This window comes from Paraburkholderia unamae, assembly GCF_003096875.1.
GTDB classification, from domain to species: domain Bacteria; phylum Pseudomonadota; class Gammaproteobacteria; order Burkholderiales; family Burkholderiaceae; genus Paraburkholderia; species Paraburkholderia unamae.
Genome location: NZ_QEOB01000011.1, coordinates 1 through 57671, shown reverse-complemented (window position 1 = coordinate 57671; position 57671 = coordinate 1). Strand labels below are relative to the sequence as shown.

49 protein-coding genes (1 of these 49 running past the window's edge) are annotated in these 57671 nt (G+C 63.9%); 14 read left to right on the top strand and 35 right to left on the bottom strand.

The window, feature by feature from the left end; all coding sequences use genetic code 11:
* From C7402_RS22765 to C7402_RS22650, 24 genes are all read right to left on the bottom strand, one after another.
* On the bottom strand, positions 1-437 hold the beginning of the coding sequence (locus C7402_RS22765) for an ABC transporter ATP-binding protein (RefSeq protein ID WP_116612220.1). Its footprint begins 586 nt before the window's first position; the window shows 437 of its 1023 coding nt (coding positions 1-437); the start codon lies at positions 435-437; its stop codon lies beyond the left edge, outside the window.
* A 1-nt stretch (position 438) separates the two neighbouring features.
* Positions 439-1368, bottom strand: a complete 930-nt coding sequence (locus tag C7402_RS22760) for a dihydrodipicolinate synthase family protein (RefSeq protein ID WP_116612219.1) — start codon at positions 1366-1368, stop codon at positions 439-441.
* The gene (locus C7402_RS22755) at positions 1365-2219 is read right to left on the bottom strand and encodes an ABC transporter permease (protein ID WP_208948978.1); all 855 of its coding nucleotides are present in this window, start codon (positions 2217-2219) and stop codon (positions 1365-1367) included. The genes C7402_RS22760 and C7402_RS22755 overlap by 4 nt, the downstream gene beginning before the upstream one ends.
* A gap of 80 nt (positions 2220-2299) precedes the next feature.
* Positions 2300-3253 (bottom strand): ABC transporter permease, encoded by a 954-nt coding sequence (locus C7402_RS22750; protein ID WP_112176107.1) that lies wholly within the window; start codon positions 3251-3253, stop codon positions 2300-2302.
* 57 nt (positions 3254-3310) lie between these two features.
* A complete protein-coding gene (locus C7402_RS22745) occupies positions 3311-4867 on the bottom strand; it encodes an ABC transporter substrate-binding protein (RefSeq protein WP_116612218.1) in 1557 nt (518 codons plus the stop codon).
* Positions 4868-4883: 16 nt separating this feature from the next.
* A complete protein-coding gene (locus tag C7402_RS22740) occupies positions 4884-5849 on the bottom strand; it encodes an N-acetylmannosamine kinase (RefSeq protein ID WP_244314922.1) in 966 nt (321 codons plus the stop codon).
* The gene (locus C7402_RS22735) at positions 5849-6529 is read right to left on the bottom strand and encodes an N-acetylmannosamine-6-phosphate 2-epimerase (protein WP_116612216.1); all 681 of its coding nucleotides are present in this window, start codon (positions 6527-6529) and stop codon (positions 5849-5851) included. The genes C7402_RS22740 and C7402_RS22735 overlap by 1 nt, the downstream gene beginning before the upstream one ends.
* A 191-nt stretch (positions 6530-6720) precedes the next feature.
* Complete coding sequence (locus tag C7402_RS22730; RefSeq protein ID WP_116612215.1) at positions 6721-8346, bottom strand: FAD-binding protein; 1626 nt, start codon at positions 8344-8346, stop codon at positions 6721-6723.
* Positions 8347-8429: 83 nt separating this feature from the next.
* Positions 8430-9383, bottom strand: a complete 954-nt coding sequence (locus C7402_RS22725; RefSeq protein ID WP_116612214.1) for an electron transfer flavoprotein subunit alpha/FixB family protein — start codon at positions 9381-9383, stop codon at positions 8430-8432.
* Positions 9384-9398: 15 nt separating this feature from the next.
* On the bottom strand, positions 9399-10148 hold the full coding sequence (locus C7402_RS22720; RefSeq protein WP_116612398.1) for an electron transfer flavoprotein subunit beta/FixA family protein: 750 nt from the start codon (positions 10146-10148) through the stop codon (positions 9399-9401).
* A gap of 95 nt (positions 10149-10243) precedes the next feature.
* On the bottom strand, positions 10244-11527 hold the full coding sequence (locus C7402_RS22715; protein WP_244314908.1) for an MFS transporter: 1284 nt from the start codon (positions 11525-11527) through the stop codon (positions 10244-10246).
* A 269-nt stretch (positions 11528-11796) separates the two neighbouring features.
* Positions 11797-13305: an AMP-binding protein gene (locus C7402_RS22710; RefSeq protein ID WP_116612212.1), complete on the bottom strand. Its 1509-nt coding sequence runs from the start codon at positions 13303-13305 to the stop codon at positions 11797-11799.
* 33 nt (positions 13306-13338) lie between these two features.
* Entirely contained in the window at positions 13339-14514 is a 1176-nt protein-coding gene (locus C7402_RS22705) for an acyl-CoA dehydrogenase family protein (protein ID WP_116612211.1), read from the bottom strand.
* Between the two features lie 45 nt (positions 14515-14559).
* Positions 14560-15963 (bottom strand): dihydrolipoyl dehydrogenase, encoded by a 1404-nt coding sequence (gene lpdA, locus C7402_RS22700; RefSeq protein ID WP_116612210.1) that lies wholly within the window; start codon positions 15961-15963, stop codon positions 14560-14562.
* The gene (locus C7402_RS22695; protein ID WP_116612397.1) at positions 15963-17216 is read right to left on the bottom strand and encodes a dihydrolipoamide acetyltransferase family protein; all 1254 of its coding nucleotides are present in this window, start codon (positions 17214-17216) and stop codon (positions 15963-15965) included. Before C7402_RS22695 ends, lpdA begins: the two co-directional genes overlap by 1 nt.
* A 4-nt stretch (positions 17217-17220) precedes the next feature.
* Positions 17221-18012, bottom strand: coding sequence for an enoyl-CoA hydratase/isomerase family protein (locus C7402_RS22690; RefSeq protein WP_116612209.1), 792 nt, complete (start codon positions 18010-18012; stop codon positions 17221-17223).
* Positions 18013-18023: 11 nt separating this feature from the next.
* Positions 18024-19001 (bottom strand): alpha-ketoacid dehydrogenase subunit beta, encoded by a 978-nt coding sequence (locus C7402_RS22685; RefSeq protein WP_112176086.1) that lies wholly within the window; start codon positions 18999-19001, stop codon positions 18024-18026.
* Positions 18998-19990: a thiamine pyrophosphate-dependent dehydrogenase E1 component subunit alpha gene (locus tag C7402_RS22680; RefSeq protein ID WP_116612396.1), complete on the bottom strand. Its 993-nt coding sequence runs from the start codon at positions 19988-19990 to the stop codon at positions 18998-19000. Before C7402_RS22680 ends, C7402_RS22685 begins: the two co-directional genes overlap by 4 nt.
* Before the next feature lie 8 nt (positions 19991-19998).
* Complete coding sequence (locus tag C7402_RS22675) at positions 19999-20424, bottom strand: MaoC family dehydratase (protein ID WP_116612395.1); 426 nt, start codon at positions 20422-20424, stop codon at positions 19999-20001.
* An 8-nt stretch (positions 20425-20432) separates the two neighbouring features.
* The gene (locus tag C7402_RS22670; RefSeq protein ID WP_116612208.1) at positions 20433-20837 is read right to left on the bottom strand and encodes a hypothetical protein; all 405 of its coding nucleotides are present in this window, start codon (positions 20835-20837) and stop codon (positions 20433-20435) included.
* Complete coding sequence (locus C7402_RS22665; protein WP_116612207.1) at positions 20834-21232, bottom strand: Zn-ribbon domain-containing OB-fold protein; 399 nt, start codon at positions 21230-21232, stop codon at positions 20834-20836. The genes C7402_RS22670 and C7402_RS22665 overlap by 4 nt, the downstream gene beginning before the upstream one ends.
* 1 nt (position 21233) lies before the next feature.
* Positions 21234-22388 (bottom strand): thiolase family protein, encoded by a 1155-nt coding sequence (locus C7402_RS22660; RefSeq protein WP_116612206.1) that lies wholly within the window; start codon positions 22386-22388, stop codon positions 21234-21236.
* Positions 22385-23176 (bottom strand): enoyl-CoA hydratase/isomerase family protein, encoded by a 792-nt coding sequence (locus tag C7402_RS22655; protein ID WP_116612205.1) that lies wholly within the window; start codon positions 23174-23176, stop codon positions 22385-22387. The genes C7402_RS22660 and C7402_RS22655 overlap by 4 nt, the downstream gene beginning before the upstream one ends.
* On the bottom strand, positions 23173-24321 hold the full coding sequence (locus tag C7402_RS22650) for an acyl-CoA dehydrogenase family protein (protein WP_112176069.1): 1149 nt from the start codon (positions 24319-24321) through the stop codon (positions 23173-23175). The genes C7402_RS22655 and C7402_RS22650 overlap by 4 nt, the downstream gene beginning before the upstream one ends.
* A gap of 252 nt (positions 24322-24573) precedes the next feature.
* On the opposite strand from C7402_RS22650, the gene C7402_RS22645 reads away from it, so the two are divergent.
* On the top strand, positions 24574-26676 hold the full coding sequence (locus C7402_RS22645) for an acetate--CoA ligase family protein (RefSeq protein ID WP_116612204.1): 2103 nt from the start codon (positions 24574-24576) through the stop codon (positions 26674-26676).
* Between the two features lie 84 nt (positions 26677-26760).
* On the top strand, positions 26761-27531 hold the full coding sequence (locus tag C7402_RS22640; RefSeq protein WP_112176065.1) for an IclR family transcriptional regulator: 771 nt from the start codon (positions 26761-26763) through the stop codon (positions 27529-27531).
* 73 nt (positions 27532-27604) lie between these two features.
* On the opposite strand, the gene C7402_RS22635 is transcribed toward C7402_RS22640, so the two are convergent.
* From C7402_RS22635 to C7402_RS22625, 3 genes are read right to left on the bottom strand one after another with little or no spacing between them, the layout of a single operon-like run.
* The gene (locus tag C7402_RS22635; RefSeq protein WP_112176063.1) at positions 27605-28846 is read right to left on the bottom strand and encodes a complex I 51 kDa subunit family protein; all 1242 of its coding nucleotides are present in this window, start codon (positions 28844-28846) and stop codon (positions 27605-27607) included.
* Positions 28847-28866: 20 nt separating this feature from the next.
* Positions 28867-30516 carry an FAD-binding protein gene (locus C7402_RS22630; RefSeq protein WP_116612203.1) on the bottom strand — a complete coding sequence of 550 codons (1650 nt, stop codon included), beginning with the start codon at positions 30514-30516 and terminating at the stop codon, positions 28867-28869.
* 15 nt (positions 30517-30531) lie between these two features.
* Positions 30532-31170: a 2Fe-2S iron-sulfur cluster-binding protein gene (locus C7402_RS22625; RefSeq protein ID WP_116612202.1), complete on the bottom strand. Its 639-nt coding sequence runs from the start codon at positions 31168-31170 to the stop codon at positions 30532-30534.
* Between the two features lie 150 nt (positions 31171-31320).
* On the opposite strand from C7402_RS22625, the gene C7402_RS22620 reads away from it, so the two are divergent.
* Positions 31321-31596 (top strand): hypothetical protein, encoded by a 276-nt coding sequence (locus C7402_RS22620; protein ID WP_133254531.1) that lies wholly within the window; start codon positions 31321-31323, stop codon positions 31594-31596.
* Positions 31597-31662: 66 nt separating this feature from the next.
* Positions 31663-32898, top strand: coding sequence for a lanthionine synthetase C family protein (locus C7402_RS22615; RefSeq protein ID WP_116612201.1), 1236 nt, complete (start codon positions 31663-31665; stop codon positions 32896-32898).
* Positions 32899-32938: 40 nt separating this feature from the next.
* On the opposite strand, the gene C7402_RS22610 is transcribed toward C7402_RS22615, so the two are convergent.
* The 3 genes from C7402_RS22610 to C7402_RS22600 all read right to left on the bottom strand — a co-directional run bounded on the left by C7402_RS22610 (position 32939) and on the right by C7402_RS22600 (position 35567).
* Positions 32939-33289, bottom strand: a complete 351-nt coding sequence (locus tag C7402_RS22610) for a PilZ domain-containing protein (protein ID WP_112176054.1) — start codon at positions 33287-33289, stop codon at positions 32939-32941.
* A gap of 365 nt (positions 33290-33654) precedes the next feature.
* Positions 33655-34458: a CsgG/HfaB family protein gene (locus C7402_RS22605; RefSeq protein WP_116612200.1), complete on the bottom strand. Its 804-nt coding sequence runs from the start codon at positions 34456-34458 to the stop codon at positions 33655-33657.
* A 266-nt stretch (positions 34459-34724) separates the two neighbouring features.
* Positions 34725-35567 (bottom strand): hypothetical protein, encoded by an 843-nt coding sequence (locus C7402_RS22600; RefSeq protein ID WP_133254530.1) that lies wholly within the window; start codon positions 35565-35567, stop codon positions 34725-34727.
* A 330-nt stretch (positions 35568-35897) separates the two neighbouring features.
* On the opposite strand from C7402_RS22600, the gene C7402_RS22595 reads away from it, so the two are divergent.
* From C7402_RS22595 to C7402_RS22580, 4 genes are read left to right on the top strand one after another with little or no spacing between them, the layout of a single operon-like run.
* The gene (locus C7402_RS22595; protein WP_112176048.1) at positions 35898-36989 is read left to right on the top strand and encodes an ABC transporter substrate-binding protein; all 1092 of its coding nucleotides are present in this window, start codon (positions 35898-35900) and stop codon (positions 36987-36989) included.
* The gene (locus C7402_RS22590; RefSeq protein ID WP_425273797.1) at positions 36986-37828 is read left to right on the top strand and encodes an ABC transporter ATP-binding protein; all 843 of its coding nucleotides are present in this window, start codon (positions 36986-36988) and stop codon (positions 37826-37828) included. Before C7402_RS22595 ends, C7402_RS22590 begins: the two co-directional genes overlap by 4 nt.
* Positions 37821-38687: an ABC transporter permease gene (locus tag C7402_RS22585; RefSeq protein WP_116612199.1), complete on the top strand. Its 867-nt coding sequence runs from the start codon at positions 37821-37823 to the stop codon at positions 38685-38687. The genes C7402_RS22590 and C7402_RS22585 overlap by 8 nt, the downstream gene beginning before the upstream one ends.
* Entirely contained in the window at positions 38680-39579 is a 900-nt protein-coding gene (locus C7402_RS22580; RefSeq protein WP_116612198.1) for a type 2 periplasmic-binding domain-containing protein, read from the top strand. Before C7402_RS22585 ends, C7402_RS22580 begins: the two co-directional genes overlap by 8 nt.
* Before the next feature lie 111 nt (positions 39580-39690).
* Here C7402_RS22580 and C7402_RS48040 read toward each other — a convergent pair whose 3' ends face one another.
* Positions 39691-40308 carry an H-NS histone family protein gene (locus tag C7402_RS48040; RefSeq protein WP_116612197.1) on the bottom strand — a complete coding sequence of 206 codons (618 nt, stop codon included), beginning with the start codon at positions 40306-40308 and terminating at the stop codon, positions 39691-39693.
* Positions 40309-40565: 257 nt separating this feature from the next.
* Positions 40566-41969 carry a replication initiation protein gene (locus C7402_RS22570; protein ID WP_116612196.1) on the bottom strand — a complete coding sequence of 468 codons (1404 nt, stop codon included), beginning with the start codon at positions 41967-41969 and terminating at the stop codon, positions 40566-40568.
* 914 nt (positions 41970-42883) lie between these two features.
* Between C7402_RS22570 and C7402_RS22565 the strand changes: the two genes are divergently transcribed.
* From C7402_RS22565 to C7402_RS22545, 5 genes are all read left to right on the top strand, one after another.
* Positions 42884-44095 (top strand): ParA family protein, encoded by a 1212-nt coding sequence (locus tag C7402_RS22565; protein WP_112176040.1) that lies wholly within the window; start codon positions 42884-42886, stop codon positions 44093-44095.
* On the top strand, positions 44092-45060 hold the full coding sequence (locus C7402_RS22560) for a ParB/RepB/Spo0J family partition protein (protein WP_116612195.1): 969 nt from the start codon (positions 44092-44094) through the stop codon (positions 45058-45060). Before C7402_RS22565 ends, C7402_RS22560 begins: the two co-directional genes overlap by 4 nt.
* Positions 45061-47408: 2348 nt before the next feature.
* Complete coding sequence (locus tag C7402_RS22555) at positions 47409-49385, top strand: amylo-alpha-1,6-glucosidase (protein WP_116612194.1); 1977 nt, start codon at positions 47409-47411, stop codon at positions 49383-49385.
* A gap of 89 nt (positions 49386-49474) precedes the next feature.
* Positions 49475-52207, top strand: a complete 2733-nt coding sequence (locus tag C7402_RS22550) for an MGH1-like glycoside hydrolase domain-containing protein (RefSeq protein WP_425273796.1) — start codon at positions 49475-49477, stop codon at positions 52205-52207.
* 182 nt (positions 52208-52389) lie between these two features.
* On the top strand, positions 52390-53622 hold the full coding sequence (locus C7402_RS22545; RefSeq protein WP_133254529.1) for a glycosyltransferase family 9 protein: 1233 nt from the start codon (positions 52390-52392) through the stop codon (positions 53620-53622).
* Between the two features lie 102 nt (positions 53623-53724).
* Here the strand turns inward: C7402_RS22545 and C7402_RS22540 are convergent, their stop codons facing one another.
* Positions 53725-55083, bottom strand: a complete 1359-nt coding sequence (locus tag C7402_RS22540; protein WP_244314907.1) for an FAD-binding oxidoreductase — start codon at positions 55081-55083, stop codon at positions 53725-53727.
* Between the two features lie 137 nt (positions 55084-55220).
* Here C7402_RS22540 and C7402_RS22535 point away from each other — a divergent pair, with 137 nt between their 5' ends.
* Positions 55221-56006 (top strand): IclR family transcriptional regulator, encoded by a 786-nt coding sequence (locus C7402_RS22535; protein ID WP_112176031.1) that lies wholly within the window; start codon positions 55221-55223, stop codon positions 56004-56006.
* Between the two features lie 49 nt (positions 56007-56055).
* Here C7402_RS22535 and C7402_RS22530 read toward each other — a convergent pair whose 3' ends face one another.
* Together C7402_RS22530 and C7402_RS22525 are read right to left on the bottom strand one after the other, a co-directional pair.
* On the bottom strand, positions 56056-57453 hold the full coding sequence (locus C7402_RS22530) for a GntP family permease (RefSeq protein WP_112176029.1): 1398 nt from the start codon (positions 57451-57453) through the stop codon (positions 56056-56058).
* 111 nt (positions 57454-57564) lie between these two features.
* On the bottom strand, positions 57565-57671 hold a 107-nt coding region (locus C7402_RS22525), incomplete at its 5' end, for a hypothetical protein (protein WP_133254528.1).

The following is a 57671-nucleotide window of genomic DNA, read 5'->3' as shown; positions in this document are numbered from 1 at the left end:
TCGCCGCGCTTGCCCATGCCGTGGATCGTGAGCGCCTCCTCCACCTGCTTGCCGATGCGCTGAAGCGGATTGAGCGAGGTCATCGGCTCCTGGAAGACCATGGAGATGCGGTTGCCGCGCAGCTTCATCATCGGCTTTTCGCCGAGCGCGAGCAGATCGACCGCGCCCGATCCGGCCGATCCGGCCGATCCGGCCGACTTGGCCGATGCGCCCGAATGCAGCCACGCCTCGCCCGCGAGTTGCGCGCGGCCGCCGAGCAGCCGCATGAGCGAAAGCGAAGTGACCGACTTGCCGCTGCCCGACTCGCCGACGAGCGCCAGCGTCTCGCCGCGCCGCACCTGCAAGGTGACGTCGGTCAGCGCGTGCACCTGCCCCGCGGGCGTGGCGAAGCGCACGCACAATTGCTTCACGTCGAGCGCGATGGCCTCGTTGCTCATGTCAGCCCGCCCGCAGGAGTCCGCTCTTTTCGACAATGGCGCGCACCTTCGCGGCGTGCGCGTCGCTCAGCACCGCATTCGGGCGGCTCATGTGGCGATGGGTGATGAGGCCCATCATCTGCATGGCCGTCTTGAAGCCGCCCACGCCCGAGGCGTTGCGGCTCGTGTCGGGATAGCCCTGGAACACGATCTCGAACAGCTCGATCAGGCGCTGCTGCTCGGCGCGCGCCGCCACCCAGTCGCCCTTGCGCGCGGCGTCGTAAAGCCGCACGTAGCCCGCCGGGTCCACGTTGGCGAGGCCGGGAACCGCGCCGTGGCCGCCGCCGAGCAGGGCATAGTCCACCGTGATTTCCGATCCGGTCAGGACTGCGAAGTCCGGATGCGCCGCGAAATCGCGCATGACCATGCGCATGTTGCCGTCGTCGCCGCTGCTGTCCTTCAGGCCCACGATGGCCTTGCGCGCGTACAGCTTGTGCAGCGTCTCGCGCTCCAGCTTGATGTTCACGCACACCGGAATGTCGTAGGCGATGAGCGGCAGATCCACGGCGTCGCGCACGTAGCAGAAGTGGTCGACGATCTCGGCCTGCGAGGTGCGCGTGTAGAACGGCGCGGTGAGCACGAGCGCATCGACGCCGAGCGCGCGCGCCTCGCGGGCGTGCTGGATGCAGCGGTCGGTGGCGATGTCGATCACGCCCGCGATCACGGGCACGCGGCCGCCGGCCTCCTCCATCACGATACGGATCACTTCGGCGCGGCGCTGCGCGTCGAGAAACACCACTTCGCTCGACGAGCCGAGAATGAACAGACCGTGCACGCCGCCGTCGATCAGATGGCGCACCACGCGGCGCAGCGAAGGCGCGTCGACCTCCATGTCCGTGGTGAGGGGCGTGACGACGGGCGGCACGATGCCGTGCAGGGAAAACTGGGTCATTTTGCGTGTTGTTCCTGGTTTGACTTTGGATCAAAGGCGGCGCGAAGTCCGTCGCCGAAAAAGTTGGCGGCGAGCGCCGTCACAACGATAAGAATTCCCGCGGGCATCCACATCCACGGATAGGCCTGCATCATCGAGGCGTCGGTGGTGAGGCTCAGCAGGCTGCCCCAGCTCGCGAACGGCATTTGCACGCCGAGGCCGAGAAAGCTCAAACCCGCCTCCATCATGATGGCCGACACGAAATTCAGGCTCGCGAACGCGACGATCACATCGGTCGTGTTCGGCAGGCAGTGGCGCACGATGATGTACGCGTCCCCCGCGCCGAGCAGCCGCGCCGCCGCCACGAAGTCGAGTTCGCGCACGGTCAGCACGCGTGCCCGCACGAGCCGCACCGCCAGCGGCGCGGTGAGCACGCCGACGATCACGATGGTCTTGCCCGTGCCCGGTCCGAGGACGGCCGCGAGCGTGAGCAGGACGATGGTGGTGGGGAAGATCATCACGACGTCCACGAGCCGCATGATGAGCATGTCGATCTTGCCGCCGAAATAACCGGCGACGCCACCGAACAGCAGGCCGAGCACTACCGAGAGCAGCGCGCTCAGGAGGCCCACGGTGAGCGACACCTGGCCTGCGGCCAGCGTGCGCGCGAACATGTCGCGCCCGGTTTCGTCGGTGCCGAACCAGTGCGTGGCCGAAGGCGGCAGCGAAACGGAACTCAGGTCGATCGTGTTCGGACCGAAGCGGCTCGCGAACGGGCCGAACACGCAAAGCAACACCACGAGGCCGAATACGACGAGGCCGAACACCGCGAGCCGGTTGCGCGCGAAGCGGCGCAGAACGGACGATCTCATCCTGCGTTCGCCGCGTGCGGCGGCGCCTGCAAGGGCAAGGTTTTGCTGCATGAAGCACTCTCCATCAAGGCTGGCATGGTTCAGTTGAGCGCGATGCGCGGATCGATGAAGGCATACACCACGTCGGTCAGCAGGTTGACGACCAGCACCGCAATGGCGATCCACAAGGTGATGCCCATGATGAGCGGGTAGTCGCGCGCGGCGATGCCGTCGAGCAGCAGCGTGCCCATGCCCGGCCACGAAAAGATCGTCTCCAGAAACACAGCGCCGCCGATGATGTTCGCGAAGTTCGCGCCGATCACGGTCACGATCGGAATGAGCGCATTGCGAAACGCGTGCCGCGTGAGCACCTGCGAGCGGCTCAATCCCTTCGCGCGGCCCGTGCGGATATAGTCCTGCGTCATCACTTCGAGCAGGCTCGCCCGCGTGTAGCGCATGAGGATCGCGACGTACTGGATCGACAGCACCGAGGCGGGCAGGATCAGATGCCAGAGAATGTCCGCCGCGCCGCCCTTGCCCGGCGTGGTGTAGCCGCCGGTGGGAAACCAGCCCAGCGTCATGGAAAGGAAGTACAGCGCCAGAATGCCGAGCAGGAAAACCGGACCGCTCACGCCCACATAGGCGAGCAGCGAGAGCCCATGATCGACAATGCTGCCCTCCATATGCGCGGAGACGAGCCCCAGCAACACGCCGAGCAGCACGCCGATGCCGATGCCCGTGCCGGTCAGCAGCAGCGTGGCCGGAATGCGCGACGCGATATCGTGGCTCACCGAGGTGCCGTCCTTGTAGCGGTAGCCCAGATTGCCCTTCGTCATTTCCTTGACCCAATAGCCGAACTGGACGTAGGCCGGGCGGTCGAGCCCCAGCTCGTGGCGCAACGCCGCCTTCTGCACCGCCGAGATATCGTGGCCGGGCGGCGCGAAAGCATCGACCGGATCGCCCGGCGCGAGGCGAACGAACACGAACACGACGGCGAGCACCGCCAGCAGGATCGGTATGTACAGCAGGAACCGCTTGATCAGATAGTGAGTCATGTTTGCCCTTCTAGCGGCCGCGAGCGACCGGGTGACACGATTTCGGTGTTGCCTCGCTTACTTGACCGACCAGCGTTCCGGGTGATCCATGTAACGGCCGCCGCCTGGCGCCGGCGTCCACACGAAGTCCTGCACCTGGGTCGAGACGCCCGCGAAGCGGTTCGCTTCGAGCACCGGCAGCCACGGCAGGTTGGCGTTCGTGTAGCGGCACACGTCCTGGTAGACGCTCGCGCGTTTGGCGGTGTCGGTCGCGGCGCGCCCTTCGTCGAACAGCTTGTCGAGCTCCGGCATGTTCACGCGCATGAGGTTGTAGCCGCGCGGCGGCGCGTATTGCGACATCAGCACGCTGCTGAGCACGTCGGGGTCGGGGCCGTTTGTCGTGCCCGCGAAGGTCATGGCGAACTTGCCCGCGCGCACCAGCTCGCCGTAGGTCGGCGCATCGACGAAACGCGGCTGCACGTTCACGCCCACCGCCGCGAACATCGCCTGGATCACGGCCATGGCGTTGCGCGAAACCGGGTCGGTGTAGTACGTCAGCAGTTCGATGGGCTGCCCCGCGAACTTGCTCCAGCCCGCTTCGTCGAGCAGCCGTTTCGCCGCGGCCGGATCATAGGCGTACGGCTTGAGGTTGGACGGCACGTATTGCGGCTCGGTGAGCACGCAGTTCGCGACCTGTGCCTGCCCCGCGTACAGGTTCTTGATGAGGCCCGCACGGTCGATCGCCATCAGCAGCGCTTGCCGCACGCGCAGGTCCTTGAAGCGCGGATCGCTGAAATTCACGCCGACGTAGTTCACCACGCGCGAAGGACCGGCGATGGTGCGAAAGCGCTCCGCCTTCGTGTTGCGCACCTGCGCGAGCGACATGTAGCTATACTGAATATCGCCCGACTGGAGCGCGAGCACGGCGGCGCCATCGTCCTTGAAATAGCGGTTGATGAGCGCGTCGATATGCGGACGGCCGCGATAGTAGCCGGGGTTGGCGTCGAGCTCCACATACTGGTCGGGCACGTACTTGCCCCACTTGAAGGGGCCGGTGCCCACCGGCTGCGTCTTCCACCACGCGGCCGTGCGCAGGTCCTTCACGGGAATCGAGGCGAGCGCGTGCTCCGGCACGATCATGACGTTCGTGAGCGCGTCGACCAGCGCGAGGTTGGGCTTGCCGAGCGTGAGCACGACCGTGTTGTCGTCGGGCACGGCCACGCTCTGGATATCCGCAAGACGCGCCCAGAACTGGTTGGGCAGATCGGGATTCTTCAGCAGATCCAGCGTGAACTTCACGTCCTTCGCCGTGAACGGCTGACCGTCCTGCCACTTCACGCCTTTGCGCAAATGGAAGGTGATCGTCTTGCCGTCGGGCGATACGTTCCAGTCGCTCGCGAGGTCGCCTTCGATCTTCGTCATCTCGGCGTTGTAGAGCACCAGCGTGCCGAAATACTTGTTGAACCAGCTATAGCCCGCCGTGGCGGTGAGCGGGTTGAACTGCTGGGGCGCGCCCGCGGGGCCGGTGTCGAACGCGCCGGTCAGCGTGTTCGCCGGCGCCTCGCCCGCGCCGAACAGCGATGCGGCGGCCACTGCGCCGGCTGCGATGGCGCGCACTCGTGCTTGAACGGTCATCCTCTTCTCCTTGGCTTTATTTCTTCGCATGAACCGGCGCGCTATGGCCGCCGGCGTCCGCTTGTCCCGTATGCGCGGCGCAGGCTGCATGCGCGCGCGCTTCCATTTCGACGCGGCCCTCGAAGGCCTGCGCCCACTGCGCCGCGCCGATCAAACCCGAATCGGGCCCGAGCGCCGCTTTCGTGATCGCCACCCGCACCAGCACGGGTTCCTCCATGAGCGCCGCCTGGATGCGCTCGACCATGCCGGGCGCGAGCCCCACGCTGCCGCCGATCACCACGTGGTCCACGTCGAGCAGCATCACGCAGTTGGCGATCGCCTCCGCAACGGCGCGCGCGGCGTGCGCGAGGATGCGCTCGGCGCGCCGGTCGGTCGCGGCGCGCGCGAACACCTCGCGGCTGTCGAGCGGTTCGCCGAAAACACGCGTCGCTTCGCGGGCGATCGCCGTGCCCGAGGCCAGCGTTTCGAGGCAGCCCGTGCGCCCGCACCCGCACGGCACGCGCCCCGCCGGCGACGGCAAGCTCACCGTGGCGTGCCCGATGTGGCCCGCGAGACCGCACGCGCCCACCTGGAGCCGCCCGCCGATGACGAGCCCGCCGCCCACGCCGGTGGAAAGCGTCAGATACAGCAGATTGCCGGGCGGCGTTTCGCAGGCCTGATATTCCGCCCACGCCGCCGCCTGCGCATCGTTCAGGATGACGATGGGACAGGCAAAGCGGGCCGCGAGAAAGTCGCGCAGCGCGAAGCCGTTCCAGAACGAAATGATGTTTTGGTTCACGGCATGGATGCGCCCTTCCTGAACGAATCCGGTCGAGGCGACCGCAACGCGCTCGGGCGCGGGCATGTCGGCCGTCAACTCGGCGAGCGCGCGGCCGAACGCCTCGGCGCTGCCCGGCATCGCCACCTGGCGGCGCATGACGATCGCGCCCTCGTCGAGCATGGCTGCCGCGATCTTCGTGCCGCCGATGTCGAGCGCGAGCATCACGATGCTTCCTCCGTGGCGCTCATGGCCTCCACGAACCATTGCGTGATGTGCTCGACGCGCGTGATCGCGGAGCCGACCGTGACTGCGAACGCCCCGGCGCGCAACGCGCGCGCGGCGTCCTGCGCCGTTTTCAGGCGGCCTTCCGCGATCACGCGATAGCCGCGCTGTTTCCATGCGGAGATCAACGCGTAGTCGGGTTCGTCGGACGCGGTTTGCGTTTGCTCCGTATAGCCCGAGAGCGTGCTCGCCACGATTTCGAAGCCCATTTCATGCGCGGCGACGCCATCGGCCTCGGTCGCGCAATCCGCCATGGCGATGCATCCCGCCGCGTGAATGGCGCGCAGCAGCGCCGCCACGGTAACGGGGCGCTCGCGCGCCGTGGCATCCACGGCGATGATGTGCGCGCCCGCTTGCGCCAACGCACGCACGTCGTCTTCAAAGGGCGTGATGCGCACGGGCGAGTTGTCGAGATCGCGCTTGACGATGCCCACGATCGGCACGCTCACCGCCGCCGCTACCGCGCGCACGTTCTCCACGCCCTCGATGCGCAACGCGGCCGCGCCGCCGGCAACCGCGGCCAGCGCCATGGCGACGATGGTTTCCGTGCGGTCCATGGGACCGTGCGTGACCGGCTGGCACGAGACGATAAGCGCGTGCTTGAGCACTTCAATGTCCATTCTTCGAGGCATCCCGTCGGTTAGACGTCGGTGTAAAAGCGGGCTGGCGACTCAGCCGGAACTGCCCTCGCCAGAGCATATTGGATATCTGATATCTGATCTTAACACCGGCTGATTTTTGACGGCAACACTTTTCGCGGCCGTCCGGATCGCGCCTCGCGCACGTGCTTCAGTGCTGCAAGTGCCATGCTTTAAGCATAGGTCCGCGTGATTGCGATGCCAGTGGACGTGGAGGACACGATCTGGCGGTAGATGCGTGTATCCGTATGAGGAAAGTCGGCGCGATAGTGCGCGCCGCGGCTCTCGGTGCGCCCGAGCATGGCAAGGACAAGCACGCGCGCCATCGTGAGCGCCTGCCAGGCGTCGAAGCCCTGGGTGAGCGGGCTATAGCCCGCCTGGAGCGCTTCGAGCCGCGTGAGCGCCGCCGTCAACGCGCCGTGCTCGCGCACGACACTGGCGTCCATCGAAAGGATCTCGCGTGTGGCGTCGAATACTTCGCCCGCCGTAAGCGCCGATTCCGCGTGAAACTGGCCGCACCACGCGCCGAATTCGGCCGCCAGTACATCGAACGATGGCGAGCGTTCATCGGCTCGCACGTAGTGTTCCGCCTTCGCGACGGCGCGATCGGCAAACACCAGACTGCCGCCAACCGAGTTGCCGCCCAGGCGGTTCGCGCCTTCGATGGCCGAAGCAACCTCGCCGACGGCAAACAGGCCGCGCAGCGCGGTCTCCCCGTGTTCGTCGATCAGAATGCCGCCATTGCAGCTATGCGCGAATGGCGCGACGCGAACTTCGTCGCGGCACATGTCGATGCCCATTTCCTCGCGCAGCCAGTCGAGATAGACGGCGTAGAACGCGGAGCGCTCCTCGTAGAGCGCCGGACTGAAGGACAGCCTCACGCCGTCCGAGCCCGCGCGGATGGCGTCCATCATGCGCGTGTCGAAAACGCGCGAGGCGTAGTCGAAGCTGAATGGCGCGTACGCGCTGCGCTGCGTGAACATCCCGGCCGCTTCGGACTCGGGCAGATCGGCAAACAGGTTGCGCCCGCAACCGTCATGCATGCCGGTGCAGAAGCGCAAGGTATGTTCGCCGAACAGCACCTTGTACTTTGGCGCGAGCAGGCCGGGAATGAACTGCACGTACTCCATGTTCACGAGCGAGCAGCCAGCGTCGAGCGCCGCGGCGTGGCCACCGCCATAGATATGGTTGGGGTAGAGGTTGTGGCGGTACAGACTCGCAAGGCCGCCCGTCGCCAGGACGATAGCCTTGCAGCGAACCAGCAGATAGCGCCCGTCGCGCGCGAAAACGGCGCCGCTCACGCGCTCGCCGTCGCCCAGTATCCTCACGAGGCCCGCACGTTCGAGCGGCGTGATCCGCTCGTGGCCCTCAACGAGGGCGCGAGCATTGCGGGCCGCCTCTGGCCAGCCGCCGATCATGTAGATGTCGCGCGGATGCCGCGCGAAGCAGGCGGGCCGGTTGTCGCCACGCAGCCACGGCCTGAAACCGATCTTGTCGAGCAGGCCGATCTTGTGCGGCGAGTCTTGCAGATACGCGTCGACGATGCGCGGCTCGTTCATGCCGCATGCGACGCGCTCGATTTCCTCCTTGAAGATTGCGTAGTCGGCAGCGCCTTTCGTCACCTGGATGCCGAGGCTCGCTTTCTTGGGAAAGTAGCTGGCGCCGCCCGCGATTTTGCCTTTCGTCGCCAGCAAGACACGCATGCCGCTTTCGGCGGCCTGCACCGCGGAGACCAAACCCGCTATGCCGCCGCCCACGACCAGCAGGTCGCAGTCCATGTGCTCCGTTGTCCAGCTCATCGCACCGTCTCAGATTATTAGATATCTGATATCTTAGCACTGAGCGACTTCGGGGCGGCGTGGGGTGTTTCAGCGATTGAATCTCAAGCCTGGGACGCGGGGCGCCCGAGTGCCTCCACAAGTTGCGGAACGGCTGAGAAAAGATCGCCCACGAGGCCGTAGTCGGCCACGCTGAAGATCGGCGCTTCTTCGTCCTTGTTGATCGCAACGATGACCTTCGAGTCCTTCATGCCCGCCAGATGCTGGATCGCGCCGGAGATGCCCACGGCAACGTAAAGCCCCGGCGCAACGATCTTGCCGGTTTGACCGACCTGATAGTCGTTGGGCACATAGCCCGCGTCCACTGCCGCGCGCGATGCGCCGAGCGCCGCGTTGAGCTTGTCCGCGAGCGGTTCCAGAACCTTGGTGTAGTTCTCGCCGCTGCCAAGGCCGCGACCACCGGAGACGATGATCGACGCGCTCGTGAGTTCCGGGCGATCGAGCTTCGTGACTTCACGGCTCACGAACTGCGAAAGGCCGCTGTCGGCCGCGGCTTCGAGCTTTTCGATTGCGGCGCTGCTGCCTTCGACTGCGACTGCGTCGAACGCGGTCGTGCGGACGGTGATGACCTTGACCGGATCTTTGGACTGGACCGTTGCAATTGCATTGCCCGCGTAAATCGGACGTTCGAACGCGTCGGACGCGACCACAGCGGTGATGTCGCTGATCTGCGCAACGTCGAGCTTCGCGGCGATGCGCGGCGTGACGTTCTTGCCCGCTGCCGTTGCGGGCGCGAGGATGTGTGAATAATTCTTCGCAATGCTCATGACCGTCGCTTCGACGTTTTCAGCGAGACCCTGTTCGAGTTGCGGCGCGTCGGCCAATAGCACCTTCGCAACGCCTGCGATCTTCGCTGCCGCTTCGGCTGCGGCCTGCGCGTTGTGGCCCGCCACCAGCACGTGCACATCACCGCCAATCTTTTGCGCAGCGGCCACAGTGTTCAGCGTCGCGGCCTTGACGCTCGCGTTGTCGTGTTCGGCAATAACCAGAATCGTCATTTTTCAATCGCTCCCTTACAGCACCTTGGCTTCGGTTTTCAGCTTGTCGATCAGCGCCGCAACGTCGGGCACCTTCACGCCCGCGCTACGCTTGGCCGGTTCCACGACCTTCAGCGTTTTCAAACGCGGCGTAACGTCAACGCCCAGGTCCTCCGGCTTGACCGTTTCAAGCGGCTTCTTCTTTGCCTTCATGATGTTCGGCAGCGTGACGTAGCGAGGCTCGTTCAGGCGCAGGTCGGTCGTGACGACTGCGGGCAGCGTGAGCGCGAGCGTTTGCGCACCACCATCCACTTCACGCGACACGGTGGCCTTGCCATCGGCAACGACAACCTTCGAGGCAAACGTGGCTTGCGGCAGGTTTGCCAGGGCGGCGAGCATCTGCCCGGTCTGGTTCGAATCGTCGTCAATCGCCTGCTTGCCGAGGATGATGAGCGATGGCTGTTCCTTATCGACCAGTGCCTTCAAAAGCTTCGCCACGGCCAGCGGTTGCAGGTCCTCATTCGACTCGACCAGCACCGCGCGATCGGCACCGATAGCGAGCGCCGTGCGCAGCGTTTCCTGCGACTGCGAAGGACCGCACGAAACGGCGATCACCTCGGTCGCGACACCCGCTTCCTTCAATCGCACCGCTTCTTCAACGGCGATTTCATCGAACGGATTCATCGCGAACTTCACGTTGGCGATATCCACGCCCGTGCCATCCGACTTCACGCGAACCTTCACGTTGTAATCCACCACACGCTTTACCGCCACCAATACCTTCAACACCGCCTCCTCACATTTGGCCCGCTTGATACGCACTTCGCCGGGGTTTGAAATCCGGATCGTGGCGCCGTACTCCAGCGCCACGCCTTGAAACATTACTCACTAACAACGGATTGCTTCGCCGAAGCCCCCGTCGCAACACGAGACGGGGAAGCCCGCCCGATCGCAACCATCGAGAGCGCGGCAGCAATAACAGGAATGGCGAGCAGCAGAATCGCCCCCTTCAGCCCCACATGCGACTGCATGATCGTGCCGCCAACGATCGATCCCAGGATGGAGCCCAGACGCCCGACCGCATTGGCCCATGCCACCCCGGTCGCGCGCATTGACGTGGGGTAGTAGCTCGCCGAAAGCGCATAACCGCAAATCAGGCTTCCGCTCAGAAAGAATCCCGTCGCAAGCACAGCCAGGGAAAGAAACAGCTTCGACTCGAGCGCCATAGCGCAAAGCAGAATGCAAAACGCCGCGCCGGCATACGAGTATCCGAGCACACGCCCGGCGCCAAGCCGATCCATGCAACGCCCGAGCAATACGGCGCCCACCGTCGCGCCAACCTGATACATCGTCGCGATCAACGACGCCTGGGCAAGCGGAACGCCGGCTTCCGTGAGCATCAACGGCAGCCAGTTCATGAGCAGATAGATCACCGCGACGCTCGCAAAGAACGACACCCACAACGCGATCGTGCCGCTCACCACGTCCCGGCTAAACAGCGAGCGAACCGAAGACCTGACCGTCGCCTCTTCGGCAACCAGCGCGGGAACCCCCGCGCTGTCCGCAATCCGCGACGCAATGGCTGCAATGCGCGTGTCGTGGCGGCCGTCGTTGCGCAACACGAGAAAGCGCAGCGATTCGGGCAACGCTGCGACGATGAGCGGCACCACCAGCAGCGGCGCGATTCCGCCAATGATCAGAATCGCTTGCCATCCACCCAGATCGACAATTCGCGTGCTGATAAAGCCGCCAATCATTGCGCCGATGGTGAAGCCGCAAAACATCATCGTCACCAGCGTCGAGCGCACGCGCGCCGGACAATACTCCGACGTCAGCGTGATCGCGTTCGGCATGGCGCCGCCCAGGCCAAGCCCCGTGGCGAAGCGCAACACCACGAGCGTGGTGATGTCGGTGGCCGCGGCCGAGGCCAGGCTGCACGCCCCGAACACCAGCACGGAAATCGCGAGCACCTTCTTTCTGCCAACCCGGTCCGCAACCGGACCGAAGAGCACCGCGCCGATCATGAGACCGGTCAAGCCGAGTGCGAAGAGAGGCGCCATCGCCTCAGGGCTGAGCTTCCACTGCGCCCGAATGGCCGGCGCAATGAAACCCACGCTGGAGGTATCGAACCCCTCAATCATGAGAATCAGGAAACAAATGGCCACGATGCGCTTCTGAAATCGGCTAACTGGAAGTGAGTCAATGAATTCATCGACTCTCCTGCTTTCGGCAACTCTCATGATCGTCTCCGTCAATTCCGGTTGTTTTGATTGATGGCGCGCCCGTCGTCGGCGCGCTTCGCCACCTGACGCCCGGAAGGGATTCCGGACCGTAGTGGACTTTCGTGGCTGGATGACTGCCTTGTTTCAATACATAGCATTGCGAATTACCTTTTCGCCGCTACGGTCCCGCTTTGCACTCACTGCGCTATTCCTCAGGTCGCGTTTCTCTCTCCGGCCAGCCGGTCCCGAATGGCCCTCTTGAGCACCTTGCCGGACGGGTTTCTCGGCAACGTCTCAACAACCACGAGTTGTTTGGGCGCCTTGAATCCGGCGAGCCTGCCCTCGCAATGGGACCGCACGTCCTCCACGCTCAAGGATTCGCCGTCGCGCAATACCACAACGGCGACAACGCGTTCGCCCCATCGTTCGTCGGCAACGCCCACTACGGCGGCTTCGGCCACCTGGGGCAACTGATACAGCACCCGCTCGACCTCCGACGAAGCGATGTTCTCGCCGCCGCTGAGGATCATGTCCTTCTTGCGGTCGGTCAGAAAGAGAAAACCCTCGGCGTCGAGATAGCCGATATCGCCGGTCCGAAACCAGTCGCCGTGGAAGCTGGCTCGGGTTTTCTGTTCATCGCGCCAATATCCGGCCGACACTTTCGGCCCCCGCACGCAGATTTCGCCCTCCTGCCCGCTCGGCAACACGCGGCCTTCTTCGTTGCGAATTTCAATTTCGACGTTGGCGAGCGCCCGGCCAGTCGAACCGATTTTCTCCAGCTCGCGCCCGGCTTCCATCATCGTGTCCCCCGAGCAGGTTTCTGTAAGGCCGTATGCGTCGACATAGCGTGCCTCCCTAAATAGCGTCTTGAACTCGCGAATACGCTGTTCGGGCGTGCGCTCGCCCCCGCCTACGAGCCACCGGAAACTCGACAGATCGAACCGCTCACGGCCTGGCAAGGCCAGCACGCGGTCGAGCATGACCGGCGCCATCCAGCCGCCTGTGAGCTTCTCAGCTTCGATCATGGCAAGCGCCCCCTGCGCGTCGAAGTCGCGTTGAATCGCGACCATGCCACCAACCTGAAGCACCGCGAGCCCCGGCAGATCGAATGCGCCCACGTGATAGAGCGGCCCCACCACGAGCAGCCGGTCGTCTGCCGACAAACCCAATGCCGCGATGTGATCGAAGCACTTCCACGCATAGTTCTCGTAGCTGTGCGTCACGCCCTTCGGCCGGTCGGTGGTTCCCGATGTGTACATCAGGCGGAACAGGTCTTGCGGGCCGCTTGCATGGCCGTTCTTGAGCGGCGCGAGCCCGCGCGCGAGTTCGCGGCTATCGGACTGCGCACTTGCGTTCAACGTCACGAGCGCTTCGCAACCGCCCGCATTGCCGCGCAGTTCCTCGTCGACGAACATCAAGCGCGCGGTCCCGTGCTCCGCGATGTAAGCGACTTCCTCGCGCGCGAGCCGGTAATTGATCGGCAACGACACGGCGCCCACATAGCTGATCGCGAGCGCGAGTTCGACAAATGCCGCGCTGTTCTTCATCAGAAGCGCGACGACGTTGCCCGGCTTGATCCCTCGCTCCACGAGCATGGCGGCCACGACTTCCACGCGGTTCTGCAACGCGGCGTACGACACCCGCTGGTCCTTGTAGATCAATGCGATGCGGTTCGGCTCGCTGCGCGCCCACCAGGCGACGCTGGAACACAATGACGTCATTTTCGTTTCTCCCACCCTCCACGGCTACAAATGTCAGTACGAACGCGGCATGCCGAGATCGTGGTTCGCGACGTAGTTCAGGATCATTTCCTCCGAAACGGGCGCAAAGCGGAAAAGGCGGCAATCGCGCCACAACCGTTCGACGTGGTACTCCTTCGCGTAGCCCATGCCGCCCATGGTTTGCATCGCGCGCTCGGTCGCGCGAGCCACCGTTTGCGCCGCAATCAGCTTGGCCGCATTGGCTTCGCTGCCGTAGTTCAACCCCGCATCGAAATGGCTTGCCGCCTTGTGATTCAGCAGCCGCGCGGCCTCGATCTCCACGTGACATTGCGCGAGCGGAAACTGCAATCCCTGGTACGCGCTGATCGGCCGGTCGCCGAACAGCTTGCGGTCGTTCGCGTAGTTGACCGCGAGACGAATGGCAAGCTCGCCCGTGCCAACCAGGCCGGCCGTGGTCACGATACGCTCCGTGTTGAGCACGTCGAGCAACTCTTTCCAGCCGCCATGCAGCGTCCCGATCAGCTCCTCGGGTTCGATGCGCACGTCGTCGAAGAACACGCTGCTCGAATCGAGCGTGCAGGTGCCGAGCTTGTCGATCGAGGTGTGACTGAGGCCTTCGCGCTTCACGTCGATCATGAACATCGAGAGGCCGTCGGTTCGCGACGCGGCCTCCTCGCGCTTCTTCGTGCGCGCGATGACCAGCATCTTCGAAGCGACCTCGACGCCGGTGATCCAGATCTTGCGCCCGTTGAGCCGCCAGCCGCCGTCTGCCTCCTGCTTCGCGAAGGTCTTGATTTCCAGCGTATTGGTTCCGGCGTCCGGCTCGGTCAGCGCCATGCAGCAGTTGATCTCGCCGCTGATGATCAGCGGCAGCAGTTCACGGCGCATTTTCTCGCTGCCGAAGCGCGATATCGACACGCCGCCAAAGATCGGGTTGATCATGAAGAGCTGGCCGACCGTCGAGCCGCCGCCGGTCGCGGCAAGGCTCTCGACGATCAACGCCATTTCCAGCATGCCCAGGCCGCTGCCGCCATATTCGGTCGGCAGCGCCACGCCACAAAGACCGGCCTCGCAAACCGCGCGCCAGTACTCGGACGGAAAGGCCTTGCGCGCGTCGTGCTCGCGCCAGTAATCGAGCCCAAAACGTTCGCCAAGCTGGCGAGCGCTATCGACGATCATGCTTTGTTCGTCCTTCAAGCGAAAATCCATTGTCTCTCTCCTGGTGTTCCTTGCCGCATGCGAATCGCAACGGGATCAAATGTGCAGCGCGCGTCCAAAGGCGGCCAATGCCGACTCGTGCATCGCTTCCGAAACGCTCGGGTGAGGAAAGACCGTGCCGATGATCTCGGCCTCGGTCGCTTCGAGCGAACCCGCGAGGGTGAATCCGTGAATCAGTTCGGCAGCTTCGGGGCCGACCATGTGCGCGCCTAGCAGCGCCCCCGTCTGGGCGTCGAAGATCGTTTTGACGAATCCGGCCGTCTCGCCCGTGGCCACCGCCCTGCCGTTGCCTTCGAGTGGAAAGCGCCCGACTTTCAGCGCCGCGCCCGTTGCCCTCGCCTGTGCCTCGGTCATCCCGACGCTCGCCGTTTGCGGGTAGCTATAAGTGCACGCGGGTATCCATGATTCGTCATGCTTATCATCGCCTCGCGCGCCCGCAATACGTTCCACGCAGGCCACGGCCTGGTGGCTGGCCTTATGCGCGAGCATCGGCGCGCCCACGGCATCGCCTATCGCCCATACACCGGGTTCCGCCGTTCGCCCGCAGGCGTCCGTGACGATCCGACCGTGCTCCGCCGCGACCCGCGTATTCTCGATACCGATGCCTTCCACGTTGCCCGTCAATCCGATGGCCACGAGCAAGCGATCGGCCTCCAGCGCTTCGCTCGTTCCGGCGGCGCTCACCCGCACGCGCACGCCGGTCTCCGAGCGCTCCACGGCATCGATGGTCGCACCAGCCAGCACGCGCACGCCCTGACGCTCGAACGCCTCGCACATAAACGCCGAGACCTCTTCGTCGCCGGCGGGAAGCACCTGCGGCTTCGCCTCCACGACAGTGACTTGCACGCCTAGGGTCGAATAGAAGCTTGCGAACTCCATGCCTATGGCCCCCGAACCGACCACGATCAGCGAACGGGGCAGACTCCCCGGCGTCAAGGCGTCGTAGTAGCTCCATACGCGATCACCGTCGAACGGCACGTGCGGCAACGCTCGCGGGCGCGCGCCGGTCGCGAGTATCACGTTTGCCGCGGTGAGCAAGCGGACGCTCCCGTCGTCGCTGCGAACTTCCACAACGCCGTCGCCGGCCAAAACGCCCGTGCCATCCACGACTGCAACCCCGGCTTTCTTCAGCAGATGCGCGACACCGCGATTCAGGCGCTGCGCGACCTGTCGCGAACGCTCCACCATCTTCCCGAGGTTGATGCCCGGTTCTGCGAGGTCGAGTCCCAGCGTCGCCGCCCCGCGAATATGGCGCAGTGTGTCGGCGGCATGCAGCAACGCCTTGGTGGGAATGCAGCCCCAGTTCAGGCAGATGCCGCCAAGGTGCTTCTTCTCGACAAGCGCGACTTTCAGGCCGAGTTGCGCGCCGCGCAACGCGGCGACGTATCCACCCGGGCCGCCGCCAATCACCACGAGATCGAATGCAGTGTGTTCGGTCATCACGTCACCAGCAGCGTTAGGGGTTGCTCCAGATAGCCCACCACGCGCTTGAGAAAAGCAAGCGCATTGACGCCATCGAGCACACGGTGGTCGGCCGAGAGAACGAGGCCCATTTCTTTACGCAACGCAGGGAGTCCCGCCGCGTCGGGCCGGAACAGTTCGCGAATGCTGCCCACGCCGAGAATCATTGCCTGACCGGGATTGATGATCGAACTCATGTAAGTCACGTCGTGCATGCCGGCGTTCGACACGGTAATCGCGCCTCCTGCCGTGTCCGATGCGCTCAAACGCCTTGCGTGCGCGCGCTCCGCCAACGCTTGCGACGCGCTCGATATCGCGTGGATCGATTGGCTGGCGACATCGCGCAACACGGGCACCGCAAGTCCACGTTCGGTGTGGACGGCCATGCCGACATCAGTCGTATCGAGATTCAGGATGCCGTGATCGGTCCAGACACGATTGACCTGCGGCATATCGGCGAGTGCGCGGCCGACGGCAGCCAGAATGAAGTGATTGATCGTAGTCCGAATGGTTGTCTGCGACGCTTTCAATTCACGGCGTAATGCCTCCAGTCGGGAGACTTCCGCCTCCACGGCCAGATAAAAGTGCGGAATTTCTCGCTTCGATTCGCTGAGGCGGCGCGCGATGGTCTGCTCCACCGCGCTTGGCTGCGTGAGCCGACCAGCCGGGCCGGCTGGCGTGGCGACCGCCACTTCGTCACCGCTTCGAACGGGTTCTCCGGGCTCAACGGGCGAACCAGCGCGAATGCTGTCCAGATCGCCGGCCCGAATGCGTCCACGCGGGCCCGTGCCGCGTATCGCGCGCAAGTCGATGCCGCGTTGAGCGGCGAGGCGTCGCGCCAACGGCGTTGCGACCACACGTTGCGCGCTATCGGGTTGCGCTTTCGCTGCCGGAGCCGTTTCATTTTCCGCAGCGGCGACGGAGTGGCTATTCACATCGTTCACGCCATTCGCGCCATTCACGGAGCGCATTGGCGCGGTACCGTCATCGGGCTTTCCATCGTCCCAATAGCCAATCACGCTGCCCACGGGCAATGTGCGGCCCACTTCGGCGCATGTTTCGATCAGACGGCCGCCCGCTTCGGCGGCGATCTCGGTCGCGGCCTTTTCAGACTCGATCACGAAGATGCCCTGGTCGGCTTCGAACGCTTCGCCAGGCGACACCATCCACTCGACCAGCATGCCTTCGGCCATGGTCAAGCCAAGTTTGGGGACCAGTAGTTCGCGTCGCATCGTGTCAGCGTCCAACGAAATGGGGAGCGCGCTTTTCGAGGAATGCGCGACACCCCTCATGCGCGTCGGCGCTGTCGAGCACCAGCCCGATCATCGCCTGCTCGTGCGCAAGCGCCGACGGCAGGGTCATGTCGGCGCCGTCGCGCAGGGTCCGCTTGAGCATGCGCAGCGTGAGCGGCGATTTCGCGGCGATGCGGCTCGCAAGCGCAAGCGCTTCGCTTAACAAGTCCTCTCGGGGCACCGCGCGATTGCACAAGCCGAGCTCAACCGCCTTTTCAGCGGTGATCTGGTCACCCGTGAACATCAGCTCCTTCGCCATGCACAGCGGAATTTGCCGGATGATGCGTTGCGTACCGCCCGCACCGGGAAACAGTCCGAGCGTGATCTCGGGCAGCCCGAGTTTGGCCTCCTGCGCCACCAACCGGATATCCAGCGCCAGCAGCAGTTCCGTGCCGCCGCCGAGCGCCCAGCCGTTGATCGCGGCGATGGTGGGTTTGTCGCACACCTCGAAGCGCCGGAAAACACGGTGGATGATCTCGGCGAACGCCTGGTAGTGCGCGAGACCTTGCCGGCTGTCGAGGTCGGCAATATCGCCGCCCGCCACGAACGCGCGGTCGCCGGCGCCGGTCAGCACGATCGCGCGGATATCGTCGTCGCGCTCGAATTGGGTGAGCGCCGCTTCGAGTGCCAGCACGGTGTCGACGTTGAGCGCGTTGAGTGTTTTGGGCCGATTGATGGTCAGCAGGCCAATCGCCTCGCGTTTCTCGATCAGCACCAGTTCGTTCGAATCAGACATGCATGCCTCGTTCAGGAAAGGGTTTGTTTGATGGCGGCAACGACCGTCGCGACGTTCACGGCATATCCGCGTTCGAGGGAACTGGCGAACGGCACGGGCATGAAGGGCGCGCCAACGCGCAGCACCGGTGCATCGAGGTCGTCGAAGCCTTCGTCGCCAATCGTCGCGGCGATCTCCGCGCCGACGCCGAACGCTTGGACCGCTTCGTGCACCACCACCGCGCGATGGGTGCGCGAGACCGATTCCAGTACGGTCTGCCGGTCCCAGGGCTGCAAGGTCCGCAGATCGATCACCTCCACGGCGATGCCCTCCGGTTCGAGCGCCACGGCGGCTTCGAGGCAGGTGAACACGGTTGCGCCATACGTCACCAGCGTGACGTCGCGGCCCGCACGCGCGATGCGTGCGCGGCCGATTTCAGCGCTCAGGCTGGCGTCGACCGCGCCCTTGCGCGCGTAGAGTCCCTTGTGCTCCACGAAGACGATCGGGTCCGGGTCGTCGACGGCGGCGCGCAGCAGCGAGTACACGTCCTGCGGCTCGGCCGGGCACACCACTTTCAGGCCCGGCACATGGGCCAGCCACGCTTCCAGACACTGCGAATGCTGCGGGCCCGCATTCACGCCGCCACCGTGCGGCGCACGCAGCACCAGCGGAACGCTGCCCTGCCCGCCGAACATGAAGCGCGCCTTCGCCGCCTGATTGACGAGCGCGTCCATGGCCAGCGTGATGAAATCCATGAACATGATCTCCACGACCGGCCGCAAGCCGGTCAAGGCCGCGCCCACGGCGGCCGAAGTCAAGGCCGCCTCGGAAATTGGCGTATCGCGCACCCGCTGCGGACCGAATTCGTCCAGCAGGCCACGCGTGGCCTTGAACGACCCGCCTGCCTCCGCAATGTCCTCGCCGAGCAGGACGACTCGCTCATCGTGTTGCATGCTGTCACGCAGCGCCTGCGTGACAGCATGGACATATCGCATTTCAGTCGCGCTCATGCGTGTTCCCGTTTCGTGTAGACGTCCGCGAGCGCGGATTCGAATGTCGGCAGATCGTCCGCGCGCGCCGCCGCGATGGCGGCCTCGACGAGGCTCGCGATCTCGTGCTCGACCGACTCGACGCGCTCGTCGCTCGCCCCGCTTTCCAGCAACGCCGCGCGGCCCCGCGCGACGGGATCGTGCGCCTGGAGCGCGCTCAGTTCGTCTGCGCTGCGATACTTCTGCGCGTCGCCTTCGAAATGGCCGCGCACGCGGTGGGTGATGCACTCCAGCACGAACGGTCCGCGGCCTTCGCGCAACCCCGCGACCGCCGTGTGCGCCGCGTCGGCGACGGCGCACACGTCGTTGCCGTCCACCTGCGCGTAGTCGATCCCGAACGCGCCAGCAAGCGCTTCCAGCTTCGCCGTGAACTGGCGCGACGTGGGCGAGAACTCCGACCACCCGTTGTTCTCGCAGACGAGCAGCAACGGCACGCGCCACAGCGCGGCCATATTGAGCGTTTCGTGAAGCACGCCTTCGGCCATGGCGCCGTCGCCGAAAAAGGAGACCGCCACGCCGTGGGTCTTGCGAATCGCGTGCGCCATGGCGCTGCCCAGCGCGATGGGTATGCCCGCGCCCACGATGCCGTTCGCGCCGAGCACGCCCAGCGAGAGGTCGGCAACGTGCATCGAGCCGCCGCGCCCCTGGCACACGCCATGTGCGCGGCCCATGATCTCCTTGAAGAACCCCGTCACGTCCACGCCGCGCGCGAGCACGTGGCCATGTCCGCGATGCGTCGTCGCGAGGGTGTCCTGCGCGTCCAGGGCGCTCGCCACGCCCGCTGCGACGGCTTCCTGTCCGACACTGAGGTGAATGAAGCCGGGGACCTCGCTGTCGGCGAAGAGGCGGCTCAGGGCTTCCTCCACGCGGCGAATCAGCAGCATGCTCCTGTACAGGCCGAAGCGATGCGCCTGAACCGCCTGCGCGCCGGACGAGTTCGATGCGTTCATGCGTACATTCATCTGGACTCCATATCGTTAAGTTCGGTCACGGTTCGCGTTGGCGCGAGTGGGTCCGCATTGATGCGCACCGAGCCGACAATGCGGTCTGTGCCGTCGCCGCCGCGCACCCAGACGTCCAGCTTGCCGGGGTCGCCGTCGACGGGGCTGCCTCCGGCCGTAATGGTCTCCCCCGCGCGAACGGGTTTCACGAAGCGAATGTCGAGATCGAGCGCCTCGAACGCCGCCGCGCCGAAGCTACGATAGAGCGCCTGCCACAACAGGCAGACCGACATCGTGCCGTGGGCGATCACGCCGCCCATGGGTGTGTTCGCGGCGAACGCCTCGTCGAGGTGAACGGGATTGAAGTCGTCGGTCATTTCCGCGTAATCGCGGATCGTCGCGTGATCGACGTGCAGCGTCGCACTCTGAATGGCAAGGGTCATGGTCATCGTCAAGCGGCCCAGATCAGTGACAAGCGTCCTTCGTAAAGGACGCGGCCATCGTCGCCCGTGCCCTGCGCGAGCAACTCGACGTAGCGGCGCTCCCGTTTGATTTCCTTCCCGTCGCAACGGATCACGGTTCGCACCGCCTCGCCGCGACGCGGCAAGGCGTGCAGGCTGAAGCGCTGCCGCGCATGCACGTTGCCGGGGGGACGCGGCGTCACGACCGCGAGGTATGCGCGCATCATCATCGCCACCAGAAGCCCGGCCGCCTCGGCTGCGTCGTTCGCGCCGGACGATGCGGTGTCGCCAAAGATCTTCTGCCAGCTTCGCGCGTGCGAGTCGTCGAGCAGCAGCACGGCTTCGCCCATCGTCTTGCCGGGCTCGAAGGTGTCGTAGGTCACGATGGCGCTCATGCCTCGACCTCCGCATAGGGAAGCGACACGCCGTCGATTTCATGAAAGGCAATCGTCACCGGCTGGTCGATCTTCAGGTCCCGTTGCGCGCCGTCCCTGACGTTCACCATCAGCCGGAAGCCTTCGTCCATGTCGACAATAGCGAGCGCATAAGGCGCTTGCGCGCGAAAGGCCGGGGTTGGCGCGCGGTGCACGACGGTGAAGCTCAGGATGCGGCCGCGCCCTTTCGACGGCTTCCAGGTCAACGCCTCCTTGAAGCAATGGACGCATCGGGCGCGCGGAATGCGCTGTACTTTTTCGCAGTGCGAACAAATCTGGTAACGAAGCGCCCCTTCGGCACAACCCTCCCAGAAAGCGGCGGTCTCCGCCGTCGCGCGAGGCAATGGACGATTCATTTCAGTTCACTCCGAGCACAAGGGAGCAATGCGCGGACAGGATGCCGCCATCGCCGTGTACGAAAGCCAGCTTCGCGTTGTCGACCTGGCGCGCCTGTGCCTCGCCCCGCAATTGATGCACGGCCTCGACCACATGAAACATGCCGCCGGCGGCGCCGGAGTGTCCGTACGAAAGCAGCCCTCCGTGGGTGTTGCAGGGCAAGCGCCCGCCAAGCCCCAGTTCGCCCGCTGCGGCCGCGCGGCCCGCTTCTCCGCGCTCGAAAAAGCCTATCGATTCGAGTTCGACCAGCAAGGTGATCGTGAACGAGTCGTAGATCGCGGCCACGTCGATGTCGCCCGCGCTCACGCCCGCACGGGAAAACGCCGTGGCCGACGACGTCTTGCAGCCGAAGTCCGTGAGGCTCGGCGCCGCCACGATGTGCTCGTGCGTGTGGCCCTGGCCCGCGCCCGCGATCTCCACGGGGCGGCGCCGCGTGTCGGCCGCCGCGGCGCGGCTGCTCACGACGACTGCGGCCCCGCCGTCGGAAACGAGGCAACAATCGAGCATGCGCAGCGGCGAAGCAATCTCTTTCGAAGCGAGCACCTGCTCCACCGTGATGGGGTCGCGCTTGTGCGCCTTCGGATGACGCCCCGCATGTCGCCGGTGCTCCACGGCAATGGCCGCGAGATGCTCCGAACGCACTCCGTACTCGTGCATATAGCGGCGCGCGACCAGCGCATACGACGCCGGCACGCTGATGCCGAAAGGGCGCTCGAACTGCGGATGCCCGACTTCCGCAAGCGCGGCGACGGCGCCGTCGCGCGACATGCCGGTGAGCCGGTTGTCGCCCGTCACGACGAGCACGTGGTTGCATTGCCCGCTGGCAACGAGCGCCGCCGCTTGCATGACCATGATGCATGCGCTTGCGCCACCCGCCTGGATGGCCGCGCAATACCCCGGATGAATGCCGAGATACTCACAGAAAACCGAAGCGAGCATCAGGTGGGGTTCGGTAAAGGAATAGGCGCACAGCACGCCGTCGATCTCGCCGATTTCAAGCCCGGCGTCGGCAATGGCGCCGAGCGCCGCTTCGGCGTGCAGGCTCATGCAGCTCGAACCCGGCAATTCGCCAACGGCCGTGTCGTATGCGCCGGTGATGAAGGCATGCATGCTCATAGCCCGGTGTCTCCCTGGAAGGCCAGCGGACGCTTGTTCAGAAAGTTCTCGACGGCTTGCGCGTGGTAGGGCGAATGCAGCGCGATGGCCTGTGCCGCCGACTCCAGCTCCGCAAGCGTGTCCTGGTCGAGATTGAACGAGCGATTGAGAATGTTCTTGGCCATGCCAAGCGCCTCGGTCGATGCGTGGTGATAGCGCTGCGCCATGGCCAGCGCGGCGCTCATCAGATCGTCCGGTTCGACGACGCTGTGCAGGATGCCGAGACGCATGGCTTCGTCCGCGTCGATTTCGCGCGCCGAAAAGACGATGTCCTTGGCCCGCTGCAATCCGACGATGCGCGGCAGCAGGAAGAAGCCGCCGAGATCCGGCACGAGCCCGATGCGGCCAAAGGCGGCGCAAAAGCGCGTGCGCGGCGTGCCGATGATGAAGTCGCAGGCGAGCGCGAGATTGAATCCCGCGCCGAATGCCGGCCCGTCCACGGCGGCGATCACGGGCTTCTCCAGATTGACCAGTTCGCGAAACCACGGATGCAGACGCCGTATGCGGTCGCGGTCGAGGTGGATGGGCCGCTTCGCCTCCGAGAGCGCGCGCAGATCGCCGCCCGCGCAGAACACGCCCGCGCTGCCGGTAATGACGAGAACCTTCACATCGCTGTCGTCGCGCGCCGCGAGCACCGCTTGCGCGAGCGCGGCGCGGACTTCGAGATCGAAGGCGTTGCGCCGTTCCGGCCGGTTCAGCCGGATGACCTGTGTGGCGCCATGGCGCTCCTGCAACACGAATTCGCTCATGGCTTGAACCCCAGGCTGCGAGCGATGATGTTGCGTTGAATCTCGCTCGTGCCCTCGCCGATGACATACACGAGCGCGTCGCGGTGAATGCGGCCAACGGGGTACTCGCGCATGATGCCCGCGCCGCCGTGAATGCGGATCGCCTGTTCGCTCACTTCGAGCGCCGTTTCGCTCGCAACGAGTTTCACGCGCGCGGCCATGGCGGAATCCAGCGTGCCCTGGTCCACGCGCCACGCGCCGTAGTACACGAGCCATCGCGCCGCTTCGATCTTCGCGGACATATCGGCGAGCTTGTGCGCGATCGCCTGGTAGTCGCCAATGCGCTTGTTCGCGACGATGCGATCGTTCGCGTAATCGAGCGCAGCGTCGAGAGCCGCGCGGGCCATGCCCAGCGCGTTGGCCGCGACGCCGACGCGGTTTTCACTGAGCGACTCCATGATCAACGGATAGGTGCCTTCGCGCGCGCCGAGCAGGCAGTCGTCCGGCACGAAGGCGTCTTCGATATGGATGAGCCCGGTTTCCGAAGCGCGAATCCCTTCCTTGCGCAGCTTCTGGATATCGAAGCCCGCGTTGGGCAATTCGACGATGAAGAGGCTGATGGCTTCCGGCGTGAGCTCGGCGCGCGTGCGGGCGGCCACGAGCAGGAAATCGGCATGCGGCGCGTTGGTGATGTAGACCTTGCTGCCGGTGAGCTTCCAGCCGCCCGCGACTTTCTCCGCCCGCGTTTTGAGTGCGCGCACGTTGGAGCCGCCGTCCGGCTCGCTCAACCCGAAGCCCGCGATCTTGTCGCCCGCGAGCGCGGGCTTGAAGAATCGCTCGCGCTGTTCGGGCGTGCCCGCCCGCCAGATCGGCCAGATGCCCAGATGCGAGTGAGCCGACCACGCGGAAGCGAAACCCTGGCTCGTATAGCTCAGTTCCTCGCGCACGATGCAGTCGCTCACCTTGTCGAGGCCGCTGCCGCCATCGGCCTCGGGATAGCGCACGCCCAGCAGCCCAAGCTCGCCCCAGCGTTTGAAAATGTGGCGCGGGAACGCTTCCGTTTCCTCCGCCTGTTCGACCAGCGGCTTCAATTCCTCACGGCAGAACCGCCTGACGGTCTCGCGCACGGCCTCGTGTTCGGGCGAGAAGGTGAAGTCAAGACTCATTTTTCTGGCTGCTCCTGGTTGTTCGTCCATGCCGGGTTAGGGCTTGAAATTCTCTATTGCGAATATTGTTCTTTGATGAGAATATTATTCGAGACGATCGGCGATCGGTCAACCTCATTGAATTGCTCGTTTACACCTAATTCACATTGAGTCGATTCGTCGTGCACACTTGCAATCATTCTCTTTGGAGAATTGATATTCTTTTTAGAGAACAGCCAGAACAACCATTCTTAGAGACAGCAGGAGCGTTCGTTGACTGAGCACATCCCCCAGGCCGAGTCCCCCGCCAACCGGTTGGCGTCCATCCTTGAAGCGAGCAGCGTGGCCATCGTCGGCGCGTCGGCGGACCCCGCGAAAATCACCGGGCGACCGCTGGCGTATATGCTGGCCCGCGGCTATCAGGGCAAACTCTTCGCCGTCAATCCGGGGCGCGAGGAAGTCCAGGGATTGCGGGCGTACCCCTCGCTGCGCGCGATTGGCGAGCCTGTCGACCTCGCGATCGTCGGCACCGAGGCGGCAAAGGTCGAAGGCATCGTGGCGGAAGGCATTGCGGCGGGCGTGAAGGCGTTCGTCGTGTTCTCGTCGGGCTTCTCCGAAACCGGCGAGGAAGGCCGCGCGCTCCAGGCGCGTCTGCGCCAGCTTGCCCGCGAGAGCGGCGTCACGATCCTCGGGCCGAATTGCCTCGGCGCCGCGAACAGCGCCTCGGGCCTCATCGCCTCCTTCACGACGGCGCTGGAAGAAACGCCGCTTCGGCGCGGCGCGTTTGGCTTCGTGAGCCAAAGCGGCGCGCTCGGCGCTTACTGGCTCGACATCGTTCTGCGCTCCGGGCTGGGCTTCAGTCACTGGATCACGACCGGCAACGAATGCGACGTGGATGCCGCGGAAGCGATCGACTATCTCGTCGACAATCCGGATACCGAAGTAATCGGCGTGTATCTGGAAGACATCCGCGACACGCTTCGATTCCGCCATGCCCTGCGACGCGCGGCGGCCGCCGGCAAACCCGTTATCGCGATGAAGTCCGGCCGGTCGAGCGCGGGCGCCGAAGCCGCCGCCTCGCATACCGGCGCGCTCGCGGGCGACGACTCGCTCTACGATGCATGCCTCAAACAATTCGGGGCCTTGCGCGTCAATTCGCTAACCGAACTGATCGACACGGCCCGGATCTTCCTGCATCGCAGCGTGCCGGGCGGCAACCGGCTTGCCGTCATGTCCGTTTCCGGCGGCGCCGGCGTGCTCATCGCCGACGAAGCGGACGCCCACGGCATGACGCTTCCCGCCTTCGCGCCGCCGACTGCGGACGCGCTCGCCCCCATCCTCCCGTCGTTTGCGAAAGCGTCGAATCCGTTGGACCTGACCGGCAATGTCGTGCAGGACGCGGGCAGTCTCGCGCGCGCGTTGAGTGCCGTGGACGCCGATCCGGATGTCGACGCGACCATCGTCTTTATCGGCATGATGCATAGCATCGCCCCGACGCTCGCCGAGTCGCTGGCCGCGTTGCGCCGAACGCTGAAGCATCCGCTGATCGTGGTCTGGATGAGCGCGCGGGCGGACTCCGTCGCGGCGCTGGAGGCGGCGCATATCCCCGTGTTTGCGGATATTCCACAGGCGGTGCGCGCGCTCGCGTTGTCCGCCTCCGTGAGCGGGCTGCACCGATCGGCCGTTGCCGCCGGTGTGCCCGGCGCGCTTCACGCAAACCAGGCGGGCAAGACGCATGCCATGACCGAATGGGACGGCAAGGCGCTGCTGCGCGGGCAAGACGCCGTATGCGTCCCGGCCGGCGTACTCGTGGAGCCCGATGGTCAGACGCCCGAACTCACCCTCTCGATGCCGGTCGCCGCCAAGCTGCAATCCACGCGCCTGCTGCACAAAAGCGATGCGGGCGGCGTCATTCTGGGCATTCGCGACGCCGGGCGGCTCGCGGAATCGATTCGTCTCTTGAAGGACATCGCCGCGAAGCAGGACATCCCGCTCCAGGGCGTGCTGATCGAACAGATGGTGCCGTTCGATCACGAGTTGATCCTGGGCTTGCGCCGCGACGCGCGCTTTGGCGCGACGCTCACGCTCGGGCGCGGCGGCGTGGAAGTGGAACTGGACGCCGACGTCGTCACGAGGCTGTTGCCGCTCTCGGCCGGGCAGGTCGAAGCCATGCTGCGCGGCCTGCGTGCGAGCCGCCTGTTCGAAGGATTTCGCGGCCACCCGTCCATGGCCGTCAAGGAGGTCGCGGCCCGCATTGCCGCGCTAGGCGAATGGTTCGCCAGCCTCACCGATGTCGAGGAGCTGGAGATCAACCCCCTGGCGGTGCGCGGCGACGAAGTCTGGTGCCTCGACGCGCTCGTCACGCGCGCCGTGTGAGCCGTGTGAGCCGCTCGCCGGCCTTCGCGTGGCCGGCGACGATCATATTAAAATCAACCCATTGCACTCTTTGCACGAACTAGCATGGCGACAAATTCAGCGCCGGAGAAACTGGTAGGCGCCCTCTCCAGCGGTCTTGCTGTCCTGCGCTACCTCGCGGCGGCATCGACGCCCGTGGGGGTCACGCGGATCGCCCGCGATCTCGAACTCAACTCAAGCACCTGCTTCAACCTGCTCAAGACGCTGGTTCACGAACGCCTCGTGATTTTCGACGAAAGCGCCAAGACCTACGCGATCGGGCTGGGCCTCGTCGAGCTTGCGAAAGGCGCGCTCGAACAGGCCTCGTATGCCCGCCTCGTGCAGCCGCATCTGGCCGAGATCGCCATGCGGCACCGGATCACGGCGACGCTGTGGCAACGCACGTCGGGCGAGCGCGTGGTGCTCGTCGCCAGCGCGGACAGCGCGGGCGCGATGCGCGTGCACATGAGCATCGGGCAACGCCTGCCGATGTATCTGGCGGCGTTGGGGCGCAGCATTGCCGCGGCCTCGGGACTCTCGGCGGCCGAGTTGCGAAGCCGCTTCAGCGCCTTGCGCTGGGAAAACGCGCCGCCATTCGAAGCGTGGCTGGCCGATGTCGAAGAAGCGAAGATCAAGGGCTATGCCGTCGACGTGGACCGCTATGTTCGAGGCGTCACGACAGTTTCGGCCGCCATCCTGGACGGCGACCAAAGCCCGGTGATGGCGATGAGCGCCGTGGGTTTCAGCGGGCAATTCGACGCCGGCTCGATCGAAGCGCTTGGCGCGGACCTGCGCGCGCGCGCCGCTGAAATCTCCCGGGCGGTATCGGGCGTTTGACCGTGGTTTTGATCGATGACGGCGCGCGCGGCTTGCATGGCCGCACGCGCCGCCGCGCAACCGGTGCTTGCGTCTACGCGACCAATGCTTCGTACTCCTCGCGAAACCGGTTGAGCGAGCTTTCGACCACCGTCACCGCGCCGTCGATGAGACCGCAGCGCCCGCTGCCGGGCAGAATGCGGCACAGGTTCTCCAGCGCGTCGAGATCGGCGCGCACGCCGCGCCCGGTGTCGAGCCGGTTGAGCAGGCGCATTAGCTGAAACGTTCCGCCTTTGCAGGGCGGACATTGCCCGCACGAGCCCTGGGCGAAGAAGCTCACGTACTCCGCGACCTTGCGCACAATGCTGGTGCCCTCCGAAACGACGATCATCGCGCCCGTTCCAAGCCGCGAGTGGCGTTGCCGGACCGAGTCGAAGTCCAGCGCGACATCGAGCTCGCGTTGGGTCAGCAAGGTATTGGAAGGGCCGCCCGTGAAGACCGCCTTGAATTTCTTGTCCTGTAGCATGGCGCCGCCGTACTGGAAGACGAGCGTCGCGAGGCTCGTGCCCATCGGCAGTTCGTACAGGCCAGGACGCAAGACGTCGCCCGAGAGCGAATAGAGTTTGGTGCCCGCCGCGTCGCCCACGCCCAGGTCCCGATACCACTGCGCGCCATGTCGCAGGATGCCCGGTACGTGAGCGAGCGTCTCGGTGTTGTTCACGATGGTCGGCGCGCCATGCACGCCCTGCTGCGCGGGGAACGGGGGCTTGCGGCGCGGAAACGGAAAGCCGCCCTCCACGCTCGCGATGACCGCCGTTTCCTCTCCGCCGATATACAGCCCCGAACTGGCAAGCACGCGCAGTTCGACCGTCCTGCCGATAGTCTGCTCGATCGCCGTGAAAAGCCGATGCGCCCGCCACTGCCGCGCCGCCTCGCGAGTCGCCGCGAGCGAGTGCTGCTGATGCGGGTTCACGTAAAGAATGACGTGGTTGGCGCGCGTCGCGAGCGCCGCGATGAGCGCGCCTTCGATCACCTGGTGCGGCGTATGCTCCAGCAGGAAGCGGTCCTTGAAGGTGCCGGGCTCGTCCTCGTTGCCGTTGCAGATGACGTACTTGTCGCCTTCGGGCGCGGCGGCCACAGGCGTCCATTTCTTGTGCGTGGGGAATCCCGCGCCGCCCATGCCGCGCAAGTCCGCCTGGGCGATTTCAGCGATGATCGCCGCCGGGTCTTGCAGCGCCTTCGCCAGTCCCTCGCCGCCACCGTGCGCGAGCCAGGCGTCGAGGTTCGCGCCGACGCGGATTTCGTCGCGCATGAGATTCTGGTTGAGCTCGTCCATTGGGCGCTCCGTGGATTGCATCAGCGGGGGCTTCCCACCCCGTGCGTGCGCGTGTCGGCGTGCAGGCCGGCGTCGACCCGCAGGTCGAAGTGCGCGTAGTCGGGGAAAAGCCGGGGCGCCTTCACGCTCAAGGGCAATCCCGCGAGCGTGAGTTCACGCTGCCACGCGTGAACGTGACCGATGCCCGCGCGGCTCGCCATGACGCGCGCCTTCGCTTGCGCCGCGCTCGCGCCCACCCGCCGCCCCATGCTCAGGATGTCGAGCAAGGCGTTGCCCATCAGCCGGTTGCGCCCGTGTATGCCGCCCGTCACCTCGCCCGCGCAGTACAGGCCGGGCACGTTCGTCGCCCCGTCCTTGCCGATCACGACGCCGCCGTTCTGGTAGTGCAGCGTGGGATACACGAGAAACGGCTCGCGCGCCGGATCGATACCGCACTTGCGCGCGAGATGGCGCAGCGTCACCAGCCGTTGCGCCAGGATGCCGGGGTTTTCCATTTCGAGCGTCGGCGTGTCGAGGAAGACGCCGATCCGCCCATCGCGCATGATGGCGCGCCCTTGCGCGCATTCGCGCAGGATGGCCGACGCCACCACGTCGCGAGGCGCGAGTTCGTCGACGAAGCGCTCGCCTTCGCCGTTGAGCAATCGGGCGCCCGCGGAACGCGCGGCTTCGGAGATCAATCCGCCCGCCAGATGGTGCGGCCAGGCAACGCCGGTCGGGTGGTACTGGAACGAGTCGAGCTCGCGCAGCCGCGCGCCGCTGCGATAGGCCAGCACCAGACCGTCGGCGGTCGCGCCGTAATGGTTGGAGGTGGGAAAGGCGTTGAGATGCAGGCGCCCCGCGCCACCCGTGGCAAGAACTACGGCACGCGCGCGCACCAGCACGAAGGCGCGCCATTCGAGGTTGTAGAGCACGGCGCCCGCGCAGCCGCCGTGCTCGTCCGTCAATAGCTCGACCACGGGGCAGCGGTTCCATACGTCGATGCCGGGATCGAGATCGACGGCCTCGCGCAGCACGCGCATCATCTCCAGCCCGGTGTAGTCCCGATAGGAAAGAATGCGCGCCGCCGACGCGCCGCCGGCCCTCTTGCGCGCGAGGTCGCCGCCGATCGGCCGGTCGCCCTCCAGATCGAACATCATGCCGAGCCGGATCAGCCAGCGGATCACATCGGGGCCGTCCATCACCATTTGCGCGACGAGCTCCGGGTCGCTGCGGAAATGGCCGGCGCGCAGGGTGTCCTCGAAGTGCAGCTGCGGACTGTCGTCCTCGCCCACGGCCGCCTGGATGCCGCCTTCGGCCATCACCGTGTTGCTGTCGCCAAGGCGCAGCTTGTTCGCGAGCATGACCTGCGCGCCCTGCTTCGCCGCGGTGAGCGCCGCGGCGCACCCGGCTCCGCCGCCGCCGATCACGAGCACGTCGGTCGCGACCAGTTGCGCGCCCGCCAGGTCCACGTCGTCGATCAGCGCGTTGGCCTGCAACTGGCGCGCGAGATCGGGCTGGCACGGCTCGCCGCGATTCGCGCCCACGGCCAGCGGCACGCGCGCGTTGGGGCCGTGGTCGGGGTGATAGCCCTTCAGGAGTGCATCGACGGATTGGGTGTCGGCGCGCAACGCGGGTGCGCCGCCGGGACGGTAATGCTGCCGCGCGTTGTCGTAGGGAATCGCGTTCGCCATGATCTCGCGCTCCGCTTAGCGTGGCGGCCGCGCGGCCGGTGCATCGAAATCGATGGTCATCTCGCCGCTTTCGATCTGTTGCAGCCGCCGGATGAGATTGGCCGGGCGCAGCGAGTGGGCCGCGATCATCCGTCTGACGAAGAGGCCCAGGTGATTGGGCCGGATGTGTTCGGGGCAAGCGAGCGTGCAGAGATTGCACATCACGCATTCGTCGAATACCTGGCTCGCCGCGTCGAGGCGGCCCTCCACGGCGAGGTTCACGCCGCGCTGGACCTCCAGGCCCTTCGGGCAGGCGCGGTCGCAACCGCTACAGTGGCGGCAGTGGGACGCCTCGGGAAATATTTCGGCCATGGTGCGCAGCGCCTGCCAGCTGTCGCCGAGGTCCTCCATGCGATACACGTGCCGCGCGGCCGTGGTCAGGTAGTCGAGGAAGGCGACCTGCATGCCGTCTTCGACCAGCGTCTCGCATGCGAGCACGGTTTTCACGTCCTGCTCGCCGCTGCGCCGGACCATGACGCGGCAGGAACCGCACACGCCCTGCCCCATGCACCCCACGCCTTCCACCAGCGTCTGACCCGCATGGACGAAGGCTTGCAGGATCGAGCAGTGGGCCGGCGCCTCCAGCTCGCGCCCTTCAATGCTTAGGCTAACCATCTTCGGTCTCCTTGCGCGGCACTCGCGCCACGCACGTGAACCTGCGGAAAACGGCTCGTCAACCATAGCACAATGAGGCTCGCCGTTCGCCGGGGCGCGCGATGCGATGCGCGTGCATAATTGCCCCTCGCTGTAACTTCGGTGAACGTCGTGAAGCGCTGGTTGATTCGCTGTGCATCGGTAATCGCTGGACTCGTGATTCTCGCGACGGCATCCGGTAATGGCTACGAGGCCTATGACCGGCATCAGGCTCAAAAGGCCTTTCCAGCGCCGGAAGAAGTGGTCGATATCGGCGGGCGCGGCATTCAACTTGATTGCCGGGGCGCGGGCTCACCCACGGTCGTGTTCGCATTCGAGCGGCCGGACACCGTGATCGATGCCGTGCTATCCGTCGTCGACGCGGTCCGCGCGGGCGATCAACACTGAACGGCCGGTAATACGCGAGCGAATCGCAAATCGATTCGTTACCCTAACTTTTAACGACAATCGACCATGCTCTTCGACCCCGCGCGCCACGAACCCCTTGACCCCGCCGCCTGGGACGCAGCACGCGCCCGGGCAACGATCGCGCGCATTGTCGACGACACGCGCGCCGCGTTCACACCCGAGTGGCTATGGCCCTCGCATCCGCTCGACCTCGAAAGCGATGGCGGCGTCGCGCCTGCGCTCACGCCGCTTTATTTCGGCGCAGCGGGTGTAGTCTGGGCGCTTCACTACCTCGATGCCCTCGGCGCCATCCAGGCACCGGCCACGCAAACCGCCTGGCTCGACCACATCGAGCCGATCCGCGTTCACAACCAGGCGTGGCTCGCCAGGGTGGGCATCCATGCCGATGCGTCGTACCTCATCGGCGAGTTGCCCATGCTCATGCTGCACCATGCGCAAGCGCCCACGCCGGCACTCGAAGCGCGGCTCGCCGAGCTGATCGCCGGCAATATCGATCATCCCGCGCGCGAGCTGATGTGGGGCGCGCCTGGCACCTTGCTGGCCGCCTGTTTCCTGTTCGAGCAAACGCAAAACGAGCGCTGGGCAGCGTTGTTTCGCGAGACGGCGGCGCTTTTGTGGAGCCAGTTGCAGTGGTCCGACGAGCACGCGTGTCACTTCTGGACCCAGGATCTGTATGGCCAACGCTCCACGTATCTCGACGGCGTGCACGGCTTCGTCGCGACCGCTTCGCCGTTGATTCGCGGGCGGCACCTGCTCGACGCGGCGCACTGGTCGCGCTGGCAGGAGGCGATCGCAAACACCGTGCGCAAAACGGCGACCTGGGAAGACGGCAAAGTCAATTGGCGCGCCCAGCTCCACTCGAAGCCCGCTTCGAACGACGGCCTGCTGATGCAGTTCTGTCATGGCGCGCCGGGCTTCGTCACCTGTCTTGCCCGATTTCCGGACGCGACGCTCGACGATCTCCTGATCGCGGCGGGCGCGGCCATCTGGGAGGCCGGTCCGCTCGTCAAAGGCGCGTCGCTCTGCCATGGCACGGCGGGCAACGGCTACGCGTTCCTCGCGCTGTACGGGCGCACCCGCGACCCGATCTGGCTGGAGCGGGCCCGCGCGTTTGCGATGCACGGCATGCGCCAGTGCGAAGCGCATGCCGCACAGTACGGGCGGCTGCGCTACTCGCTATGGACCGGCGATCCGGGTTTGGCCATCTATCTGGCGGACTGTTTGCGCGGCGAGGCAGCGTTTCCGACGCTCGACGTCTTTTATCCGCCGCGCGCCAGCTAGCATTCGCGGCGCTGCGGTCCATCGCGCGCTCAGCGCACGGCTAGGGCGCCGCCTTCGCGATGAGGGACTGGAGCCGTGCCTTCGAGCGCGGATCCATCGGATGCAATTCGCACCCCACGCGGCTCCATCCTCTTTCGCGATCCTCCGCGACCCAGCGAACATCGAGCGCAACGGCGAGGACGATTTCGTCTTCGTCGTCGATCGGCGGCGACTGCAACCATCCCGAGACCGTTTCGCCACGAGAAAGCAAGCCGTTCCTCACATGCAGGAGCGCGCCGTGCGAGCTCAGGTCCGCGACCTGCGCGAGCGCCCTGCCGTCCTTGTTCAACAGCAGAGGGGCGAACAACATTGGCGTGCGCACTTCCCGACGCAAATCCAATCCACTATTCATACGCGTGACACCCGTTTTTTCGACATTTCGTTTTTATGGTGCACCGGTCCTTTCCGCGAGCTTCGCCGAAGCGCTACGCCTGTTTCGGTGAAGTGGAACAAGCTTGGGGGAGAGGCATGGTGTGGCGCTGGGATTGTAACGTGATTGCGAAAAATCAAGTGATTGCCAATCGGCAATGACGTTATGGCAATATCGGCGGCCCGTATATCGGGCGAATACGGGCGAATGAGAGAAAACGATTGAACCGGGCGCGTGGCCCTATATCGGGGCAACTCGCGCAATGGCAGCGTGCATTGGCGCAGCGACAGCCAAACGTTATCGCGCCCGGTAACGCGAGGATTTTCCGGGCGCTTTCGAAAGTGCGCTTAGTTGGCCACCTTCAACTGACCGCCGTTGCCAAGACCGCCCTTCACCTGCTGGGCCTTGTATTCACGCACGGAATCCACGAGGTTGTTCAGCGAATCGGTAAACGCCGCGACGATCACCTTACCCTCCGGCGTGTCGGCGTAGCCACCGATTGCGCCCGTGGTGTGGGTGCTCATCAGGCTGCCGATCGCACCGATATCCATGTCGCGCGCGGAACCCGTCGCCGCCGCAAGCTGAACGGACGAGCGGTTGTCGACGAGCGTGAGCACCGTGGAAGCCGATTTCGTGTTGACGTTGCCCGCCACCTGCGCGGCGACGCCGCCGACCACGGGCACCAACGCCAGCAGGCCGCCAATGCTGCCCGCGTTCTGGTTCGAGAACGTGATGGTCGGCGTCATGGTGTAGTCGGCCAGCACGACTTGCCCCTTCTTGATGCGATTGCTCTTGCGGGCTTCGCCCGAATTGCTCAGCGCGCGCTCGGTCATGGCCTGATTCAGCGCGCGGCCCCGGTCCACCACGACGAAGCAGTTCGACTGCTGGACGAGCATTTTCAGCACCGGCACCGTACTGCCGAGCTGGTACTGGCCCGTGAGGATGTTGTACCAGGGCGCTGCCGTGTCTTCCTCGACGGCGATGGTGCCGAGCGGCGCGGCGCAACGATGCATCGCATCGGCCGTGGGAGCGTGCGAGCCCGCAACGGCGGTGCTGTCGGGGCTGCTGTTACCGCCACCCAGTTGCATGTTCGAGCACGCGGCAAGCGTGATGAGAGAAAGCACCCCGACGCTTTTAGAAGCGTATTTCATTATGGTCCTGTCTGGTCAGATTGATTTTTATCGTTTGCGCATTTTCATGGTCATCAAATGCGGCCAACATACTATCAATTTCATTCGCGCATTACGAACGATTCCACACCAACGAACGTTAAATGGTATGCGCTCTGCATAGCGTCCGATGGCTGACATATTGCTCATGTAGCATCGCCTGCAATTGCGAATTTGCCGCGTTAGCGCGTCAATCCGCGATTCCCGTGAATCGCGGAAATACCGTTGCGTCCGCACCGATTCAGACTTCAGTACCACATGCCGATATAGTTACCGTCGGCGGAACCACGCTCGACAATCACGTATTTCAGCGTGTTGGTGGCTGTCATGAAACGGTACGCGGTCCAGATCGTTTTGCCCTGCTGCGTGTCGACGTAAGGCGTTCCGTTGATGGCAGCCTGAATGGAGGCGGCCGGCACCTGGACGGCCGTTAATGGCCCGGAATTCGTGGACCCTGTGTAGAGTTCGAAGTTCGCGTTGCCATTGGCGTCAAATGACAACGTTTGCGGATTCGCCTGGTTCACCGGATCGCAATACTGGTTGAACGTGAAACTGCGGCCGGCCAGCTCGCTCAAGCTGGTGACCTGCGTTGCACTGGCGGTAATCAGAATATCGGTCGCGGCAAAGCCATTGTCACTGATGCTGCCCGACGGTGCCGCACCGCAAATTTCATACGCCCCGTCGAGATTGGGTTCGACCGTCGTGCCTTGAATGGCGCCGTTGACACCATAGGGGTCGAAAATTCGGGTCGACGCCGATCCGGAAACACTGATCGGGCCGATATTGGCAATCGCCGTGTTGTTGACCTGAATGACCGTCGAACTACCGGATTTGCCGTAGGTAATCTGCCCCGTCCAGCCGCTTTGCGTAATGGTCTGCGCGTTGGTTTTCGTCGGCAGGTTATCGACGAACGAGGCGCCGCTCCACGGGGCGCCCGTGGGTCCGGCACTCGCGTTGTAATCGGTATAGGCCACCGAATAAGGCAAGGTTGTATTCGTCCCGCTGCTGCTTTTGTCGCTGCCGCCACCGCCGCCGCACGCGGCCAGCGCCGCGCTCATTGCGACCGCGATGGATGTTTTTGCTGCTCGCATGATTTCCCCCGTTCATAAAGCGCGTGCGCGCACAACGCGTATTCTTGCGCGTCGCTTGGGGAGCAGCATCGTCAAAGTTGATGAAGTTGTACGGCTCGACCGGAAGGCGAAACGGGCGATTCAGGCGCGACGACTGTTGCATGCGGCTTACGGACCACTTTGCGTTCGACCGCTCGCCAAGGCGCTTTGCGCCCCGCGAACTGCCCATTCCCGAACTAAGCAAATCATGATTTGTTGGTTTGCCCGAATTCATTGCAGGTCGACAATCATCGGGCATGGATTCGACATCCGTCGATCTCCTCTCCCCTGTTCATTGCCGGGCCTCATCCGATGAAGGCGTTCTCCTCCCCATTCCGCGTGCGCGCGGCCGGAACCACCGTGATTGCGGCGTGCGCGGTCGCGGCCATTCTTCTGCAAAGCGGCTGCAAGCCTCACGAGGCACCGGCACAAGACGCGAGCGCGTCGTCAAAGCAGGCCCCGGCGCAGCAGGAAATCACGTATTTCAAGTATCCCGACAATCCGGCGTTCGATCTCGTCTATCTGGCCGACAAGCTGGGCTATTTCGACAACACGAGCACGCGGCCCAAATATGTCGGCAAGATTTCCGCGCCGCAGATCATTCCGCTCGTCGGCACCGGCGATATCGATTTCGGCACGCGCATGGTGCCGCTGGTCATCTCCGCCATCGCCAGCGGCGCGGATATCAAGGTCATTTCCGCCGGTGGCGAGACGCTGCCCGACGCACCCCACATGAAGTATTTCGTGCGCAAGGATTCGGGCATTCTCGGGCCGAAGGATTTCGAGGGCAAGACGGTCGCGTTCAACAGCTTCGGCGCGTGCGCGGAGTTCGTCACGAAGAAATATCTCGCGCAGCATGGCGTGAATGTCTCGAAGGTGAACTGGCTCGTCGTGCCCGACAATCAATCGGAACAGGCGCTCGTCACGAAGAACGTCGACGTCGCGATCATTCACCCGCCCTTTTCCGGCGCGGCCGAAGCCGATCCGCAACTGCGCAAGCTCTGGAGCGACTGGGACGAGGATCACGGTCTCGGCGGCATGGCGCCCTATAGCGTCAATGGCGCCTTCGCGCGCGCTCATCCCCAGGCGGTGCGCGACTTCGTCGCTGCGATCGCGAAGGCGGGCAACTGGGTCAACGCGCATCCCGACGAAGCACGCAAGCTTACGGCCGAACGCCTCGGCATCGACGAACGGCTCGTCGAACGCTACGCGTACGTGAAGGATCTCGTGGTGACGGAGCCGCCGATCCAGTACTACATCGACATTCTCGAACAGGCGGGCAAGATTCCGAAGGGCAAGGTCAACGTGAAGGACGTCTACACGAACGACTTCAATCCGTTCGTGAAGCACGAGGCGCAAGCCAGCGCGACGACGCCCGCGACCGGAACCGGAACCCGCTCGTGAGCACGGTCATTTCGCCACGCGAGAAGATCGTCACGCGCGACCTTTCGCTGACCTACACGAACGCGAAGACGCACGCGCCGCATACGGTGCTCAAGCGCTTCGATCTCAGCGTGCGCGAAGGCGAATTTCTCTCGCTGCTCGGTCCGAGCGGTTGCGGTAAATCGACGTTCCTCAACGTGCTTGCCGGGCTCACGCCGCCAACCTCGGGCGAGATTCGCGTGGACGGCGACCCCGTGAGCGCCGTGCGGCAGAAGCTCGGTTTCGTCTTTCAGGGCTATGCGCTCTTTCCGTGGCGCACCGTGCGCAAGAACGTGGAAGCGGGGCTCGAGATTCGCGGCATGAAGCGCGCCGAGCGGCGCGACGAGGCCGAGCGCTTTTTGCGCCTCGTGGGCCTGCTCGATTTCGCCGATCACTATCCGCATCAGCTTTCCGGTGGCATGCGCCAGCGCGTGGCAATCGCGCGCGCCCTCGCCTACGGTCCGGAAATCCTGCTGATGGACGAGCCCTTCGGCGCACTCGACGCGCAGACGCGCGAACTGCTTCAGCAGGAACTGCTCGGCATCTGGGAGCGCAGCGCCACGACGGTCGTGTTCGTCACTCACAGCATCGACGAAGCGGTCTTTCTCTCCGATCGCGTGGCCATTCTCGGGCGCGGCCCCGGGCGCGTGAAGGAAATCATCGACATCGATCTGCCGCGTCCGCGCGGCGACGCGCTGCGCCACTCGGCGGCGTTCGTTGCGCTGCGGCAGCGCGCATGGGCGAGCCTGAGCACGGAGCTCGACGCACCGCCCGCCGCCGGGGCGGAGGTCGACGCCCAAACCGGAGTCCAACATGTCTGATTCAAGCGGCGTGCGCGAATCGTCCGTATTGCTTTCCGCCGATGTGTGCGGCGGTCGCGGCGTACGCCGCGTACGATTTGGCACGCACGTCGCGCGCCTTTCCGTGGGCGTGGAACGCTCCATCGCGCTCGTCGCCTTCCTGCTGCTGTGGGAGTTGCTGCCGCGGCTCGGCATCGTCAACGCCGCTTATCTGAGCCCGCCTTCGCAGGTCGCCGTCGCCATCGCACGCTTGTTCGCAAGCGGCGAAGTGTGGACGCATATCGGCGCGAGCGCGTTGCGCTCCTTGAGCGGACTGCTCCTCGCGGTTGCGGGCGGCATCGTCTGCGGTTTCCTGCTCGGCTGGTTTCGCCGTGTCGAGCGCATCGTCGATCCCGTATTCCAGTTGCTGCGGCAGGTCTCGGCCTTCGCGCTCTTTCCCGTCTTCATCCTGTTTCTCGGCATCGGCGAGTCGTCGAAAATCGCCATCGTCATTTGGGCCGCCTTCTGGCCGGTGCTGCTCAACACGATTGCGGGGGTGAAACAGGTCGAGCGCCTGCTGATCGATTGCGCGCGCTCGATGGGCGCTTCGCAACGCTTCATCGCGACCAAGGTCGTGTTGCCTTCGGCGTTGCCGCAGATCCTGACCGGCGTGCGCCTGGCCGGTGCATACAGCATCACCGCGCTCGTCGCCGCGGAGATGATCGGGGCGCGCTCGGGGCTGGGGTTCTATACGCTCAATTCTCAGGAAACGTTTCAGATTCCCGATATGTATGCGGGCATCGTCCTGCTCGCCCTATTCGGACTGCTGATCAATCAGAGCCTGTCGATACTCGAACAGCGACTGCTGCGCTGGCGCGTCGGTCTCGCGCAGAATGGCTAGGCTCGCCCCGCTTGCGGCGACGCCCGGCGCACGTCGCGCACATCGCGTGCGCGGGCTCGCCGCGGCGCTGGCCGGCGCACTGGTGCTGCTTGCCGTGCTCGCATGGGCTCTGACGAGCGACGTTCTCTCCAACCAACCCGACGATGACCGCCCGTTCGCCGCCGCCATTGCGCGCGGCGCGATGATTGTCGCGGTACCCCCGCGCCCGGCGCCTACCCTGTATATCGGCAAGGTCGACCGCACCGCTCGCGCACCCGATCCCTTCGCTGCCGCCCTTGCCACGGACCTCGCGCGCCGCGTGGGGCTGCCCGTGCAGTTCGTGCTTGCCGAACCGGCCGCCGCGCGCGCCGCCGTGCAGTCGGGCAAGGTGGACGCCGCAATCGCGGGCCTGGGCTTCTCGCCCGATGCAAGGGTTGCGTTCGCACCGGCTTCGTACACGAGCGGACGCGGCATGGCGCTCGTCCTCAATCATGGCGAGGTGCGGCAATGGCGCGACCTGGGTGGCCGCGCGCTTTGCGCCGCGCGAGACGACCCGTACGCCGCGCGCGCGGCGCGTGAGTTCCATGCGAGCGTGCAGGGCTTCGACAGGCCGCTCGACGCGCTCCTCGCATTTCAGGCAGGCGATTGCGCGGCGCTTGTCGCAGACGAACTGGTGATTGAAGGGCTGCTCAAGCAGCCTGACTGGTCTTATTACCGCCCGCTGCCCGGCACGGTCGCGCCGGCGCCTGCGTTCATCGCGACCCGCGCGGGCGACGTGGCGAGCGCCGCGTTTGTCGGCGAGACGATTGCCGACTGGCGGCGCGTCCGCTGGCTCGCCACGGTGCGCAAGGACCAGGCGGTTAGCCTCGCATTCGACATGTTCAACGCGGAAAACGACTTGTATTGCCATTAGCCGCGCGAGGCGGCGTGGCAGCCGTAGCGGGCAGACATACGCCTGCCGCTACGACGGTGTGGCACGCTTGTGGCCAGCGTTTGGGCCGGGTTTGGGCCCGCTTTTGGCCCGTTACGCTGCTGAGACTTCCGGCGCAGCCGTGACCTCGACGGGTGCCGGTGCCGTTTTAGCCGCTGCTTTTGCGGCCGTCTTACGCGGTGCCGAAGCCTTTTTCACAGGCGCTGCGGCTTTGCGCGCGCGTGCGCCTTCTGCCGGAGCGGCCGCGCGTCGGCCAGTCGCCTTCTTCGCGGCGGGCGTTGCCTTGACCGCCTTTTTGGCTACGACACGTTTGGCGGTTGCCTTCTTCGCGGGTGCCGCTTTGGCACCGGCATCCTTCGTCTTCGCACCGGCTTCGATCAGGAATTTCGAACGATCCTTGACGTCGCGAATCCACGCCGGCGCGCGCCCACGGCCCGTCCACGTCGCGCCCGTTTTCGGGTCTGCGTACTTCGGCGCGACCGGCTGCGCGCTCGCACGCGGCGTTTTGGCTGCCGCTTTCGCGCCCGTAGCCGCCGGCTTTCTGCCGCGCTTCTTGCCGATAAAGCTCTCAATGTCAGCGATGCTCAGTCCGTGCTTGTGCATCAATTCACGGATTCTGGTCAGCCCCACCGACGTTTGTTTCTCGGCGATTGCTGCCGCCTGTTTCTGGAGTTTTGCAATTTTCAGGCTGATCGCGTCCAAAGTCACCATTTCAAGTCCTCGCTGTGGGGTTTACCGTCCATGCGATCCCGGAACTGCTATGGCATATCGAAATTCGGTCTGCCCGTCAGAATTGACGCCATCGTCGCGATCGTGATTATGGCTTTAGCGATGCGCGTATGCAAATCGAATGCGCACTCGATCAGTGACTGGAATGTAACGGGAAATTAATCGATCAACTGATCAATTCGCATCCCTGACGATTTTCCAGAGAGCTCAAACAGGTGACGCGCGGCAATAAAGCGTTTTTATTTGCTCGCCCGCGATGCGCTCATGCGTCCAAAAACGAACTGCCCGAGGTACCAGCCGAGCTCCGTGTTTGCGAGGATGTCGCTTTCGGTGACGTCGGCGGGCTCGAGTTTCATGCGGCGCAGCATCAACTTGCCTTCGCGCGATGTCACCCAGCCCCGGATGAAATCGCGCTTGCTGCGCTCGTCGGCCGCGAGGTAATGCTCGCGGCCGAGCGTCGCTTCCTCGTTCATGCGCGAGCGCGACTCTTCTTCTTTCGACGCAATGCTCTGCGCGACCGAGGCGGGAACCTCGGCCGGTTCGGCGCCGGCTTGAACATCGCTGCCCAGCAGCTTCGCCTGGACGTCGACCATCGTGCGCTCGGCTTCCGACATTTTCCAGTTATCGCGTAGCGCCTTCATCAGATAACCGGACGGACTCTTCTTGACCTGGCCGCGATGGAGCCGGAAGCGCGTGTATTCGATCGCCTGCTGAATGCGTTCGTCCGTCCAGGTATCGCGGTTCTCTGAAATCTCGCTGAACTGGCGCGACGAAAGATTGAATTCGTCCTTCAGCACCTTGTAGACATGGCTCGCGTCGGCGAGGCTCGCCATCACGGCGTCCGCGGTTTCCTTGCGCTTGAGGACGAAACGGATGCGATCGATTTTCTTCGACGAAGTCGACTCGGTCCTCGTTTCGTACGAGAGCTCGATGTCGGACACCTCGTTGATTTCCTTGACGGCGGGCTCGAGCCAGTCGCGCTTGAAGTATTTGAAAATGGCCGCGTTTGCGCCCATTTTCCCCGGCCACGTGCGCATCACTTCAAGCGGAATCCAGTCGGTGCGTCCGGCCGCGACGCTGGGCAGCACCTTGTCGTAGATGGCTCGCGCGAGGCTGCGCGTGAAAGCGGTCGAGATACGCAGGCTCAGCCAGTGCGACGTGCGCGGATCGCGGATATGCGGCACCAGCGTCGGGTGCACGTCGAACCGGACACGGCCGCGATGAAACGCCACGAGACCGATGAGCTGCACCTGGGCCCACAGGTCGTTTTCGTTGGGATCGCGGTCAGAGGGCGTGTTCGTCACGCGGATCTTGGCGTTTTGCGCTTCGTCCGCAATCGTGCGCAGATGCTTGAGATTGCGGCTGTCATAGCGCATCAGCCACTTGAAATAGTTCAGCTCGACATCGTACTGGTCCTGAGGCTGCGACTCCTGGGCGACGATGAAGTACGCCGCGTCGAGAAAACGACGCGCCGGCAACCCCATGTTCACGATTTCAGTGAAGAAGTTGTTGCGCTGATACCCGATCTCGCGGCTGGACTCGTTCACCGGCAAACCGAGGTCGAACATGTCCTCGAACAACGCCAGGGCCATCTGCCTTGGCGTTGTTTTCGTTCTGCCCTCTTGCGGATTGTCCGATGCCATTGCGTGGTCTGCGCGGTTGAAGTCATGCACTTTATCACCCGTAGGTGAGCTGTCAACACAACAAACCTCACCTTCGAGAAGCGGTTCAACCTGCGTCTTGCGTTGGCGTCGAATCATGCACAAACAACCTCACCACGCGCACAACAAACCTCACCTCTAACGCGCGGTAAAAGCGCATAGCGGGCCGCGCGGTATGGGTTTCCGGGCGATAGGCGGCCGTTCGCACAATGAACCTCACCCTTGTGGATAACATGCCGCCACGCACATCAGACCTCACTATCGTGCGGCCTGGATCTCACCTTCGCGGGGATAAAACCTCCCTTTGGTGCACAACAGACCTCACCTTCAGCACAATGAATCTCACCTTTTCGACCCTAAGTCTTTGTTTTTTATGGAAGCACTGGCGACTGTTAGTTTGTTTGTCATGTTTTTAGGTTTACAAAAACAACCTACAAACCGAGCTGCCACAGCCTGAGTAATAGATGAGATACAGCGTGGCGGTCATTCGGGACGCAGCGAGCCGCGCTATTTCTACGGATTTGTGCTTTTGCGAAGCGCCGCAGCCGAGGAACCATGGTGAGGTCCGTTGTGCAAGCTGGAAGTCCTGGCGTTTCGTGCGGGTTCAATCGGCGGCAAACGCCCGATTTCGTTGGGATGATGGTGAGGTCATTTGTGCCATCGTGGCTCGAAAGCACTATTTTTGCCGTCTACGCGGGGTGATTTGCGGCGTCAGGAACAGGAAGGTGAGCCCCGTTGTGCTCGATTCGGCGCGCTATTGCGGCTGCGAGAGCTTGATTTCTGGCATTTTGAGCCGAAAAATCGAATAAATTTCTGTGTTTACAGTGATTTAGGCTGAAAAATCGAGTCCGCTTCTGTATTATGAACTTTATCGAAATTTCCTCGAAAACCTCAGAATGGTGAAAACAAGCCAACTTCCAGCCGTCGATCGGACTGTGCCTCTGGAACAGATTAGCGCGTTCGCTGAGAAGGTGTCGATTTTTACGGATGAGCTGCGCGAAACGATCCTGGCGCCGCGGCCCCGAAAGATGGCGCCAGTGTTCAAGACAGGTGAGATTGCCGCGATGTGCAACATCACCCATTCCCAGGTTCAGTACCTGGCCACCAAGGGAGACGGTGACCTCCCCCCCGGTAAGGCGGCGGGAACGGGACGCACGCGGACTTTCACACTCGAAGAGGCGCGCATCTGGGTGCAGAAAGTCTCCGACATCTATCAGACTCCCCTTGTGACCGGGACCCGGGAGCCGGACGGGAAAATTATCATAACAGCCCAGCTCAAGGGCGGCTCGGCCAAAACCACGACCACGATGTGCCTGGCCCAAGGTCTGACGCTGCGCGGACGCAAGGTGCTTGTCGTGGACCTCGACCCGCAAGCTTCCTTGTCCGAACTCTGCGGCTTGTATGCCGAGAAGGACGTGACGCCGGAAGACACCGTGCTGCCCTATATCTACGACCAGCAGATTGAAGGCGGTCTGGGTGCTCGCATTCAGTCGACTTATTGGGACGGGCTTGACGTCATACCGGCGCACACGGAACTCATCGGGGCGGAGTTTCATTTGCCCGCAATGCAGAAGATCAAGCCGGGTTTCAAATTCTGGACGGTGCTGCGCGAGGGCCTCGAGCCGCTGCGCAAGCAGTACGACTACATCCTGATGGACACGTCGCCGTCGCTCTCCTATATGAACCTGAACGCGTTGCTCGCGGCCGATGCCCTGGTGATGCCGATGGTGCCGGAGAACCTCGATTTCATCAGTTCGCTGTCGTTCTGGCGGTTGTTTTCGGACGTGTCGAAGAGCTTCATCAAGTACGAACAGGGCAAGAAGTACGACTTCATTTCGCTGCTGCTGTCGAGGGTGGATTATGGACGCACCTCCTCGGCTCCGATCGTTCGCGCGTGGGCGGAGAGTGCTTACGAGAACTGGCTGCATGCGATCGAGGTGCCGGCCAGCTCGGTGATGAGCACGGGTGCCCTGGCCTTTTCCACGGTGTTCGACATCAGCAGTTCGCATAGCGCGGCCAAGTCATTGCAGCGTGTCCGGCAGCCGCTCATCGACTATTGCCGCTGGTTGGACGAAATTTATGAAGAAAAATGGAGGACCGCGCAATGAGCAATATGCGTGAACAATTGCTGGCGAAGACGGCTGGAATTCGGAAGACATCGGCCATCAAGGAAGACGAGGTCAAGCGCACGGAGCGTACGCAGACCGCGCCCGGGCTGGCAGGTGCGCTCGCCGTCGCGCAGCTTCGCGTTCAGGAGCTGGAGGCCGCAGGCGTGACGTCGCAGTTGGCGGTCACGGAAATCGCGCCCAACCCCTGGCAGCCGCGCCGCATTTTCAATGAAGCGAAGTTGAGCGAGCTGGCCGAGTCGATTCGTGAAGTCGGACAGGTACAGCCGATCGTGGTGCGACGCGTCGAGTCGGGCTATCAGATCGTGGCGGGCGAGCGTCGCTGGCGCGCGCACAAGGTTCTGGGTCTCAATACGATCAAGGCCGTGGTTGCGGATTGCTCGGATTCGGACATGGCGGTTCTCGCGATGGTCGAAAACGTCAGCCGCGACGACCTGTCCGACTATGAAATCAGCCTGTCGATCCGGCGCACCGAAAAGGAATTCCCGGATCGCAAGCGCCTGGCCGAGGCGCTGGGTCTCTCGCGTAGCGGCCTCTTCCAGTTCTTGAGTTTCGACAAGCTGCCCGATTTTGTGCTCAAGGACATGGAGATTCAGCCGCGGCTGTTGGGGGCGAACGCGGCCGAGGCGATTGTCTCGGCAATCCGCAAGTTCGGGGAGGCAGGGCTAGCCGCCGCGCGTGAGGTCTGGCCCGACGTTGTTTCGGGTGAGCTCGAACAAGGTAAGGCCGCAGCCGCAATCAAGCTGCTGGCGACGCAGGGCACGGCCCCGACGGGCGGGAAGGAACGCAGCATCGACAAGTTTTTTGCCGGCAAGGAACACGCGGGGTCGATCACGAAGGATGTGAACGGCTTTACGGTCAAGTTCAAACCGGGTGTGATGACCGAGGCGTTGGAGGCGCAGATTCGTGCGCTTATCAGCCAGACGTTTAATCACCTTCCGAAGTAAGCTGGACCGAGCCAGTTTGAAGCCCGCCTTGAGCGGGCTTTTTTTTGTCGTTGTCCGGCGGGGGCCGCGATCCATAGTATGGACTCGTGCGGGGCGTCGCAGGGCGGGATGGGTTCGTGTCGAAGACACGGCGGGCGCTGCTCGAAGATACGGCGAGGTGGTGGGAGGTGGTGCGAGGCTATGAGTCCATAGTATGGATTGCGGCAGCGCTTGCGCCTCCGGGCATGTTGATCTCGCGGATGTTTGGGGATTTCGCCTGTTGTGTTCTGGTGGATGGTAGGACACAGGCGAATCCATAGTATGGACTCGGGCGCCGGGTGCTTTGGCAGGCCATATGCGCTAGCCGAATCCAATCGCGATGTCGCGTGTGGCCAGGGGCGAGTCTAGCGTGGCTAGTCCATAGTATGGATTCGGTGGTCGCTCGCATTTGACAACGCCGGATCCTGCACGGCGCCAGGTGACACGTGGGCGTAGCGTAGCGCTGGACAGTCCATAGTATGGATAGAACTGATGGAGATCAATCCGGGCTGGCTTCCGGTCGAACTTTGCCGACTCGCGTTCGGTGAGGTGCGCATGTAGTCCATAGTATGGATTGTCCTTTCCCGTTGGGCACCTACCAAGCCGCGCACTGTCACTCCGCGCGGCCTTGGCCCACATCTCACGGCATCCGAGAATTCAACGCTCCACACCGACTTCGCGCTGGAAGAAACGCGATGCCAGCGTGGAGAGTGACTCAGTGCAAATCGGGATCCACGCCCGCACGGCTGCTCAAGCGCTTCCAGGTCAATCTACTCATGTCCCAGAGGGTCGCGATGCGCCGTCGATCCAGGGGTGATGTTAAACGCGCGGTTGCCTCCTTTCCCCTAGCTATACGGTGCATCCTTGCAGGTCTCGCGATTCAATGCGCGCGCCTGGGGCCGCTTGTAGCGAGGTGGCCCACGCCTCGCTACAAGCGGTGCAAAGCAAGCACCCGGTTCGTTCGTCCCGCTCTTGGAACGCTGATCCCGTGTGCCGTATAGGGCGAACGTGGCCGCGTGAATGCTCCGCGCCTGGTTGTGGGCGAGGACAAGCTACCCTGGCCGTCTCAGCGATCGCGGAAGGTTGGTAGAGATTGTGCCACCCCTACCGGCTGGCGCGGCAAGGCAAGCGATTTCCATTGAGACTGAAGGCGACTGAAATCCTCAGCCATTCCCGGAGCCCGCTAAACATGCCGCGGTATCGCCGGGTCGTGGGTTATTGCCAGTCCGTTCACGAACTCCCTACATACCGGGTTGGCGAGGACCTACCTCTTGCCTGTCCTCGCGCGGCAACTGTCCCATGATGTACTCGCCAAACGACGACCTGACCTTGCCCTCGCAGCCATGTGCGTCACGTAGTTCAGATGCGGCCAACGCACCGCATGACGCCCGCTTTTGACTTGGCTTCGCGCGATACCCGTGGATTGCATCGGCGGCGTCACTCCTCTATCCGCAAGCCCTCATACAGCGCTGATCCGCATCGCTGGTCTAGGGAAAGCGGAACAGGAGGGCCCTCTAACCCGGTTCATCCATACTCGCTCCCACGTGTCCGCATTCGCTGAACAGATCGAATTACAGGTGCCGAGAACGTGAGAGCAGGGCGTGCCGTTGCTTAAAGGTGCGCATTGAGCACATCATCGCGGCAGCTAGCAGGAAGCGATTGCATTTACTAAATATGCAACTAACCGCATAACTGGTGCTATGGACTAACCACACGATCACCGGAAAGCAAGCCACGCATGTACACGCAAATCAAACACAAATCGGCTTCCCGAAGCATCCTCAACCTCGACCTGACGCCTCCACGGCTCACTTTCGAAATGGCCTGTGTCCTTTCTCCTTGCTTTGCTTCGTGAAACATTTCGGAGCCGAATTCAAGAACCGTTGAATTCCAGCAGCCACGGGCATTTCAACGATATTTGAATCGATTGTTTCACGATCTGACAGCCGATCTGCGATTGGCGCAAGGTCGAAGGGGACGGCGAGACGGTCTCGCTTCGCTGTTGGACCGCTTTCGTATCAAAAGATACGTATTTCGTAATGCGCGGCCAACGCTCCACTTCTGGGCTGTTTGGGCGGCAAAATCGGTCCTTCTGCGAAAGCGCCCAGCGCCATGACGCGAGCGGAAAGGCCTTTTGGGCTTCATGTCCGCATCCATCACCATACCGCCCAGGATTGACCCGCCTATCGTCGAAAGCAAATAACTAAGTATTGCTAATCAACTACCATGCACGCACCGCATTCCCCATCGGCTTACCGCCGCAACCCCGACACGACACCTCAAAAGATCGTGCTAGTTTACAAACGATCCCAAAAGGGCAAGGCACCCCGATGACGCCCCTTGACAGTCACATCGACGCGAGCCGCCTCGACGACGAATGGCTCGAAGCCGACTGCGATGGCGGATTCGCGTCCGGCACGGTCGGCACTGCGCGTACGCGTCGCTATCACGCCTTGCTCCTCACAGCGACGCAGCCGCCTACCGGCCGCGTGGTGCTGGTCAACGGCATCGAAGCCTGGCTCGAGTACGGCGAGCGCAAAACCGCGCTAACGATGCAGCACTACGCGCCCGATCTGCTCTATCCCGATACCTCGGAGCGCATCGCGAGTTTCACCCCATCGCCGTGGCCGACCTGGCATTACCGGCTGGACGGCGGCGCCGTGCTCACGGCCGAAGTGTTCGTTGCGAAGGCGAGCCGCGAGACCGTGCTGCGCTGGCGCATGGGAACGCCGCCCTCGGCGCGCGCCGATATGCCCACGTTGAAAGTCCGCTTGCTGATGTCGGGCCGCGACTACCACGCGCTGCACCGCGAAAACCCAGCGTTCGCGTTCGATGCCCGGATCGACGGCGAGCGCGTTCGCTGGCAGCCATACGCCAATCTTCCCGCGATCGTCGCCCTCTCGAACGGCCGCTATACGCATGCGCCGGACTGGTATCGCAACTTTTGCTATTCGCGCGAGCGGGAGCGCGGTCTCGACTACATCGAGGATCTCGCGACACCTGGCGTGTTCTCGTTCGATCCCGACAACGGCGACGCCGTCCTCCTGTTGCGTGCTCAGCCGCGATCGGGCGCGCCCGACACAACGCACGACGCCGGCGAAAGCGCGGCGAACCGCGCGACACGGCTCGCCGGCTTCGAGGCGCTGCGCAGGGCCTCGCGCGGTTCGCGCCTGCAACGCAGCGCGGACGCATACGTCGTCGCACGCGGCGACGGCCGCACGATCATCGCGGGCTACCCCTGGTTTGCCGACTGGGGCCGCGACACCTTCATCGCCATGCGCGGCCTGCTGCTCGCCAGCGGGCGCTACGAAGAAGCGGGGGCGATCCTGCTCGAATGGGCGGCCAGTGTTTCCGGGGGCATGTTGCCCAATCGCTTTCCCGATGCCGGCGGCGCGCCCGAATACAACTCCGTCGATGCCTCGCTGTGGTTCGTCGTGGCCGTGCACGACTATTTCGCGGCCGCGAACGTGCCGGACGAAGTGCGGCACGCGCTGCAAGGCGCGGTCGACGCCATTCTTGACGGCTACGCGCGCGGCACGCGTTACCGGATCGCCGCCGATCCGGACGACGGGTTATTGCGGGCGGGCGTGCCAGGCGTGCAACTCACCTGGATGGATGCGAAGGCGGGCGACTGGGTCGTCACGCCGCGCATCGGCAAGCCGGTCGAGATCCAGGCGCTATGGATCAACGCGCTGCGCATTGCGCTCGCCTGGGACTCGCGCTGGCGCGACCTCGAAGCGCGCGCCAGCGCCGCGTTTGCCGCGCGCTTCGTCGATCCGTCGACGGGCGCGCTATTCGACGTGATCGACGTCGATCACGTGGCGGGCAAGGTCGATCGCGCGATCCGTCCGAATCAGATCTTCGCGGCAGGCGGATTGCCGTTCGCGCTGCTCGAAGGCGACGCGGCGCGCGCGGTCGTCTCACAGGTTCAAACGCATCTGCTCACGCCCATGGGGCTGCGCACGCTCGCGCCGTCGGACCCTGCTTATCGCGGGCATTACCGTGGCGGCGTGCTGGAGCGCGACGGCGCGTATCATCAGGGCACCGTCTGGCCCTGGTTGCTCGGGCCCTTCGTGGATGCCTGGCTGCGCGTGAATGGCGATACCGCGGCGCAACGCGCGCTCGCGCATGAGCGTTTCGTCGCACCGCTGCTCGCGCATCTCGAGCGCGCCGGGCTCGATCACATTTCCGAAGTCGCCGACGGCGACGCGCCGCACACACCGGGCGGCGCACCATTTCAGGCGTGGTCGCTCGGCGAATTGCTGCGCACGCTCAAACGGCTCGGTGAATCTGACCCGCCTGGCTAGTCCGCGCGGCCGCGCCTCGCGTCGGCCAAAGCGCGCTAGCATGTGACTCTCGGCGCGCCCACGCGCCGTCCCACGAGAAGGAGATGCCCATGCTGCTGCGCGCCGCCGGCCTCATCCACACCGTTGAAGGCCAACGCCTTTACTCAAGCGACTATGCCCGCTGGCAGCGCTGGGGGCCGTACCTGAGCGAGCGCCAGTGGGGCACGGTGCGCGAGGACTACAGCGAGCACGGCACCGCGTGGGACTATTTTCCGCACGACCACGCACGCATGCGCGCCTACCGCTGGGGCGAGGACGGCCTGGCCGGTTTCGCCGACGAGCGGCTGAGCTGGTGTTTCTCCGTCGCGCTGTGGAACGGACAAGACCCTATCCTGAAGGAGCGCCTGTTCGGCCTCACGAACCAGCAGGGCAATCACGGCGAGGACGTGAAGGAGCTGTACTTCTACCTGGACAGCACGCCGACGCATTCGTATATGCGCATGCTCTACAAGTACCCGCAGGCCGCGTTTCCCTACCAGGACCTGATCGACGAAAACGGGCGGCGCGGCACCGATCTGCCCGAGTATGAAATTCTCGACACCGGTGTTTTCGACGACGAGTGCTATTTCGACGTGCAGGTCGAATACGCGAAGCACACGCCGGAAGACATCGTGATGCGCGTGACGGTCGAGAACCGCGCGGGGCAGCACGCCTCGCTCGACGTACTGCCGCAGATCTGGGCGCGCAATACGTGGTCGTGGAAGACCGTCTCCGGCAAGCCGTCGCTCACGCTCGTTTCCTCGCCCCAGGGCGAGCATGTCGTCGCCCACTGCAATCGCGAGAATTCGCACGAGCCGCTCGTCGTGACGGCCGCGTCGAAGGAGGGCGCGCATGTCGAGTGGCTCTTTTGCGAGAACGACACCAACGTTCAGCGCCTGTTCGGCATGGACGGCGCGGGTCCGTTCAAGGACGGCATCAACGACTATGTCGTGCACGGCCAGGACGATGCGATCCGGCGCGACGCCGGCACGAAGGCTGCCGCGCGCGTGCATCTCGAACTCGCGGCACACGGCCGCGCAGTCATCACATTCCGCTGGCGCCCGATCTCCGCGCCGAGCGAAGACACGCCGCTCGACATCGACAGACTCTTCGCGCAACGCATCGCCGAGGCGGACGCGTTCTACGACGCGTTGCAGCACGACATCGAAAGCGCCGACGCGCGGCTCGTGCAGCGTCAGGCGCTCGCGGGCTTGTTGTGGTCGAAGCAGTACTACCAGTACGACGTGAACCGCTGGATCGAAGGCGACCCGCTGCAACCGCAGCCGCCCGCGAGCCGCCAACGCGGACGCAACGCCGACTGGCGGCATCTGTGCAACGCGGACATTCTCTCGATGCCGGACAAGTGGGAGTACCCGTGGTACGCATCATGGGATCTCGCGTTTCAGGCGGTCGCGTTCGCGCTGATCGATCCGATGTTCGCAAAGAAGCAGATGCTGCTGCTCGTGAAAGATCGCTACCAGCATCCCAACGGGCAACTGCCCGCATACGAATGGGCGTTCGGCGACGCGAATCCGCCCGTGCATGCGTGGGCGGCATGGCGCGTCTATGAGATCGATCGCTCGATCACGGGCCAGGCCGACCGCGATTTTCTCGAACTGATCTTCCATAAGCTGCTCCTGAATTTTTCGTGGTGGGTGAACCGCAAGGACGCGGAGGGCCACAACATCTTTCAGGGCGGCTTTCTCGGACTCGACAACGTCGGCATCTTCGACCGTTCGTCGCCGCTGCCAACGGGCGGTCACATCGACCAGGCCGATGGCACCGCATGGATGGCCGCCTACGCGCTCGACCTGATGCGCATGGCGCTCGAACTCGCGTTTGCGAACCATGTGTTCGTCGATATCGGCGTGAAGTTCTTCGAGCACTTCCTGTACATCGCGGGCGCGGTGAGTTGCGACGACGGTTGCGACACGGGCTTGTGGGACAGCGTCGACGAATTTTTCTACGACAAGCTCAAGCTGCCGGACGGCACCAGCACGCCGCTCAGAATGCGCTCGATCGTCGGGCTGATTCCGTTGTTCGCGGTGCGCGTGCTCGAGGAGCGCGTGCACGGCGGCTTGCCGGGGCTGCGCGACAGGCTCGTCTGGTTCCTCGAACACCGGCCCGATCTCGCGCGGCTGGTGTCGCGCTGGAACGAACCGGGCAAGGGCAATTCGCTGCTGCTCTCGCTATTGCGCGGGCACCGCATGAAAGCGCTGCTGCGCCGCGTGCTCGATGAAAGCGAGTTTCTCTCCGAGCACGGCGTGCGCGCGTTATCGCGCACCCACCTCGACGAGCCTTTTGTCTACCGCTATAACGGCTGCAATTTTTCCGTTAAATACCTGCCCGCCGAATCGGCCTCGCGCGTGTTCGGCGGCAATTCGAACTGGCGCGGCCCGGTGTGGATGCCGGTCAACTATCTGCTGATCGAGTCGCTGTACGAATTTCACCGCTATTACGGCGACGGGTTTCTCGTCGAATACCCGAGTGGCTCGGGCAACAAGCTGTCGCTCGCGCAGATCGCCGACGAACTCGCACGCCGCGTCACGACGCTCTTTCTGCTCGACCGCAACAACGAACGCCCGGTGATGGGCGCTTATCCGCAGCTACAGGCCGATCCGCGTTGCCGCGAACTCGTGCTGTTTCACGAATACTTCCACGGCGATAACGGGCGCGGCGTCGGCGCGTCGCACCAGACCGGGTGGACCGCGCTCGTCGCGCTGATGTTGCAGCCGCGCATGATGAGCCCTTCGGGCAATGTGCCTGTCGCGGGCGAACTGGAGGCGGTGGATGCGCTCAAGTGAAGGCGACGCGTCCATTATCCGGTCAGTGCTGATATCGATCAATTCGTCATTATTTGAACCGAAGCCGGTGGCGCTATCTCTCGGGCCTCGCGGCCGAAACGGTAGTAAGGTGTCGGTGCTTCACGCTAGAAAGATATTCATCTCCGCACGTCATCGCCGGATTGGTACATTGGAGACTGAAATTGACGGATTGTCGTAATTTTTATAATTTGAAAAATTCCTTCGAAGATAACGTGCGGCTGTTTAATCATCTATGTGATGAAAGGCGTCCGCAGGATGCTGCGAATTTGGCTCTTGAATTGATGCATGCCTCGACTGCGATATTCGAGCGAGTGGCTGCGGGCTATTGTCTATCTCGTATTGGGATGTTTCAAGAAGCGGAGGAAGTTCTTGATTTGGCGTGGTCTCAACTCTCTCTGCCGGAAGATGGGATGATGAAGGTGGCTGGGGAGCGGGCATACGTTAAATTAAAATTAGGTAAAATCGATGAAGGCGCAGCGCTCGAAAAGTTGATCTACAGCCGGAAGCACTTTAAGCATTCACGTGAACTGGATGGCCAGGATCGTGAGACTTTTGGTCGGATTTTTCGAGAAAAAATTCTGGAGCCAGATGAGTCGGTCGAGGCAAAGCGCATATTCATGCTATTTCATGGAGGACTGGGTGACGCAATTGAACATGTCCGCCATGCTGAAAATCTTGTGACTGAAGGCGCTGCTGTTGTTTGCGTTGACCCTCCGTTGCCGCTAGTCGAGCTATTGCGCAACTCAAGACTCCCTCTCACCTTGATGCGATCGACCGCTGAAAATTTCACGTGGGCGGATAGCCTTGCCTTGGGCAATATTCTTAGCTTGCGATATTATTCATCGGCCGCTGTCCGTGCGGGTTATCTAAAGCCTGTTCAAACAAAAATGCGATCTTTCTCGATCTCCAAGCCAAAGAGAAAAAGAAAAATCGGAATTGTCTGGCGCAGCTCAAATTCGAGTCACGCAACATGCCGGCATGAGCCATTTCGATCCATGGAGTTGACCGATCTTCTCCCGCTTTTCACGCAACATCGCACGCAGTTTTACTCCCTCCAGTTCGGTAAGCTCACGACTGATGAAAGGAAGCTAATTTCTCAATATAAAATCTACGATACATCCTCTTACATTCATTCACTTTCAGATCTGGCGAATGTCATGAGAGATCTGGATCTTGTGATTTCGATCGATTCGGCGCCGGCACATCTGGCCGGAGCACTCAACGTTCCAGTATGGAATGTGTTGTGCCGAGTAGCAGATTGGCGCTGGGGAGGGCAGCGCTATCCTGGGACTCCGTTGTACCCTTCCATGCGCCTGTTTCGTCAATCCGGGTTGGGCGAGTGGGCGCCGGTCGTTGCAGAAATGGCTTCGCACATCAACGACATCGAATATTGATTTCGTGCGCTGAGTGGACCGGGGAGCAATATCGCCCGTCGCGGGCGAACTGGAGGCGGTGGACGCGCTCAAGTGAAGGCATGGCTTGCGGCGCTCACCTGGCTAGAGGATACGCCCCGCATTGAGACGTTGCGCCGGATCGAGCGTCGCCTTTAGCTGTGCCATCAACTGTCGCTCGATCTCGCTGCGGCTCATGTGCAGAAACGGCTTCTTGATGCGGCCGATGCCGTGCTCGGCGGAAATGCTGCCGCCGACTTCCTCCACGAGCCGGTAGACGATCTCGTCCACCTTCAACTGGTCGGCTTCGCTCGCATGCGGACCGCTCACGATATGGAGGTTGCCGTCGCCGAGATGCCCGAAAAAGAGGTGCGAAGTCGAAGGGAAGGCCGCCTGCAACTGGGCGCGGGCGCGCTCGATATACTCGCCGGTCGCACGCAGCGGAATGCCCACATCGAACGACACGAACGGTGAAAGCGATTTGAGCAACTCGCCTATGGCGTCGCGCAGCGCCCACAATGCATGGGACTGCTCATGGTTTTGCGCGACGATGACATCGGAGGCCATGCCTTCTTCGATCATCTCGCCGAGAAAGCCCTCGAAGATATCCTGCATTTGAGGTGTCGCGCCGCCTTCGGCCTCGATCAGCACATAAATCGGGTGCGCCTGCGCGAACGGCATCGCGCGCCCGAGCGCGCGTGAGGAAGCGAGCAGAAAGTCCTCCCACATCACCTCGAACGACGAGAGCCCCGGTAAACGCCCTCGCGCCGCCTTCAGCAGCGCCGCGACCTTTGCGAACGACGGCACGGCGCACAGCGCGCTGCGCCGCGCGGCGGGCTTCGGAAAGAGGCGCAGCACGGCACGCGTGACGATGCCGAAGGTGCCCTCGGTGCCGATGAACAGATGTTTCAGATCCGGCCCGGTATTGTTCTTCAGCACGCTGTTCATCATCGGGACGATACGGCCGTCGGCGAGCACGACTTCGAGGCCGAGCACGAGATCGCGCATGGGGCCGTAGCGCAGCACGCGGTTGCCGCCCGCGTTCGTCGCGATGTTGCCGCCGACCTGGCAACTGCCGCGCGCGCCGATATCGAGCGGGAAATACCAGTCCTGCGCTTCGACCGTTTCCGCAAGCCGCGCGAGCACGACACCGGCCTGAACCGTGACCGTGCCGCCGATTTCGTCGAACGCCTCGATGCGGTCCATGCGTTCCATCGAAATGACGATGTCGCCTTCGTCGGGCACGGCGCCGCCGGCGAGGCCCGTGAGCCCGCCCTGAATCGTGATGCGCTGCTGCTCGCCCTGATGGTGGCGCACGATGCGCGCCACGTCCTCGCTGCTGCGCGGCCGGTAGACGAGGGCAGGGCGGCCGCCGTGCAGGCCGCTCCAGTCGGCGCAATATTTGTCGAGGTCGGCGGCGTCGCTCAGCGTTCCCGGCAGATCGACCGGCGTGATGGTGTTCAATCCGTGTTCCAATGCGCTCAACATTTTCTCCCTGGACTCAGGATGCAAAGCCACGCCTTCGCGCGCTGTTCGACTTTGTCATCCAGCCGTTAAAATAGTACTCCGTCGCATTTCACGACTTTTCGACGAATTCATTCATGCCGCCCCGCCTCGACCCATCGAACGACACCGCCCGCCGTCCCAACGCCAGCCAGACGCTCACGCGCGGGCTCGAAATCGTCGAGAGCGTCGCGGCGGGCGCGGTCTCGCTGCCCGAGATCGCGAAGTACACGGGCCTTTCGCAGAGCACGGCGCATCGGCTCGCTTCGGCGCTCGTCGAGGCGCGCTACCTGCAACACGAGCCGCGCCGCGGCTACGGCCTCGGCAGCAAGCTGATCGAGCTGGGCTTTCAGGCCTATCGCGGCTCCAGCATCCTCGTGGCCGCTCGGCCGTATCTGGAGCAGCTCGCCACGCAAACGCTCAACACCGTGCATCTCGCGACGCTCGTCAACGACGAGGTGATCTATCTCGACAAATTGCCGGGCCAACGTCCGATCGAAGTGAGCTCCTATATCGGCGGGCGCAATCCGATCACGACAACGGGCGTGGGCAAGGCGCTCATTCTCGATTGCGACGAAGACGAATGGCGCCGCATTCACGCGCGCGAAGCGCAGGCCGGCCACAACGTGCCAGCGGAAGCGGCGTGGCTCGACCTGATGCGCTCGAGCGCGGCGCGCGGCTGCGCGTTCGACCTGGGCGAGGCCGAACCAGCCATTCGCTGCGTCGCCGCGCCGGTGCGCGACGCGACAGGGCGCATCGTCGCGGCCATCAGCGTCACGAGCGTCGTGCAGTACATGGAGCCCGAGCGCATGGAAGCGCTCGTGCCCGTGGTGAAGGCGCAAGCCGAGGCGATCAGTGTGCAGCTCGGCTGGCGTTCCCGCTGAAATTCACGCGCGCTTCATACTCAGTTCAAGCTGAAGCGCGCGACCGCGCTCACACAATACCCGTGACATAGAACAGCACGATCGCCGTGCAGGCCACCATCGTCTTGATCAGCGTGATCGCGAAGATGTCGCGGTACGACTGGCGATGCGAGAGCCCGCACACGGTCAGCAGCGTGATGACCGCGCCGTTGTGCGGTAGCGTGTCCATGCCGCCGCTCGCCATCGAAGCGATGCGGTGGAACACTTCCAGCGGAATACCCGAGGCCTGGGCCGAGTGCACGAACGTATCGGCCATGGCGCCGAGCGCGACGCTCAGCCCCGCGATGGCCGAACCCGTGAGCGCGGCGAGCACCGTCACCGAAATGCCCAGATTGAACAACGGATTGGGAATCGCCTGGAGCGTTTTCGCGGCGACCACGAAGCCGGGCAACGCGGCCATGATCGCGCCGAAGCCGAACTCCGAAGCGCTGTTCATCGCGGCGAGCAATGCGCCGTTGACGGCCTGCTTCGAGCGCTCGGCGAACTGCGGCACGACCTTGCGCCAGCTCGTGGCGAGCACGGTGAGAATGCCGACGACGAGCGCGCCTTCGACGGCCCATAGCGGCGCTTCGGCGCGCACGTCGATGGGCAGCGCTTGCGGCAGGCCCGCGAGATCGAGCGAGAAATGTCCGTCCGTGTACGCGAGCGGAATCCACTTCGAAAACGCGTAGTTGAGCGCGCACACGAGGACGAGCGGCAGGAGCGCCACCCAGACATTGGGCAGGTCCTCGCCGGGCCGGATCGGCGCGGGCTCGTTGAGGTGGCCGGCGCCGTAGCCTTCTTCGGTCCGGAGCGCGGCGCGCCGGCGATACTCCAGATAGAGCATGCCGGTGATGAAGATCAGCGCACCGCCGATCGTGCCCAGGCGCGGCGCGGCCCACGTGTTGGTATGGAAGAACGAAATGGGAATGATGTTCTGCACCTGCGGGCTGCCGGGCAGGGAATCCATCGTGAACGTGAAGGCGCCCAGCGCGATCGTGCCGGGAATCAGGCGCTTCGGAATATCGCCCTGGCGGAACAGCTCGGCGGCGAAGGGATACACCGCGAACACCACGACGTTCAGCGACACGCCGCCGTAGGTGAGAATGGCGCAAACCAGAACGATCACGAGCATCGCGCGCTGACCGCCCACGAGGTTGACGATCGAAGCGCTGATGGCGCGTGCGTTGCCCGAAAGCTCGATGACTTTGCCGAACAGCGCGCCGAGCAGGAAGACAGGGAAAAACAGCTTGATGAAGGTGACCGCCTTGGCGAGAAAGATGCCTGAGAAAGCGGGGCCGACGGCTTGAGGCTGGGTCAGCAGAACAGCGATGAGCGCCGCGATCGGCGCGAAGATGATGACGCTATGCCCGCGGTAGGCCATGAAAACGAGAAAGGCCAGAACCGCGACAATGACGAGCACTGCCATTTGAATCGACTCCTGTATTTCTTATCGTTATGCAGATGCGCACCCACGCGCATCCTGTCGCGCGACGCCTTGCGGCGCCGCGCGATCAACCCCTGAACGACTTCAGCGATTTCAGACTTGCGCGCGCTTTTTCAGATCGAGCGCCACATCGACGATCATGTCTTCCTGGCCGCCCACCATCCGGCGCTTGCCCAGTTCGACGAGAATGTCCACCGTCT

What these genes read in the sequence shown, in the direction of transcription:
- C7402_RS22760 (WP_116612219.1), bottom strand. Translation starts at nt 1,368, where the DNA reads ATGACCCAGTTTTCCCTGCACGGCATCGTGCCGCCCGTCGTCACGCCC.
- C7402_RS22755 (WP_208948978.1), bottom strand. Translation starts at nt 2,219, where the DNA reads ATGAGATCGTCCGTTCTGCGCCGCTTCGCGCGCAACCGGCTCGCGGTG.
- C7402_RS22750 (WP_112176107.1), bottom strand. Translation starts at nt 3,253, where the DNA reads ATGACTCACTATCTGATCAAGCGGTTCCTGCTGTACATACCGATCCTG.
- C7402_RS22745 (WP_116612218.1), bottom strand. Translation starts at nt 4,867, where the DNA reads ATGACCGTTCAAGCACGAGTGCGCGCCATCGCAGCCGGCGCAGTGGCC.
- C7402_RS22740 (WP_244314922.1), bottom strand. Translation starts at nt 5,849, where the DNA reads ATGCTCGCGCTCGACATCGGCGGCACGAAGATCGCGGCAGCCATGCTC.
- C7402_RS22735 (WP_116612216.1), bottom strand. Translation starts at nt 6,529, where the DNA reads ATGGACATTGAAGTGCTCAAGCACGCGCTTATCGTCTCGTGCCAGCCG.
- C7402_RS22730 (WP_116612215.1), bottom strand. Translation starts at nt 8,346, where the DNA reads ATGAGCTGGACAACGGAGCACATGGACTGCGACCTGCTGGTCGTGGGC.
- C7402_RS22725 (WP_116612214.1), bottom strand. Translation starts at nt 9,383, where the DNA reads ATGACGATTCTGGTTATTGCCGAACACGACAACGCGAGCGTCAAGGCC.
- C7402_RS22710 (WP_116612212.1), bottom strand. Translation starts at nt 13,305, where the DNA reads ATGACGTCATTGTGTTCCAGCGTCGCCTGGTGGGCGCGCAGCGAGCCG.
- C7402_RS22705 (WP_116612211.1), bottom strand. Translation starts at nt 14,514, where the DNA reads ATGGATTTTCGCTTGAAGGACGAACAAAGCATGATCGTCGATAGCGCT.
- lpdA (WP_116612210.1), bottom strand. Translation starts at nt 15,963, where the DNA reads ATGACCGAACACACTGCATTCGATCTCGTGGTGATTGGCGGCGGCCCG.
- C7402_RS22695 (WP_116612397.1), bottom strand. Translation starts at nt 17,216, where the DNA reads ATGCGACGCGAACTACTGGTCCCCAAACTTGGCTTGACCATGGCCGAA.
- C7402_RS22690 (WP_116612209.1), bottom strand. Translation starts at nt 18,012, where the DNA reads ATGTCTGATTCGAACGAACTGGTGCTGATCGAGAAACGCGAGGCGATT.
- C7402_RS22685 (WP_112176086.1), bottom strand. Translation starts at nt 19,001, where the DNA reads ATGAGCGCGACTGAAATGCGATATGTCCATGCTGTCACGCAGGCGCTG.
- C7402_RS22680 (WP_116612396.1), bottom strand. Translation starts at nt 19,990, where the DNA reads ATGAACGCATCGAACTCGTCCGGCGCGCAGGCGGTTCAGGCGCATCGC.
- C7402_RS22675 (WP_116612395.1), bottom strand. Translation starts at nt 20,424, where the DNA reads ATGACCCTTGCCATTCAGAGTGCGACGCTGCACGTCGATCACGCGACG.
- C7402_RS22670 (WP_116612208.1), bottom strand. Translation starts at nt 20,837, where the DNA reads ATGAGCGCCATCGTGACCTACGACACCTTCGAGCCCGGCAAGACGATG.
- C7402_RS22665 (WP_116612207.1), bottom strand. Translation starts at nt 21,232, where the DNA reads ATGAATCGTCCATTGCCTCGCGCGACGGCGGAGACCGCCGCTTTCTGG.
- C7402_RS22660 (WP_116612206.1), bottom strand. Translation starts at nt 22,388, where the DNA reads ATGAGCATGCATGCCTTCATCACCGGCGCATACGACACGGCCGTTGGC.
- C7402_RS22655 (WP_116612205.1), bottom strand. Translation starts at nt 23,176, where the DNA reads ATGAGCGAATTCGTGTTGCAGGAGCGCCATGGCGCCACACAGGTCATC.
- C7402_RS22650 (WP_112176069.1), bottom strand. Translation starts at nt 24,321, where the DNA reads ATGAGTCTTGACTTCACCTTCTCGCCCGAACACGAGGCCGTGCGCGAG.
- C7402_RS22640 (WP_112176065.1), top strand. Translation starts at nt 26,761, where the DNA reads ATGGCGACAAATTCAGCGCCGGAGAAACTGGTAGGCGCCCTCTCCAGC.
- C7402_RS22635 (WP_112176063.1), bottom strand. Translation starts at nt 28,846, where the DNA reads ATGGACGAGCTCAACCAGAATCTCATGCGCGACGAAATCCGCGTCGGC.
- C7402_RS22630 (WP_116612203.1), bottom strand. Translation starts at nt 30,516, where the DNA reads ATGGCGAACGCGATTCCCTACGACAACGCGCGGCAGCATTACCGTCCC.
- C7402_RS22625 (WP_116612202.1), bottom strand. Translation starts at nt 31,170, where the DNA reads ATGGTTAGCCTAAGCATTGAAGGGCGCGAGCTGGAGGCGCCGGCCCAC.
- C7402_RS22615 (WP_116612201.1), top strand. Translation starts at nt 31,663, where the DNA reads ATGCTCTTCGACCCCGCGCGCCACGAACCCCTTGACCCCGCCGCCTGG.
- C7402_RS22610 (WP_112176054.1), bottom strand. Translation starts at nt 33,289, where the DNA reads ATGAATAGTGGATTGGATTTGCGTCGGGAAGTGCGCACGCCAATGTTG.
- C7402_RS22605 (WP_116612200.1), bottom strand. Translation starts at nt 34,458, where the DNA reads ATGAAATACGCTTCTAAAAGCGTCGGGGTGCTTTCTCTCATCACGCTT.
- C7402_RS22600 (WP_133254530.1), bottom strand. Translation starts at nt 35,567, where the DNA reads ATGCGAGCAGCAAAAACATCCATCGCGGTCGCAATGAGCGCGGCGCTG.
- C7402_RS22595 (WP_112176048.1), top strand. Translation starts at nt 35,898, where the DNA reads ATGAAGGCGTTCTCCTCCCCATTCCGCGTGCGCGCGGCCGGAACCACC.
- C7402_RS22585 (WP_116612199.1), top strand. Translation starts at nt 37,821, where the DNA reads ATGTCTGATTCAAGCGGCGTGCGCGAATCGTCCGTATTGCTTTCCGCC.
- C7402_RS22580 (WP_116612198.1), top strand. Translation starts at nt 38,680, where the DNA reads ATGGCTAGGCTCGCCCCGCTTGCGGCGACGCCCGGCGCACGTCGCGCA.
- C7402_RS48040 (WP_116612197.1), bottom strand. Translation starts at nt 40,308, where the DNA reads ATGGTGACTTTGGACGCGATCAGCCTGAAAATTGCAAAACTCCAGAAA.
- C7402_RS22570 (WP_116612196.1), bottom strand. Translation starts at nt 41,969, where the DNA reads ATGGCATCGGACAATCCGCAAGAGGGCAGAACGAAAACAACGCCAAGG.
- C7402_RS22565 (WP_112176040.1), top strand. Translation starts at nt 42,884, where the DNA reads ATGGTGAAAACAAGCCAACTTCCAGCCGTCGATCGGACTGTGCCTCTG.
- C7402_RS22560 (WP_116612195.1), top strand. Translation starts at nt 44,092, where the DNA reads ATGAGCAATATGCGTGAACAATTGCTGGCGAAGACGGCTGGAATTCGG.
- C7402_RS22555 (WP_116612194.1), top strand. Translation starts at nt 47,409, where the DNA reads ATGACGCCCCTTGACAGTCACATCGACGCGAGCCGCCTCGACGACGAA.
- C7402_RS22550 (WP_425273796.1), top strand. Translation starts at nt 49,475, where the DNA reads ATGCTGCTGCGCGCCGCCGGCCTCATCCACACCGTTGAAGGCCAACGC.
- C7402_RS22535 (WP_112176031.1), top strand. Translation starts at nt 55,221, where the DNA reads ATGCCGCCCCGCCTCGACCCATCGAACGACACCGCCCGCCGTCCCAAC.
- C7402_RS22530 (WP_112176029.1), bottom strand. Translation starts at nt 57,453, where the DNA reads ATGGCAGTGCTCGTCATTGTCGCGGTTCTGGCCTTTCTCGTTTTCATG.